Source organism: Sagittula sp. NFXS13, assembly GCF_040148795.1.
Lineage (GTDB): Bacteria > Pseudomonadota > Alphaproteobacteria > Rhodobacterales > Rhodobacteraceae > Sagittula > Sagittula marina.
Window position 1 is genome coordinate 1 of record NZ_JAGEMH010000023.1, and the last position, 52,279, is coordinate 52,279.

The 52,279-nt window shown below is 62.4% G+C and carries 32 protein-coding genes and 3 pseudogenes; 20 read left to right on the forward strand and 15 right to left on the reverse strand.

The window, feature by feature from the left end; genetic code table 11:
• Positions 1-595 precede the first annotated feature (595 nt).
• Together J4E08_RS22660 and J4E08_RS22665 are read right to left on the reverse strand one after the other, a co-directional pair.
• Positions 596-1,990: a sulfotransferase domain-containing protein gene (locus J4E08_RS22660; RefSeq protein WP_349540434.1), complete on the reverse strand. Its 1,395-nt coding sequence runs from the start codon at positions 1,988-1,990 to the stop codon at positions 596-598.
• A 6-nt stretch (positions 1,991-1,996) separates the two neighbouring features.
• The gene (locus tag J4E08_RS22665) at positions 1,997-5,122 is read right to left on the reverse strand and encodes a hypothetical protein (protein ID WP_349540435.1); all 3,126 of its coding nucleotides are present in this window, start codon (positions 5,120-5,122) and stop codon (positions 1,997-1,999) included.
• A gap of 271 nt (positions 5,123-5,393) precedes the next feature.
• Here J4E08_RS22665 and gmd point away from each other — a divergent pair, with 271 nt between their 5' ends.
• The 7 genes and pseudogenes from gmd to J4E08_RS22700 form a co-directional block, all read left to right on the forward strand.
• Entirely contained in the window at positions 5,394-6,407 is a 1,014-nt protein-coding gene (gmd, locus tag J4E08_RS22670) for a GDP-mannose 4,6-dehydratase (protein WP_349540436.1), read from the forward strand.
• Positions 6,408-6,465: 58 nt separating this feature from the next.
• A complete protein-coding gene (locus tag J4E08_RS22675) occupies positions 6,466-8,907 on the forward strand; it encodes a glycosyltransferase (protein ID WP_349540437.1) in 2,442 nt (813 codons plus the stop codon).
• A gap of 113 nt (positions 8,908-9,020) precedes the next feature.
• Positions 9,021-9,989 (forward strand): sulfotransferase family protein, encoded by a 969-nt coding sequence (locus J4E08_RS22680; RefSeq protein ID WP_349540438.1) that lies wholly within the window; start codon positions 9,021-9,023, stop codon positions 9,987-9,989.
• Between the two features lie 176 nt (positions 9,990-10,165).
• Complete coding sequence (locus J4E08_RS22685) at positions 10,166-11,131, forward strand: sulfotransferase family 2 domain-containing protein (RefSeq protein WP_349540439.1); 966 nt, start codon at positions 10,166-10,168, stop codon at positions 11,129-11,131.
• A 213-nt stretch (positions 11,132-11,344) separates the two neighbouring features.
• Positions 11,345-12,754: a mannose-1-phosphate guanylyltransferase/mannose-6-phosphate isomerase gene (locus J4E08_RS22690; RefSeq protein WP_349540440.1), complete on the forward strand. Its 1,410-nt coding sequence runs from the start codon at positions 11,345-11,347 to the stop codon at positions 12,752-12,754.
• A 209-nt stretch (positions 12,755-12,963) separates the two neighbouring features.
• Positions 12,964-13,464: pseudogene (locus J4E08_RS22695) on the forward strand (transposase); the annotation flags it as partial.
• Positions 13,465-14,182: 718 nt separating this feature from the next.
• Positions 14,183-14,419: pseudogene (locus J4E08_RS22700) on the forward strand (IS5/IS1182 family transposase); the annotation flags it as partial.
• 25 nt (positions 14,420-14,444) lie between these two features.
• Here the strand turns inward: J4E08_RS22700 and J4E08_RS22705 are convergent.
• On the reverse strand, positions 14,445-14,873 hold the full coding sequence (locus J4E08_RS22705; protein WP_349540442.1) for a MerR family transcriptional regulator: 429 nt from the start codon (positions 14,871-14,873) through the stop codon (positions 14,445-14,447).
• A gap of 202 nt (positions 14,874-15,075) precedes the next feature.
• On the opposite strand from J4E08_RS22705, the pseudogene J4E08_RS22710 reads away from it, so the two are divergent.
• Together J4E08_RS22710 and J4E08_RS22715 are read left to right on the forward strand one after the other, a co-directional pair.
• Positions 15,076-15,627 (forward strand): annotated as a pseudogene (locus J4E08_RS22710) (transposase); the annotation flags it as partial.
• A 900-nt stretch (positions 15,628-16,527) separates the two neighbouring features.
• Positions 16,528-17,717 (forward strand): IS3 family transposase gene (locus J4E08_RS22715; RefSeq protein ID WP_349540443.1). Its coding sequence is split into 2 segments (ribosomal slippage): positions 16,528-16,780 and positions 16,780-17,717, totalling 1,191 coding nucleotides; the frame shifts between segments, so codons are not numbered across the junction.
• Positions 17,718-17,774: 57 nt separating this feature from the next.
• On the opposite strand, the gene J4E08_RS22720 is transcribed toward J4E08_RS22715, so the two are convergent.
• From J4E08_RS22720 to J4E08_RS22750, 7 genes are all read right to left on the reverse strand, one after another.
• Complete coding sequence (locus J4E08_RS22720) at positions 17,775-18,188, reverse strand: XRE family transcriptional regulator (RefSeq protein WP_349540444.1); 414 nt, start codon at positions 18,186-18,188, stop codon at positions 17,775-17,777.
• 274 nt (positions 18,189-18,462) lie between these two features.
• Positions 18,463-19,488 carry an SDR family NAD(P)-dependent oxidoreductase gene (locus J4E08_RS22725; RefSeq protein ID WP_349540445.1) on the reverse strand — a complete coding sequence of 342 codons (1,026 nt, stop codon included), beginning with the start codon at positions 19,486-19,488 and terminating at the stop codon, positions 18,463-18,465.
• Between the two features lie 166 nt (positions 19,489-19,654).
• Positions 19,655-20,572 (reverse strand): sulfotransferase family 2 domain-containing protein, encoded by a 918-nt coding sequence (locus J4E08_RS22730; RefSeq protein WP_349540446.1) that lies wholly within the window; start codon positions 20,570-20,572, stop codon positions 19,655-19,657.
• 9 nt (positions 20,573-20,581) lie between these two features.
• Positions 20,582-21,490: a class I SAM-dependent methyltransferase gene (locus J4E08_RS22735; RefSeq protein ID WP_349540447.1), complete on the reverse strand. Its 909-nt coding sequence runs from the start codon at positions 21,488-21,490 to the stop codon at positions 20,582-20,584.
• An 87-nt stretch (positions 21,491-21,577) separates the two neighbouring features.
• Positions 21,578-22,642: a DUF2793 domain-containing protein gene (locus tag J4E08_RS22740; protein ID WP_349540448.1), complete on the reverse strand. Its 1,065-nt coding sequence runs from the start codon at positions 22,640-22,642 to the stop codon at positions 21,578-21,580.
• 177 nt (positions 22,643-22,819) lie between these two features.
• Entirely contained in the window at positions 22,820-23,800 is a 981-nt protein-coding gene (locus J4E08_RS22745) for an O-methyltransferase (protein ID WP_349540449.1), read from the reverse strand.
• Between the two features lie 79 nt (positions 23,801-23,879).
• On the reverse strand, positions 23,880-24,887 hold the full coding sequence (locus tag J4E08_RS22750; RefSeq protein ID WP_349540450.1) for a replication initiator protein A: 1,008 nt from the start codon (positions 24,885-24,887) through the stop codon (positions 23,880-23,882).
• A gap of 447 nt (positions 24,888-25,334) precedes the next feature.
• On the opposite strand from J4E08_RS22750, the gene J4E08_RS22755 reads away from it, so the two are divergent.
• From J4E08_RS22755 to J4E08_RS22765, 3 genes are all read left to right on the forward strand, one after another.
• Positions 25,335-26,735: an AAA family ATPase gene (locus tag J4E08_RS22755; RefSeq protein ID WP_349540451.1), complete on the forward strand. Its 1,401-nt coding sequence runs from the start codon at positions 25,335-25,337 to the stop codon at positions 26,733-26,735.
• Between the two features lie 147 nt (positions 26,736-26,882).
• A complete protein-coding gene (locus tag J4E08_RS22760) occupies positions 26,883-27,884 on the forward strand; it encodes a ParB/RepB/Spo0J family partition protein (RefSeq protein WP_349540452.1) in 1,002 nt (333 codons plus the stop codon).
• A 72-nt stretch (positions 27,885-27,956) separates the two neighbouring features.
• A complete protein-coding gene (locus tag J4E08_RS22765; RefSeq protein WP_349540453.1) occupies positions 27,957-30,125 on the forward strand; it encodes a glycosyltransferase in 2,169 nt (722 codons plus the stop codon).
• 57 nt (positions 30,126-30,182) lie between these two features.
• Here the strand turns inward: J4E08_RS22765 and J4E08_RS22770 are convergent, their stop codons facing one another.
• Positions 30,183-31,004, reverse strand: coding sequence for an ABC transporter permease (locus tag J4E08_RS22770; RefSeq protein WP_349540454.1), 822 nt, complete (start codon positions 31,002-31,004; stop codon positions 30,183-30,185).
• A gap of 428 nt (positions 31,005-31,432) precedes the next feature.
• On the opposite strand from J4E08_RS22770, the gene J4E08_RS22775 reads away from it, so the two are divergent.
• A complete protein-coding gene (locus J4E08_RS22775) occupies positions 31,433-32,557 on the forward strand; it encodes a KpsE/RkpR family capsule polysaccharide export protein (RefSeq protein ID WP_349540455.1) in 1,125 nt (374 codons plus the stop codon).
• Positions 32,558-32,613: 56 nt separating this feature from the next.
• Positions 32,614-33,282: an ATP-binding cassette domain-containing protein gene (locus J4E08_RS22780; protein ID WP_183970104.1), complete on the forward strand. Its 669-nt coding sequence runs from the start codon at positions 32,614-32,616 to the stop codon at positions 33,280-33,282.
• Between the two features lie 72 nt (positions 33,283-33,354).
• Here J4E08_RS22780 and J4E08_RS22785 read toward each other — a convergent pair whose 3' ends face one another.
• A complete protein-coding gene (locus J4E08_RS22785; protein ID WP_349540456.1) occupies positions 33,355-34,290 on the reverse strand; it encodes a glycosyltransferase in 936 nt (311 codons plus the stop codon).
• A gap of 253 nt (positions 34,291-34,543) precedes the next feature.
• Here J4E08_RS22785 and J4E08_RS22790 point away from each other — a divergent pair, with 253 nt between their 5' ends.
• Positions 34,544-37,447 carry a DUF4214 domain-containing protein gene (locus J4E08_RS22790; protein ID WP_349540457.1) on the forward strand — a complete coding sequence of 968 codons (2,904 nt, stop codon included), beginning with the start codon at positions 34,544-34,546 and terminating at the stop codon, positions 37,445-37,447.
• Between the two features lie 166 nt (positions 37,448-37,613).
• A complete protein-coding gene (locus J4E08_RS22795) occupies positions 37,614-39,623 on the forward strand; it encodes a DUF4214 domain-containing protein (RefSeq protein WP_349540458.1) in 2,010 nt (669 codons plus the stop codon).
• A gap of 253 nt (positions 39,624-39,876) precedes the next feature.
• On the opposite strand, the gene J4E08_RS22800 is transcribed toward J4E08_RS22795, so the two are convergent.
• The 3 genes from J4E08_RS22800 to J4E08_RS22810 form a co-directional block, all read right to left on the reverse strand.
• Positions 39,877-42,615, reverse strand: coding sequence for a PAS domain S-box protein (locus J4E08_RS22800; RefSeq protein ID WP_349540459.1), 2,739 nt, complete (start codon positions 42,613-42,615; stop codon positions 39,877-39,879).
• A gap of 354 nt (positions 42,616-42,969) precedes the next feature.
• Positions 42,970-44,805, reverse strand: coding sequence for a coiled-coil domain-containing protein (locus tag J4E08_RS22805; RefSeq protein WP_349540460.1), 1,836 nt, complete (start codon positions 44,803-44,805; stop codon positions 42,970-42,972).
• Positions 44,806-44,814: 9 nt separating this feature from the next.
• Positions 44,815-46,542 carry a chemotaxis protein CheW gene (locus J4E08_RS22810; RefSeq protein ID WP_349540461.1) on the reverse strand — a complete coding sequence of 576 codons (1,728 nt, stop codon included), beginning with the start codon at positions 46,540-46,542 and terminating at the stop codon, positions 44,815-44,817.
• 638 nt (positions 46,543-47,180) lie between these two features.
• Between J4E08_RS22810 and J4E08_RS22815 the strand changes: the two genes are divergently transcribed.
• The 4 genes from J4E08_RS22815 to J4E08_RS22830 are packed head-to-tail and all read left to right on the forward strand — an operon-like array spanning position 47,181 to position 51,847.
• Positions 47,181-47,882 (forward strand): paraquat-inducible protein A, encoded by a 702-nt coding sequence (locus J4E08_RS22815; protein ID WP_349540462.1) that lies wholly within the window; start codon positions 47,181-47,183, stop codon positions 47,880-47,882.
• Positions 47,879-48,496, forward strand: a complete 618-nt coding sequence (locus tag J4E08_RS22820; RefSeq protein ID WP_349540463.1) for a paraquat-inducible protein A — start codon at positions 47,879-47,881, stop codon at positions 48,494-48,496. Before J4E08_RS22815 ends, J4E08_RS22820 begins: the two co-directional genes overlap by 4 nt.
• On the forward strand, positions 48,493-51,285 hold the full coding sequence (locus J4E08_RS22825) for an MlaD family protein (protein ID WP_349540464.1): 2,793 nt from the start codon (positions 48,493-48,495) through the stop codon (positions 51,283-51,285). Before J4E08_RS22820 ends, J4E08_RS22825 begins: the two co-directional genes overlap by 4 nt.
• Before the next feature lie 10 nt (positions 51,286-51,295).
• Positions 51,296-51,847: a PqiC family protein gene (locus tag J4E08_RS22830; RefSeq protein WP_349540465.1), complete on the forward strand. Its 552-nt coding sequence runs from the start codon at positions 51,296-51,298 to the stop codon at positions 51,845-51,847.
• Positions 51,848-52,279 lie beyond the last annotated feature (432 nt).

The following is a 52,279-nucleotide window of genomic DNA, read 5'->3' on the forward strand; positions in this document are numbered from 1 at the left end:
ACCGCGGTCATGCGAAAACTCATCGTCCTCGCGAACGCACTACTGAGAGACAACCGGAAATGGGCTCCAGAACCTGCTTGATCATCACGGATACTCGGCAGCATTCTGCGGATGCGCCTGCCGGACAGTGGATGATCTGTTCGTCCGTAAATCGCGTTCGCTTCATTGTCCGTCCTCAAGTTGGATCGGACTCTAATCGACGGTGAAGGAAAAATCCCGTGGCAGGTCACGGCCGCAACTGGTCGTAGCGTTTCACCCATGCGTGCGTCCGTGGCTGTCGACGGATTCCCGTATAGCATATTGCTGCTACGACACTTTCAGGCGAACACAACCTTTACGAAACGAATTGGATGAATAAGCCGGGTTAACAGAGCGAGCGATGCGAGGCAGAAGGATGATTCCGGGAGAACGACGGTTTCTGCGACATGTACTGTTCCAAGCTGCCCTGGCTGCCGCCTATCACAATCCAGGTCTCAAGCCGGTCGCAAAGCGTCAAAGAGCGCGGAAAGCCGTACAAGCTTGTCATTATCGCAATCGCTCAAAGGCTTGTCGCAATCGCTAGCGCGGTCATCAAAACCGGCATACCTTGGTAGCTTCAGCCCGACCGATAGACACAGTTGCTAGGCAGGTCCACGCGAATGCCGGCGTCGCGGAATGTCTGTGCCACATCTTCGGGCAGCGCGATGGACCGCGCCTTCAGGAAGTGCGCGAGGTCCATCGGCCAGAGCAACGCCCGGGGCCCGCCAAAATCGTCAAACAGCTCCAGCGCCGCATCGTAATTGCCCCGTGCCACTTCGCCTGACATGAGCGCCTCGATATACAGCGGAATCGGACCGTAATCGTGAATGATCTGACGCTGGATGTCGCGGAAAGGCGTCGGCTCGATCGGGTCGCGCAGATGCGACAGGCCAAGCCGCGCCATGTCCCGTGCCAGCGAAGGCCCCGCATGGGGCATTTGCACAAGCGTGTTCATGGTGCGCTGTGTGCCTGCCTCGAACATCTGGGCCACCGCCTCATCAAAGCTGCACAGCGGTTCCAGTTGCTTGAGGATATGCGGAGGCAAATCCGTGGAGACCTTGGACAACAGCACCTTCGGGGCGGATGAGAGCCGCAGTTCGATCCCCGCCAGCGCGGCGGCACGGCACGTGTCGTCATAGATCCGCGCCCGCGTGACCTCCTGCAACATGCCGGTGTCGAACTGACGTGTCAGCGCGGCCTGCCGCATCATGATCTGCTCTGCCAGCGGGCGGTTGATCTCCTTGCGCAGCACGGAGAACTGCCGGTTCACCACCAGAAGATGCCCGGCGCACAACCGGTAGACCTTTTCCTGTAGCGGCACCTCCATGTCGCGGTCCCCGTTGTAGAAACACTGCGGCGAGGTAAAGCCCGGGGCCGGATTGTCTGACAGATCCAGCGACCAGTCGTCTCCCAACCCGGCAAAGTCGCGCAGCATGGTTTCGACCCGCGACATGTCCTCGCCAAAGGCAAAGCCAAAGACGTTCTCGGCGCCGAAGTGCGCGCACAGCTTGTGCAGGCGCGGCTCCAGCGGAAAGAGGTATTTCGCCATGACCGCCGGCGACCAAAAGCTGTAGTCCGCATGACCGTGGATTTTCTGATGCTGCGCCACGTCGTGCAGGTAGTGGGAATAGGCGCGCTCCATCGGGTCACGCAGGCAGACGACGATGCGCACCTCGTGGCCCTCCAACGCCTGCGCCATGTTGGCAAGGCTGGTGTCGAAATCGTCGATATAGAGCGGCGAGGCGTCAAACCGCACCCGGTCGTCGGCGCGCACCGCATCGGCACCGCCCTCACGCGCGCCGTCGAACAGCCCGAGATAGGCATCGAGGTCACATCCCCGGCGGAAGTAATCCACCTCCTTGTTGCCCCAGGGCATGGCAAAACGGTCCGGCCGCTTGGAGGCCTGCGAAAACAAAAAGGTGGTGCCGGATTTCGGCAGCCCCACCACGATCAAGAATTTCTTGGCCTCCATGCGTCTCTATTCCGCCTTTTCCGGCTCTTTTTCCACCTTGGAATGTGATGGGTTCTGCGGTGACGTTTCGCTGTCCGGCGCGACAAGTCCCAGTCCCCGCAGCAGCACGCCAAGCTGGCGCGGATCATCCGACAAGCCCAGTTGTGCCGGGCTGGAAACGCGGTCCAGCGACAGATGCAGCAGGCAATCGGTCTCTGCCGGAATGTCCGGCAGGACCATGTCAAAGGCCGTCAGCTGATCGCGGTCGATGATCACGTCCAGCAGCCCGAACGCCGCGGGCACATCGCCGTCCAGCAGCGGCATCACCGGCTGCCCCGCGCGGCGCAGCATCACTGACAGGTGGCGCGGCCCCTCCATCGCTTCACCACCATAGAACCCCAGTTCCGCGCTCAGCACCGTGCCTGCGGGTATCGCCTTTTCAGACCGCAGCAACAGGGTGCCTTCCGGACCGTTTGTCCAGGCCCCGGCCGCTTCCGGCGCGTGAAAGCCGATGGTCGCCGCGGTGAAGGTCTCGGCCATTTCAGGGTTGATCCTCATCGGCGTGTTCAGGCTAAGGCCCAGAGGAACACCCCTGGTCTCGGGCTCCGGATGCAGACACCCTTTCCTGTCGATCTGCCAAATCGGATCGTCACGCCGTCCGGCGGGATTGGCCCGGTCGCTCGGGGTTTCGCACAGGTAGGCATAAATCAATGTCAGAAGCCCCACGTTACCCTGCGACCCGGTCCAGAGCGCATCGCTGCCGGTCTTGGTGCGCAGCCACCAGCGCGTGTTGTGCCGCTTGGCGATCTCGTAGGCATTTCGGGGCGAGACCAGGCCGAACAACGGGTCCCGCGCCGCGTCGAGAAAGCGCTGCACCTCCTGGGCGTCCGTCTCGATGTCGCGGCCAGAGGCCACGCGCGCCGCGAGGTTGGTGATCTCGACCCGCCCTTCGGCCCGGTGCAACAGGTGGCGCAGCACGTCGAGCTTGCCCAGCGTGCCCAGCACCCGGCTCAGCACCACCACTTCGAAGGCAAAAGGATCGCGCTTGTCGATGCAGCGGATGGCGTTCAGCAGGAAGTAGTCGCCGTCAAAGTAGATAAAATCCTCCAGCACATAGGACGCGACGCGCGGGTCGACGGCGGGCGGGATCAATTGATCGAACACCAGGTGATCGCCCAGACGCAGCCCGGCGGCATTGGCGGCGGCCACCAGACGGTTCATGCGCTGTGCCGGACGGCGCGGCGCGTGGATGTGGTCGAGGTCCAGCGCCGAAAGATCCAGCGGGGCGTCGCGCTGGCGCAGGGTCTCGGCGGGCAGCAACAGCAGCTGTGCGAGGTTGGTGATCGGAGGCTGCACCTTTTGCAACCGGGCACGCAGTTGCGTGGTGATCTGGGCGCGGCGTGCGGATTTTTCCGACTGGAACTGCTCGATCCGCGCAGGTGTCATCACGCTCTCGGCCGCCACCGCATGGCCGCGGTCCAGCAACACGATCTCCGGATCATGGAAGGGTCCGCCTTTGTCCTCTAGCGCTTGGGCGAAGGCCGCGCTCAGCGTCTTGCCCAGCGGCCAATGCGGACGTCCCTCGGTGCCGTTTTGCGCACCTTCAGCCAAAAGTCCCATCAGTTCTTCCAGGCCGATGTCGCGCTTGGCGCAGGCCATATAGATCGCATGCAGGCTTTCGAGCAGTGTGCTGTGCACCAGATCGCCCAGCTCGTAATGCTTGCGCCAGTATTGCCGTGCCTCCGGCGCACGCCACAGGGCAGGATAGCTTTCGGGGAACTCCGGATCGGCCCCCAACTGATGCATAAACAGGCTCTGTTCCGCCTCGGAAAGCTCCATAAAGCGTTCCAGAGAACAGACCGAAGGCGTTTCCAGCAGCGTCTGCCCCACCTCTGACTGGCGGTCCACCAGCGCGGTGCGGATCGCTGTCGCGGTATTGGCCATCTGCGCCCGTTCGCGGAAGGCGCGCACTCGCTCCACCGCTTGCGCGTAATGGCCCGGTTCGCGGAAATGGGCGACGATGCGGGGCAGATCCTCGGTGGCGGCAAAGATGGATCCGTCCTCCATATCCAGGAAAGGATGATGCGGCGGCAGAAACAACGGTCGGTCGAGGTTGGTGACGAAACGCGCCGTGGCCGAGTTGTTCCAGTGATCGTAATCGTTTTGCGGCAGGTAGAAATAATCCGCCTCCTTGAGCCGCTCCAGCAGCTCCATATCCGTCACCCAGCCAGAGCCCAGATCATGCGGCAGGTGCAGGTTTTCCAGCGTCTCTTCGAAGCGTTTCAGCTCATCCGCGTTGCTGGTGGCAACCGAGCCGACAAGGCGACCCCGTATCTCGCGCACGAGGTGGAACAGGCTGTCGAAATCCTTGCCACCGTATTGGAAGAAGCCAAAAAACCCCACGGCTTCGGGGCGTTCATCCCGGTTGTCAGCGTAGTCATGTTCCGGCACAGGCACCGGCGAGACGCCCAGTTCCAGCGTCGGCAAAAAGAAATGCCGCCCCGCCGAGGAGATGAAGGCGATCGAGGGAATGTCGGAATTCATGATCTGCTGCTGGCGCGAGAACAGCAACTCGTGTTCCGTGTCCAGCAGCGAATGGTGGATGATCAGCGGCAGCGCCCCCATCTCCCGCTTCATGCGGTCGAGGTTCTGCAACAGCCGCGTGGTGGATTCCCCCTGGCTCAGGCGCGGGTTCAACCCGTCATAAAGCCCCGGCCCATGGTTCACGAGCACCAGCGCGCCTTTCAGGAACTCCGGCCCCAGCGCCAGCGCCGCGGATGAGGTGCGCACGACGTGCAGCTCCTCCACCTGCTTGGCCATCTCATCGCTGAGATACCGCCCGTATTCGCCGATGCCGCATTGTTTCAGATGGCTGGGCGAGATCACCACCACGCGGGAGACACCGGCCACGATACGGGGCAACACATCGCGCCCCTGCTGCCGGCCGTACAGCGTGTAATGCAGATCCGGGTCGGCAATCACCGACAGAGCACGGGCGCGCGGCACATCGCCATAGGTCTCGGCGTAGCCGTTCGGGGCGCTCAGCAAGGAAACCGGCTCCGGGCTGAGCGCATGGGAAAAGGCCGGGCGTCGTCCCAGAAGCCGCTGCGTCGCGAGCACAATGGTCTGGGCAGGTGTCGTGTTTTGGGTCATGCGGGCTCCATGAAATGCGTCCAGCGCCTTGATCTTTAACGAGCGTAAACACGCAAGAATGCCCTCTTAGATTGCGCAGTCCGGCGAGACACAACTCAAAGTTCGTTCAAGCGCCACATCCTGACCGCCATATGCAGAATCGAATTCTCGCCTTGGGTGCGGGTCCGGGGCGCGCTCTTTTCTCTATTGGTAAATGTATAAACTCGTCGAAATTAACGGCGGATTAACCGCGTTTGCGCCAGAGATGATGGAAATGGCTAGGGGAACCCAAATGAAGACGGCATTTATCACTGGCGTAACCGGGCAGGACGGCGCGTATCTGGCGAAGCTCCTTTTGGAAAAGGGCTACGAGGTCCACGGTGGCGTGCGCCGGATCTCTCAGCCCGAGACCACGCGGCTCGACCTTCTGGGCGTCACCAAGGATGTGATCCTGCATGAGTTCGACCTGGGGGAGACGAACAACATTTTCCGCACCATCGACCGCGTGAAGCCGGACGAGTTCTATAACCTCGCCGCACAAAGCTTTGTCGGCGCGTCTTGGGAACTGCCTGTGTATACCGCAGACGTGGATGGCATGGCGGTGGTGCGCATCCTCGACACGCTGCGCACCCTCTCGCCCCAGACCCGCTTCTATCAGGCCTCCACCTCTGAGATGTTCGGCCTGGTACAAGAGGTACCCCAGTCCGAGACGACCCGTCTTTACCCGCGCTCTCCCTACGGTGTGGCGAAGGTATATGGTCACTATATCACCATGAATTACCGCGAAAGCTTTGGCCTGCATGCCTCCAGCGGCATCCTGTTCAACCACGAAAGCCCGCTGCGCGGGAAGGAATTCGTCACCCGCAAGATCACGCTGGGGCTGGCCGCCCTGGCGCATGGCGGCACCGACGCGGTGGAATTGGGCAATATGGACGCGCAACGCGACTGGGGCTTTGCCGGGGATTACGTCGAGGGCATGTGGCGCATGTTGCAGCAGGACGAAGCCGACGATTACGTGCTGGCCACAGGCACGACCACGACGATCCGTGACTTCTTTACCTTTGCGGGCGAAGCTCTGGGCATGGATCTGGAATGGTCCGGGGAGGCCGAAAACGAGACGGCGACCGACAAGAAGACCGGAAAACTGCTCATGAAGGTCAACCCGAAGTTCTACCGGCCCGCCGAAGTCGACCTGTTGCTGGGCGATGCCTCCAAGGCAAGGGAAACACTTGGCTGGGCGCCAAAGGTGGACATCCGTCAATTGGCTGAAATGATGGCAAAGTCAGATTTCGATGCACTTAAGTAAGAGCCTCCATAGACTGCATGCCCGCTTGGGTGGCTTCCGCGGCAACGTGGATGGAATCATGGGGGATGTGCTGCAGGGCTGGGTCCAGTCCTTGCGCACGCCCGATCAGTACATGCGCGTGGGACTGTATGTTCAGGGCGCGCGCATCCACGAAGCCTCGGCCAACATCTATCGCGGCGATCTGGAACGGGCGGGCATAGGCGATGGCTGTCATGGCTTCTCGATCCCGCTCACGGCGGATCTGGTCCGTCTGGCGACACTAAACGGCGGGCAGGTCGAGATCCGTGTCCTGAGCGGCGCCAGCACACAGCTTCTTGGCAAACATCACCTGAGCGATACCCGAACCTCTGGCGATGCGGACGGCAAGCCCATGCCCGGCTGGCTGTCGCCCCTGCAGCGCAGGCTATATGGCGGGGCGCAGGTGCTTGCCGCTTTGTTGTCACGCAGCGGGGACCTTGCACCGCCGCCCAGGGCACCCGGCACATCTGCGGCGCAACAGAGACTGTTTTCGCGCACCGACTACCTTGATCCCGAGGCCCAGCTCCCCGAGCTGATGTTTGGCTATGCCGAATACATCCGCTACCGCGACCGGCTGGACGAACAGTTCGACACGGCCGGACATCCGGACGACATCGCACATTTTTACAAGCGATACCTCAGCGCCTATGCCGCTATGCGCGGCGGTCTGCGGGTGCCGCTGACCAGGCCGGTCATCGACTGGCTGAACGAACCCGTGGTGATCGGCGGGCAACGCAACAGCCTCAGCCGGGCGGCGTGGTTTTTTCTTCCTGACGTGCTGCCGATCCGCAATTCCATGAATTTCAACGCCGAGGACTGGTACATTTGGGCCGTCTATTGGTGGTCGGTCAATCAGGCGGAAGCGATTCATTGCGAGGACTGCCTCGTGCCCGACAGCTACATAGATCTGCTGCGCAGCGTGCCCACGGATTGGCAGGGCATGACCTACGCCCCATCCGAGTTCATGCTGCGGCAATATGCAGAGACACCGGAAATCGCCGACCTGAACCTGACACAGGAGGACGCGCGCCGCGATCTGACCTGCGCGCTTTTGCTGCTGGCGGTGCCGCGCCCAGACTTCCTGCGGTATATTCCCCGCCCCGCGCTGGAGGCCGCCCTGAACCCAAATGGCCACGGACCCTCGCCTTTGGCCCAATTCTGTACCCAGATGGGCCTGCCTGCCAGCAACCTTGACCGCTCTGGATATGCCCGCGCCTTGCGCCAGCAGGGCTTTGACCTCGACACCATGCGATTTTTGACCTTCACCTCTGAGGGTCACCGCGCCGAATGTGCCACGCTGCCGCCGCTGCCGCATGCGGAAACGGTCGATGTGCAGGTGATCGGTCCCTTTGCCAAGGCCAGTGGGCTTGGGCAGGCGACCCGCCTGTCGGCCAGCGCGCTGGAAAGCGCCGGGGTGGCGATCAACACGGTCGATTTCGGTCTCGACAACCCCGCGCCAGAGGGGTTCAGCCGCGCCGCCGTGGTGTCGGACTACACCCGCGCCAAGGTGAACCTGTTCCACCTGAACGCCGAGGCCATCCCGCTCGCCGCCGCCTACCAGCCGGACGTTTTTACCGGGGCCTACAACATCGGCTATTTCTACTGGGAGCTCGACAGCCCCGGCGCCTGTCACTACCTCGGCATGGACATGCTCGACGAGATCTGGGTCTCGACCGAGTTTGGCGTGTCGATTTTCCAGCCGCATGTGGACATGCCCGTCACCAATGTGGGCATGAGCTATGAGGCGCTGCCGGACATTCCCGCAGACGAGGCCCGCGCCTTCCTGCAAAAGACTGCAAAGATCGGGCGCGACGTCTTTACCTTCATGGTGACCTTCGACAGCTTTTCCTTCGTGCAGCGCAAAAACCCGCTGGGCGTGCTCAAAGCCTTTGCCAAGGCCTTTCCGCAGGGCGGTGACGACGATGTGCGGCTGGTGATCAAGACCCAGAACCGCACGCGCGTGGCCGATCCGACGCAGATCGCGATCTGGGAACAGGTGGACGAGGCGCTGGCCGCCGACAGCCGTATCGTGCTGATCGACGAGACGCTGCAATACACCGACCTGCTGAAGCTCAAGAAAGGCGCCGACGCCTATATCTCGCTGCATAAATCCGAAGGCTGGGGTTTTGGCATGATCGAGGCGATGAACCTTGGCGTGCCGGTGCTGGCCACCGCCTATTCCGGCAATATGGATTTCTGCACGCCGGAGACCTGCTGGCTGGTGGACTATGAGCTCAAGGAGCTGGGACCTCAGGATTACATCTTTGTCCGGCCCGGCCAGAAGTGGGCAGAACCGGATGCGGACCACGCCGCCCGCCAGATGCGCGCCATGAAGGACGATCCCGCCGACTGCGCCCGGCGCGCCGCTGCCGCCCGTCAAAAGGTGCAGACGGAGTTTTCAGAGGCGGCCATCGGCCAGCGTTATGCGACCCGAATCCACCAGATTCTGGCGGAAATAGACCAGTGCCGGTGTGCCTCTTGACCCGCTTGGGGCCGCAAAGAGGAGGTGAGGCTTCGCACCAGCCCCCCCCCACAGACGCGCCCCCCGATGCGCGCCCTCTCAGCCGGGATGAGATCACTCTGGCTTTTCAGCTGGTGCTCAATCGCCCCCCTCCGGCCAAACGGCTGGACGCAATGCAAGCGCGTCAGATCACCCTGCCTCAGCTGCGGGAGATGCTTTTCGAATCTGACGAACTTTTCGACCGTATGGCGCTGACGTCAAAGACAAAGAGTCCGTCCCCCCTTCTGTCAGGTCTGCCCCGGATATTCCGTCGCATTGCCGGACGGCAGCCCGGTGCGGTTCCGCCCTGGCCCATTGATCGCGCCAAGGTGACTGTGGTCCACCTGCACATTCCCAAGAGCGCCGGAAGCAGCCTGAACACCCATCTCATGATGCTCTACCCTCAAAGCGCACGGATCAATGCCAACGAAGGCCGCCCGGAAAAGCAGATTTCAGCCATGTCTCGCCAGGATCGCGGCCGCATAGGGGTGGTGGTTGGGCATACGACCCATGGACTGGGCCGACTACTGACCCGACCCGTCTTGTATCTGGCCGTCCTCCGCAGCCCCGGCCCCCGGTTGTTCAGCTTTTACCGCTACATTCAACGCACCCCGGACCACCGCTACTACGAAGCCGTGAATACCGAAGCGCCGGATTTCGGAACGTTTCTCGAACTGGCGAGCTCAGAGGCCGTCTTGCGTCGCGAGGTGGACAATGGCCAGGTGCGGCGTCTGGCTGGGCCTATGGACACCACGCCCGTCGACACGCGCGTTTACCTGAGAGCATGCGAGCATCTGTTTGCTCCCGACATGATGTTTGGGCTGGTCGAGAACTTCGATCCGTTCTTGCAGCGGCTGGTGGATCGCGGCGTGCTTGATAAACTCAAAGATGTCCGCGCCAACGCGGCTCCGGCTGGGGAAACAGTCGCCCCTGGCGAAGCCTTTGCCAAGGAACGTGACCGTCTGAGCGACACCCAGGCAAAGCTCCTTGATGCCTTCACACTCTGGGACAACAAGCTCTATGCATGTGCTGCACGGCAAGACAGAAAGATGAGCTCAACATGAAATCTGTAGGTGCCACTTATAAGAGGCAGGCTGCCTCGCTCGACAAAGATCTGCAGTCCAGCCGGAGTCTGACGCGGCATGCGCCAAGGGGGGTCCCCTAACGCGAAAATGCTCTGGCAAGGCCGCTGCGACGGGCGGTCATCAGCACGACCCAAGTTTTTGAAAGCGGCCTATCCATGTCCACAACGCCCTTGCCCATGTCGACCACGCCTCCAGAGGTGGTGACTGCGTTCCGGTTGTTTCTGGGACGTGCGCCCAATCCGAACACGCCGCCACAACTAGGATCGGGCGGGGTGCAGGCCCTGCATCGCACCTTGGAAAAATCCAGGGAATTCCGCGACAGTCCGCGCTCCATAAAGAAGCCATACCCCTGGCCGCTGCGCCAGATCATGGTGAGCCAGCCTGCGAAACTTGTCTATTGCCCGATCGGCAAGAACGCCTGCACTTTCCTGAAATCCGAAGTGGCGCGCACCGCGCGTCCTCCGCATATCGCGCATATATTGAAGGACATCCATTTCCTGACGGATCACATTCGCACAGGGCTGCAGTTCAGTGACTACGAACCTCCCGACGTGAACCTGATGCGCCAAGGTCCCGACTATTTCCGGTTTGCAGTGCTACGCGACCCGATGGAGCGGCTTCTTTCGGCCTATATCGAAAAATTTGTCATGGGCCGGCTTCAGCCCGCCAACATTCACCATACGAAATCCGTTGTCGCGCCTGTGCAACTCGCGGCCAACCGCAAGAAAGTCGACTTCGACGAGGGCATCACCTTTCGCGCGTTCATTGATTATGTCACCAATGCAGAAGCCGCGACCCTGGACCCCCACTGGCGACCACAAGCCCTGTATCTCGAAGGCCTTCGGTATGATGCGCTGTTCCGTATCGACCAAATAGACCAGCTGATGGAAATTCTCGAAGAGCGTGCCGGCATGAAGCTTGGCAGGCAGCCCCGCAATGTGACCGGGTCCGGCCGGGGCGAAGATGTGGCAAATGCGCAGGATCTGACCCCCGCCAGGATCGCCGCCGGGCCAAGGCTGTCGAAGGCTTCTTTTTATGACGCCGCAATGCGCCATGCGGTCGAAACCACCTTTGCCGCAGACTACGCTCTTCTGAACGCCGTGCAGGACACACCGCTGTGACGCATGATCTCTCCGCCATAGTGCCCACTTGTGGCCGAGGCCGCCCCTGCGTGTCGGCGCCAGACCGAAAACGGGCATCCGCCTGGTTTTGGACGGCTCCTGGCGTTTCTTCCGAGACGTTTGTCAACGACCGTCCAAAGGTCGTTCCATGACGATAGAAACCGCTCCCCAAAAGATTAAGCCTGTATTCAAAACATCAAAGGATATCCCAAAATGATCTTTCCCGTCCTGCTTTGCGGGGGGTCCGGCACAAGGCTCTGGCCACTTTCGCGCAAATCCTACCCGAAGCAATTCACCGATGTGATCGGCGATGACAGCCTGTTCCAGGCTTCGGCAAAGCGTTTCTGCGGGGAAGGGTTCGCCGCCCCCTTGGTCATCACCGGCGATCCTTTCCGCTTTATCGTGACCGAACAGCTCGACGAGATCGGTGTGACACCTGCCGGCATCCTGATCGAACCCGAAGGGCGCAACACGGCGCCTGCCGCCTGTGCGGCCGCGCTCTTTGCCATCGCACAGGACCCCGAGGCCACAATCCTGCTGGTGCCGTCCGATCACGCGATTCCCCAGCCTGAACTGTTCCGGGAAACCGTGATGCTGGGCAACGCAGCCGCCTCACGGGGACAGATCGTAACCTTTGGTATCGCCCCTTCCCGCGCAGAAACCGGTTATGGCTGGCTGGAAACCGGCGACTGCGACGACGGTATCTACCGGCTGGAACGCTTCATCGAAAAGCCCGACCAAGCCCGCGCCGAAGAGCTCTTTGCCGATGGCCGCTACCTGTGGAACGCAGGTGTCTTCCTGGCAAAGGCCCGCGTTCTGCTGGAGGCGTTCAAGACCCACGCGCCGGACATGCTGCACCAGGTCCACAAAGCGATGGAGGCCGCCAAGGGAGATCTCTCCTTCACCCGCATCGACCCGCCGCTCTGGGCCGGGGTCGAGGATGAATCCATCGACTTTGCCGTGATGGAAAAGGCCGGGAACCTCTCTGCCGTGCGCTATGATGGCCATTGGACGGACCTGGGGGGATGGGAATCCGTCTGGCTGGAATCCGATAAAGACGGCAACGGCAATGCGATCACCGGTGCAGCCACAGCGCTGGACTGTCACGACAGCCTGCTGCGCGCTGAAGCCCCCGATCAGGAGCTGGTGGGCATCGGATTGAAAAACATCGTGGCTGTGGCCATGCGTGACGCGGTCATGGTGGCGGACATGTCGTCTTCGCAAAACGTCAAACAGGCGGTGAAGGTGCTCAAGGGCCGCGAGGCCAAGCAGGCGCTGGAATTTCCGGTCGATCGCCGCCCATGGGGCTGGTACGAAACGCTGGCGCTGTCAGACCGCTTTCAGGTGAAGCGTATCCACGTGAACCCCGGAGCAGCGCTGTCCTTGCAAAGTCACCATCACCGGTCCGAACACTGGATCGTCGTTCAGGGCACGGCCAAGGTGACCGTGGACGAAGAGGTGAAGCTGATCACCGAAAACCAGTCCGTCTACATTCCGCTTGGCGCCGTGCATCGCATGGAAAACCCCGGCAAGCTGCCGATGGTGCTGATTGAGGTGCAGACTGGCAGCTACCTCGGCGAGGACGACATCGTCCGCTACGAAGACATCTACGCCCGGACCTGAGTTGTAAAACGAGAGCCTTCTCCGGATCACACTGCTCTGCCCCTTGAAAACTGGACCATTCGAAACTGGAGTTTTCGGCTAACCTTCGCTGCCAGCCGAGATCGCTCAGATCGCCTCCTGAAACTAGGAGGCGGTCTATGGTCTGCTGTTCTGGGCGTCCGCTACGGCGGTCTTGAACGAATGGCGCAGGCAGACGCCTTTGCCAGTCGTTCCACAAGTCCAAATGGGTCGTCATTATGCATGAGGCGAATCTTCGACACGACACCAAATCATCCTTCGACGGACCCGAGGCGGTGCTCGCCTACCTGAGCCTATACACTCACCGCTTGGCGATCCCCAACAGCCGCTTGGTCAGCGCCGATGTCGTGACTGTCGCGTTCCGCTGGAAAGATTGCCTCGTCAAATCAGGCGACCGCTCGAGCATCATGCGTCTTGCGACGCCAGAGTTCATCCGTCGCTTCCTGATCCATGTGCTGCCAGATGCGGTGGAACCCATCTGGCACTACGGCCTGCTGGCCAGTGCGATAAGAACGGCCAATATCTTCAGGATCCGCGCGCTGCTCAGCATCCAGAAGCCAGAACCACCCAACAAGCCTGAACCCGAGGCTGAGATCACCGTGCGCGAACCATGCCCGTGCTGCGGTGGCCCGATGCGCATCATCGAGATATTCCGTCACGGCCAGGAACCAATGTCGCGCGCACTACCCTGAGAGCAGGCAGCATGACGAAAAGCCCGCCAACCAAAATGTGTTAATACCGGCTGACCTGTGCAGAGCCGGTCCGATCGCCGTGCGCACCGCAACCGCTGAAAACCAAACCAACTGCCAGCTTGGCAAGACCGGCCTGCACTTTTCCTTGGCAGAACTGGGGCGGACAGCTAAAGGGCAACGCCAACGATACAGCCGCCACCATCAAGATCACCAAGGCATCAACCGCGAGCACTCTTTCCCCGTAGCGCTCACCAAGTCCCTCGCGGCTTCGTCCTTCCGAGGTGTGGCAACGCGGGCCGCCATCTCAGGGCTGTCACGGTCACGCTGCGACCCTCATCAAAAAAACCTTCACGATTGGACCTTCACTGCGCCTACAATTCCCCCCCCATCTGAAGAAAGCGGACGTTCAAAACTGCAACGGACCATCTTTTATGTTTAGGTGTTCCATCCCGGATGATCACATAGCCCCTCGTCGATCTGCGCTTTTCATGGCACGATCTGTTCTAAACGAGGTTCGGGACGGGAGATCGACATCCTGATCAAACTTCACAGCCAAGCTACAACAAAGCCGAAGGTTCGGTCGGCAATTCAGGCCAGTGATGAACCTGCCTGGGTTCTTGCCGATCGCCACGAAACAACTGAGCAAACCGTCTGGAAGTGGCGCAAGCGCGACAGCGTCAATGTCCAGAAGCAGAGTTCCAGCCGCTAAGACAAATGGGATGCGGACGCCATCGATCCAAGCGATGCCTTGAGGGCGGTCCGCGAATATCTCGATACAGTCGACGAAGAAGCCTTCGGCCCGGCCACGGTCGTAAAGCCCAAGTTCACGGCCCATGCCGATCCTGACAGCTAGTGGACAGCGGCGCGCAAGGGCCCCACTTTCTTCGCCTATTCAGATAATTACCTGATCGATACCGATCACGGGAACATCATGGATGTAGAAGCAACGGCAGCGAGCGGATAGATCAACGCGGTCGGCATCAGGAATCCGGCAGGTCCTGATCGGAGAGATTCTCTTCGTGGTCGCTTAGCACCTCAAGAATGCGGCAGTTGGCAACCCGGTCGGCCCTGCCCTCGCCGATCATCCGTTGCAGTTCGACCCGGAGCGCCTCCAGTCGAGCGATGTGCGCCTCTACCTCGAGGAGCTGCTTCTGAGCGGCTGCATCGACCTGCGCGCAGGACCTTTCTGGCCCGTCAGAGAGGTCCAGAAGTTCTCGGATCGCCTTCAGAGAAAAACCGAGCTGTCGAGAGCGACGGATAAACGTGAGTCGGTCGAGTTCCAGTGCCCCGTAGCGGCGCTGGCCACCCTCGCTCCGCCCGGCCTCGGGCATCAAACCGATCTGTTCATAATAGCGGATCGTTTGGACCTTGGTGCCGGTCCGTTTTGCTAGTTCGCCGATGGGCAGCATAAGCGTCTCCTTCCGTCGCTGCGGCGCCATGTCGTCCGTGGCCAAAGATACGTAAGACCTCTTGGCGCAGCATCAATCTATAGTAGCTGTAGACCTTATATCTAAGTCTGACTGAGAAACACAATGGGGAGCCTTTGACCTGCCCCCGAAATCTCCTTCACTTTGATATAGACTTTGCTCAACCTTTCGAAGGAGCAAACAAATGCGAAAGAGCCGTTTTACCGAGGCGCAGATTATTTGGATGATTAAGGAGCAGGAGGCTGGGATGCTTTATCGTAGGCACGGGCTGAGTCCTGCGACCTTCTACACGCTGCAGGCCAAGTATGGCGGGATGGACGTTTCAGATGCGCACCGTCTGAAGTCGCTTGAGGATGAGAACGCTAAACTCAAGCGCCTCGTTGCTGAAACCATGCTGGATAACGTTGTTCTGAAAGATTTTCTGGAAGAACTGACGACACCCAATGTGCGGCGGGCCGCAGCACTCAAGGCGATGCAAGATCACGACATCTCGCAACGTCGGGCGTGCAGGCTTGTCGGTGTCGACCCCAAAACCGTCCGGCGTGAGCACCCGCCGGACAATCCAGAAGTTCGCGAAGAGATGCAGGCGATTCCCAGTAAGCGACGTCGGTTTGGCTATCGGCGGATCGGCGTGCTGTTGGAGCGTAAAGGCATGATCATGAACCACAAGAAGTTGTATCGCCTCTACACCGAGGAAAAGCTGGGGGTGAGGCGACGGCGAGGCCGCAAAAGGGCGCCGAGCGCTTGAGCAATTTGAGGGCTCCGCGCACGACGCGCTTGCCCAAACTGAAGACGGAGAATATGAAATCCAAACCCGCAAACTCTCATTATGATTGAGGGAGCCTCGGGGGGCAGGTCACCAATCGAAGACAACCTCGAACCTGTAGCCCGCGAAGCATATGTCCGGAATGGCTTGGAGGCGATCACGCAAAACTGGCTGCGATGTAGCAGTGGGCATCAGCTTGTAGGGCAACACACACCCGGACGGCATCTCGGAGTAGTAGCTCACGTCTTCAATCGCGGAAAGGATTGGGCATTCAAAGGTCTGCGGCATCGGCGCGTTCTCTCGCTCTTTTTGTTCCGACTGCAGCTATGTTCGACACCGGACCACTGCAAGCCAAGCGCGAAACCGGGACAACTCCGGTATGAAAGCGATACAGATAAAGCCTTAAATTTCGCAGTCCCCAGACGTAATGAAGATCTGGACGACAAGGATTGGGGGGAACACAGGGGCCTGAACGTCTTATGTGCCACCCCCGGCGCGGAACCTTGTCTTTTGGTCGGCTCAACCCGGCTTGAGCATGACAAGGCTTTTCGCCAGCGCGATGCGCGCGCCAATAAGGACGCGCCTCACCAAACTGTGAGACACGCCCTTACCTCGATTATGTGCGGCACTCCGAAGCACGAGAAAAATGCAAACTGATCCACTGCCCAGAAATTAGCCCAGACGTGCGATTGCATGTGTGAGCGGGGGTAGTCGCCAAATGGGGTGAACTGGCCATCTCTGCCCAATTCTGAGCGCGCTGAGGGGCGTTCTGGGCGACAGCGCTCCCCCTCAGTCCCTGAGACGACGTGACCTGCCACGGGATTTTTCCTCCACGGTCGATTAGAGTCCGGCCCAACCTGAGGACGGACAATGAAGCGAACGAGATTCACGGACGAGCAGATCATCGGCATCCTGGCCGAGCACGAGGCAGGCGCGAAGTGCGCGGACCTGTGCCGCAAGCACGGCATGTCGGAAGGCACCTTCTATAACTGGAAAGCCAAATTCGGCGGAATGACTGTGTCGGAGGCGAAGCGGCTGAAGACGCTTGAGGATGAGAACGCCAGGCTAAAGAAGTTGCTGGCCGAGCAAATGCTCGATCTGGCCGCGATGAAGGAACTGGTCTCAAAAAAGTGGTGACGCCTGCCGTGAAGCGCGAAGCGGTCGCGCATCTGAAGGCCCTGCTCGGGCTTTCGGAACGGCGGGCGTGCCGGATTGCCGGTGCGGAGCGCAAGATGGTCCGCTACCAGGCCCAGCGTGCGCCGGACACGGTCCTGCGCAGGCGGCTGCGAGAACTGGCCAACGAGCGTCGACGGTTCGGTTATCGGCGGCTCTTCGTGCTGCTGCGGCGCGAGGGCGAGCCTTCCGGGATTAACCGGATCTATCGCCTCTACCGCGAGGAAGGGCTGACGGTGCGCAAGCGAAAGGCGCGGCGCAAGGCCGTCGGAACGCGCGCCCCAATCTTGGTCGAGGCGCGCACGAACGTCCGTTGGTCATTGGATTTCGTCCATGATCAGTTCGCCAACGGCCAGCGCTTCCGGGTGCTCAACGTGGTCGACGACGTCACCCGCGAATGCCTGGCTGAGATCCCGGATACTTCGATCTCGGGGCGCCGTGTGGCACGAGAGCTGACGGCCTTGATCGAGCGGCGTGGAAAGCCAGGCATGATTGTCAGCGATAATGGGACCGAACTGACGAGTAACGCGATCCTGCGGTGGTGTTCCGAGCACCGGATCGAATGGCACTACATCGCGCCGGGAAAGCCCATGCAAAATGGGTTCGTCGAGAGCTTCAACGGCCGGATGCGCGATGAGCTGCTCAACGAGACCATGTTCCGCAACTTGGCACATGCACGCGTCGTGATCGCGGCTTGGGCCGCTGACTACAATACCGAGCGACCCCATTCGGCATTGGACTATCAAACCCCAGCCGAATACGCGCGGACTCTGACCAACGCACTCGCCCGCCCCGCTACGCGATATGAAAGCTCCGCGCGTCGGGCGATTGCTCAACCTGCGCCAATCGGCGTAAACACAAACCGGGCTCAAGTCGTAGCTGGATGAAAGTTCAGCGGCAGGTCAGACGAGCGACAGAGCCGCTCGCCGGTTTTTCAGAGGACGTCAGCGTGTCTGATCCACATCTTGTCCAGCGCCCCAAACAGTCAGCAAAAGCTCCAACATCTGACCTTGGGTGCGGCGCTCCTGCGTGCATAAAGCTTTGAAGCGGACGCAGACCTCAACAGATGCCCGAATGTTGACGTTGCTTTCAATCGGCTTCCGCTCGAGGCTCTCCACCCCTTGAGGCCCCGGGCCGCCGTACTCGGCAAGGGCAAGTGTAAGCAGTTCATATGCGTCAGCACCTGTCGCTGCCGCAAAGTCGGGGATCCGGTCCAGCGGAAGCCTCGTCGCACCAACCCTGAGCATGGTCACGAGGTTTGGGCGTGAAAAACCCATGGCATGGGCGATGTCATCATTGCTCTTGCCGCATTGGCGCACAGCGTCGTCGATAAACGCGGAGGTTTGGCCTTCAGTCATGTCAAGCATCCCTTTCTTGTTGCAGACAGGGACATGATAGATGGACGTACGAGCGCCCTTGCTGCGTGGTTCTGACAAGAAGTCCTAGGTTGGGTGGCGTGCTTATTAGGAGGGAGACCTGTTGTGCGGCACGGATCGTGATCGGAACCTTGGAAAGGCGGCTTGGCACGAACATAAGTTGCTTTGCCCAAAGAAATGGTCGCAGTGCACTTTCAGTGGCGGGCTGCGAACTTGGCGCAAGGCTACCCCTAGAAGTGCATGAGAGATAACCATCTCAGACGGCGTAATAGTCTCTATACCAGTCGACGAACTGCTGCACGCCTTCGCCGATATTGGTCTGCGGACGGTAGCCGGTCAACTGTTCCAGCAGGCTCGCGTCGGCCCAGGTGGCCGGCACATCGCCGGGCTGCATGTCCATCAGGTTGCGCGTGGTTTTCATCCCCAGCGCGGCCTCGATCGCCTCGATGAAATCGGTCAGCCGCTCGGAACGGGAGTTGCCGATGTTCACCACCCGGTAAGGGGCGACGGGAGACAGGCTGTCGCCTTCGGGAACCGCGCCATCCTCAGGGCGGTCATAGCGGCTCGGCGGGACGGCCTCGAACATCAGCAGGCGAATGGCGCGCACCAGATCCTCCACATACGTGAAGTCGCGGAACATCTCGCCGTGATTGTAGACGTCGATGGGATCGCCGTTCAGCGTCGCCTTCACGAACTTGAACAGCGCCATATCCGGGCGCCCCCAGGGGCCATAGACCGTGAAGAAGCGGAACATGGTCGTCGGCATGTCATGCAGGTGGGCGTAGGCGTGGCCCATGCCCTCGGTCGCCTTCTTGGTGGCGGCATAGATGGTCATCGGCGTGTCGGCCTTGTCGGCCTCCGAGAACGGCATGTCCGTGTTCGCCCCGTAGACCGAGGAGGTCGAGGCCATCATCAAATGCCCCACCTTGTGACGCAACGCGCCCTCCATGACATTGAAGGTGCCGGTGACATTGGCATCGACGTAGGCGCGCGGGTTCTCAAGGCTGTAGCGCACCCCCGCCTGCCCCGCGAGATGCACCACGATCTCTGGCACGAAAGCATCCATCGCCGCATCCAGCGCATCGCGGTCTTCCAGCATCGCCTCGGTGGCGGTGAAGGTCGGGGACTGCAGCAGCATGGCATGACGGCGCTGCTTCAGCGTCACATCGTAGTAGTCGGTCATGCCGTCAAAGCCCGCGACGGTGTGACCTTCGTCCAGCAACAGCCGGGCAAGGTGGTAGCCGATGAAGCCGGCGGTGCCGGTGATGAAAATGCGCGCCATGAGACAGAACCTTTCACAGGAGCCTATTGCAATGTCGAGCCGTGCTTAGCCTCATTCCGAACAAGTCGCAAAGCCTTGCAGTGAGGTCGACCCACATGAATCTTTCGGGATACTGCCCCCTGCCCCGCCGAATAGATCCTCTTCGGGACAGGCAGTAAAGCCGCGGTCAGCCGGCCACGGTGTCGCCGGGCACCGGCGCCGCCACGTTTTCACCGCGGTCGAGCGTCGTGATGTAGCGCAGCCGATCAAGATAATAGCGGCGCTGCATCGACCTCTCCACCGGATGGGCAAGGTATTGCGGCAGCCGCTCCCAGGCGCCGCACGCCGCCTCCTCCGAGATTATATCGGCGGTCTTGTACGGGCTGACATCCGTTGCGTAGCCGGTGCAGGCGAAGTCCTTTGCGTAGGTTTTCACGAACAGGTCAATCACCCACTCAGGCACCGCATTCCAACTGGTGGACGGATCTCTCCGGGCATTGGTGGATTGGTTCTCATGCACAAAGCGGATCGGTTTTCCGAACAGCCGCGCGCCAAGCCGGGCCTCTGCCTCGGCCATGTGTTCGACCCGGAACACCTCATCCACCATCGGGCGTCCGTTCAGATCATGCAGCCAGTCATATTGCAGCTGCACCGTCAGCATACAGTTGAAGACGATGTATTGCTCGAACCCCAGCACCCGACACATGGCCGCATGGGGATTTGCGTCATTGTCCCGGGTGTAATGGTAGGTGCTGGCCATGCGCTCGAACGGATTGCGCACAAAGGTAAAGCTGTGCAACGCATCAAACCGCCGGTAGCCAAGAGCATGCCGCAGATCGACAGCCCGCGCATGAAAGGCAGGCACCTTTTCCCGCCCGCCTTGCATGCCCACGTTATGGGCGACAGACGCCTCGATGCCCGGCAGATGATCGCCCTGCACCCAATGTGACCAAAGCCGCGGGTTGGCCTGTCGCTCCGCATCGGTCAACGGCGTCTCCGGATCGGGCGCGGACTGTGCCTCGAAGGTCCGCGTCACGGAGGTGCCCGCGGATTTCGGGATATGCACGAAGACCACGCCAAGTGCTTCGTTTACCAAAGTGGCCATGAGACCACCTCACCCGGGGCCCGGTTTCGGGCCAAGCCGCGGGTTCAGCCAGACCTGATGGCCGTCCCGCAGCATGTTGTTTTCGTCATGGTGCATGATGCTGTCGTGATAGCAGATCCATCCATTTGCGGTGAAACAGTCCCTGAGTTCGGCTTCGATCTCGTGACTGTGGGTGCCCACGGCAATCACCCGGAAACGCGCGTTCAGCAGCTCCATGGAGGGCGGCAGCACCTTGGTTTCGTTGCCCTGGATATCCACATGCATGAAATCCACCAGCGGCGTGTCCCCGATCAGCTCTGCCAGCGACAGCGATTGCTGGATGGCATATTTGTGCGGCCATTTGGGCAGACGATAGAGCCCCTCCTCCCCCTCGATCGGCAAAGCCTTGGTCCGGGCCAGCAAGGTCTCAAGGCTCTGCCCCTCCTCCCCCAGCTGCCGCAGCCCCCAGCTTTGCTCGGGCGTTTCGGTCAGGGGGAACAGGGCAAAGCCCGCGCGTTCCGCAATCAACCCCTGCACCAGCGTGTGATCTTCTGGCGGGATGGCGTTGTCGGCCATTTGTGTTTCGAGGTAGCTGAAATGCATCGGTTCCGCCTCGACCGCAAAGATATGACGGTCCTTGATCCCCAGCCGTCCCGCCAGCACATGACAGCGCGACACCCACGGGCCCCAGCCCGCCCCCAGTTCCACGGCCGTCATGCGATCCTGCGCCGTCATCATCGCCCAGGCGAGCGGGATCCACTCCCAGTTGACCATGGGGTTGGGCTGCACGAGGCCCGGCTCCTTGGACGAGCCGCCACGAAACCGCCGCTGCGTGCGTGTGCCCATGGCATCGAGAATGTATCCGTCGGCAACCGCCGTCTCGGTCAGGGGCGGCAAAAGGTCGAGCACAGCAGCAGAAAAGGGCGGCGCATCTGGCATGAAAAAATCCCGGTAAAGATTAACTTTACCGAGATCCTAACCAGTGCAATCTTTAAGACTGGTTAACTCTTCTTCAGTCTTCGGGCCTCAGAGCCAACGTCCGATCGCCACCAGATTGATCGCGCGGCCGGTGGTCGACTGGTAGGACATTGCGCAGGCCTCGCCCGTCGTGGGGGTGGTGATGCCCGGCACCGTCCAGTAGCTGGTGGAATGGTTCTGACGTCCCTGCATCAGCGCCGGGGCCACGGTGAACGCCTTTGGATAGGTCCATGTGGTCACGCTGGAACGATAGATCGCGCCCGCCGTGGTGGTCACGTTCACCGTCACCTGCGGGCTCCAGCAGATCTGCGTGCCATCGGCAAAGCGCACCCAGGTGCCATTGGCGTCCGAGCCGCGCTCGATCACCGCGCCGGTGGGGGTGCCGCCGGATTGCGCCACCGTGCCCAGCAGGTTGCCCGGCCCATAGGCATAGTCAGCGCGCGCCAGCTTGCCCGTCCCGGTGTCCGTGGGGGTGGCCATCACGGCCCCGCCGGAGACCACCCCCGAGGCCGGATCGAAGCTCATCGCCGTGGTCCAGGCGGCCCCATCGGCCGAGACCTTGATCGCGAAAGCATCCGACCCGGCCGTCCCCATTTCTGCCCGGCCCGCCCAGCCGGTCTGGAACAGCAGGCTGGCGGTGTCGCCCGCCGTGGCCTTGTTCACCTTGATCTGGTGGCCCGCGCCCTCGTGGGTCAACAGCGTCGCCGTGCTTGAGACCGACAGCCGGTTGGTCGCATCGGCAGAGGTGTTCACCCCCACCGTGGCGCTTTCCACCGGGATCGCCTGCCAGGCGGTGCCGTCAAAGAGCACCTCCACATCCTCGGCCAGCACCAGCGCGCGCCAACCGGTGATCGGGGTGTGATAGACCCACATATTCTGATCCCACAGGGCGATCTCCCCCACGTGGGCGGCCCAGTCGCCGGTGGCCCCGGTGGGCACCAGATAGCGGTCGCCGGTGGACGCTCCGACCGGCGGCGCGGTTTCGTCGCGGGCCACCACGGCCAGTTGCACCGCCACATCCAGACGGGCGAGTGCTTCGTTATGGGTGACGTGTTTCTGCGCCTGGGCGGGCAGAAGATAGGGCAGCGACAGCACGGCCGAGACGTCGGACATGGGGGAGACCTCCTCGAAAGCGGAACGACCTCAGAGGTATGCCCCCGTGGTTAACAGCCCCTTGGGGCATCGCGCGGTACGCGCGTCTCTAGGCAAGCGCGGCACGCGCGTCTCTAAACAAGCGCGGCACGCGCGTCTCCAGGCAAGCGCGGCTCACTCCCCGCAATTCCTCAGACCTCAAAGCGGCCCGATATGCCAGACGTGGCGGTTCGGCCCATCGTCGCTGTGCGACAGGCTGCGGGCGTGCCCGTCCATCAGAGAAAGCAGCGCATCGCGATCCAGATGGGTCCAGTCCTCCCCGGCAAAGTTCAGATCCCGCGTCCCCACCGTGTGCCAGTCGTCGATGACGATGGTCGCTGCGTCGCGGTGATCGTCGAGGATACAGGTCAGCTCCTCCATCAATGGCACCTGCCGCGCGCCTTCGCTCTCGCCCAGCTTGGCGCGCGCCGTATCGATGGGATAGCCGTTGAACTTTGAACTGCCCCAATCGACGCTGCTGTCACCGCTCCAATGCGCATCGAGGTAGAACACGCTTGGCCCGTCCAGATCCGGCACCACCTCTGCCAGCACATCCGCCGAATTGCCCTGCAGGCAGGTGACATTGGGCCGGTGTGCCAGATGCTTCACCGCCTCGGCGTGCAGGGTCTGCGACAGCTCGATGGTGATCACCCGGTCCGCCCAATAGCTGGCGTGCAGCGTGGTGTGGCCGAACAGCGTGCCCGTCTCGACGAAGTTGCACCAGCGCCCGTCCGGTCCATGCGGCGCGCGCTGCAACAGGCTGAACAGATGCGCCGGGAATCCCATGCCGGGGGTCAGCACCGCCAGCCGCTGCCCCGTGGCCGCGCAGCTCAGCGTCAGGGGCACCGCACCGGGAAAGCGAAAGCTCACCTGTTTCAGCCAGCGCTGATCCTCGGGCTGGCGCAGGAACCACTTGGCATTGTCGGGCAGATCCTCTCCGGGGTCCGAGATCTGCAGCGCCACCGGTTTGCCGTCAGGGTCATGCAACACCGGGCGCACCGCCCCTGCCCCCGATCCCGCCAGCAGCAATAACCCTTCGGCGCGCGGATCTTCGAGATCCAGCCAGGCCCGCTTGCCGGGGAAGTTCAGCCAGCGAAACAGCGGGTTCTGTGAGGTCTGGCTGACAAAGTAATACCGCATGGGAACCCCTTATGATCTGCCCCGACCCTAGGGCTTCCCGACACGATCCGTCCAGCCCGCGCATCACGCAATGGCTGCATCAGCCCCGGGGGCGACTTTTGATCCATCCAAGAAAGGCCTTGCCCGGCGCCTTGAGCGGGCTGCGCCCGGAGGCCGCCCACCAATGTCGCCACTGTGCCTCCAGGGCGTAGACATCCTCGCCCGGCGCCAGATCACGCGCTGCCGCCCGCACCGCATCGGACAGGGGCGGCAGGTCGGGACCGGCCTCCACCACGCCATTGCGGCGGCTGACACGGATCACGTCGCCAGGCTCTTCGGTCAGATCATAATCCGGCAGGTTGCCCTCCGCGATCATCTTGCGCAGGGCGGCGCGGAACACCCGCACGGGCGCGGCGCTGCCCGCCTTCTTGTGCAGCACCGGGACCGAAATCCTCCAGGCCTGCTGCCGCCCACAATGCTTGCGCGCCAGCTCGTAGACGCGGCGCTCGAGCGGTTTGCGCAGGCGAAAATAATCACGCGACAGCGTCAGCACCGAGCGCGCCTCAACGGCCCGGAACAGCCAATCCGACAGCGTCACCCGCACCGACACCATTCGCCCGCCCCGCGACTTGCGCACGATTTCCCAGGCTTCGATCAGGCCGAAGCCGCGCGTGGTTTCCTCGCCCCCCGTCGAGATATTGGTGGTGATGCGCGTGCCGGCGAGCCGTTCAAACGCATCCCGAAGACGGGTGTAGGCATCGCCGCTGGTGTCGCGATTGGTGGCCACCAGCAGGTCATGCGCCGTCAGCGTCAGGTGCCGGGTGATCTGGCGGCCCAGGTTCACCGCTGCCATCAGCTGGCTCACGCAATAGATCAGGATGTCCTTGTCGTGGATCGTGGCGCGCCCCTTGACCGAGGGCGTCACGGTGATCTCCGCGCCATTGTGCTCATAGGACAGCACCCGCGTGTCGGGCTTCGTCGCCAGGGAAAAGATCGGATGTTCCATGGACGCCAGATCGCCCTTGGGCGAGGCGTCGAACAAATCGCAGACAAAAAAGTCCGCCGTGGGATGCCGGTCAGGGGTCAGCCCCCCTGCTGCGCTGGTCATGATCGTCGCCTGTACACTGCCTGCCCCCTTGTTGTGTGCGCTCCGGTGGTCCGGAATCAGGTTCGGGGGTTCAGTGACACCCTAGAGTTATCCACAATCTGCGTCCACCCGAAGGCCCGCGCTTTTCGGGGGAGCAGAGTCACCGCTTCGGGGGATTGGAGTCGCAGCAACGTGGGATCAGAGTCGCCTCGGCCTGAATTTGGAATAGAAGCCTTTGGTATAAAGGACTCTTTGCTCAGGACATTTGCCTGTAACGAGTACTTTAACCTAGATTTAACAGAGTAATTTCTGTTTGGTGCATCCGTTCCCTTTTGAAATCCTGAGAAAATCCCGCCAATGTGTGCATAACGCTTCCATGTGCGCTGTTTTCAGGTATCATAGGGAAAAAGGCGAACATGTCAGGAAAGACCTCCCAAAGAGGCGCCTGGCGGATAGCGAGCAAAGACCATGAAAAGCCCGACAAGATCCACCAAAACCGCCCAGCCTCCCTACGTGGGGCTCGACCCGGATATCGCGGCCACCCAGCTTGAATGCGCCATGGGCACGGCGGACTTCGCGCGCATCGCGCAGGCCTGTGCCTCCGGCAGACAGGATCTCGAAAGCCGCGGGCTGGAGGAAAACGGCAACCGCTCCCTGCGCCTGTTTTCCACCTGGGAAATCACCCGCTACCTGATCCCCGTGGCCACCGGTCACTTCCGGCGCGTGCTCAAGGAAAACCCCGATCTGCCTCAGGGCATGTCCGAGACCTCGGGCGGCGCGAAATGGTTTACCCTCGACGAGGTGCTGCAATTACGCGCCCATTTCGGGACCAAGGGATCGAAGGCCAAGGACTACCGCCCCTACCGCCCCGACGGTCTGCCCGCCAAGATGCTGGCCGTGGCCAACTTCAAGGGCGGCGTGGGCAAGACCTCCACCGCCGCACATCTCGCCATGTCCGCGGCGCTCGACGGGTACAAGGTGCTGGTGATCGATCTGGACAGCCAGGGCTCCATGACCTCGATCTTCGGCGGCCAGGTTCAAGACGAATGGCAGACGGTCTTTCCCCTGCTGGCCCGCCACTACGCCCGCACGCTGCAATCGGACAACCAAGCGCGTGCAGCCCGTGGCGAGGTCCCGCAACCTCTGGACGACACCCTGTCATCGGCCCTGCAGGTGAAGGCCCCCGAATTGATCCAGAAAACCCATTGGCCCAACATCGATCTGATTGGCGCGCAGCTGAACCTCTACTGGGCGGAATTCCAGATCCCGGTCTGGCGCATGAACGCGCGCGGCTGGCGGCTGTGGGATGCGCTGACCGAAAGCCTCGACGAGGACGGCATCCTCGACGAATATGACCTGATCTTCCTCGATACGCCCCCCGCGCTTGGTTACCTGACGATCAACGGACTGGCGGCGGCGGACATCCTGCTGGTCCCCCTCGGCGCGTCGTTCCTGGAGTTCGACAGCACGGGCCGCTTCTTCGACATGCTGCATGCCACCTTCGGCTCCATCGAGGAAGCGGAAAACATCGCGGCACGCGCCTTGGGCCGTGAAGGGCTGGCGTTTGAATGGGACGCGGTGCGCGCCCTCATCACCCGCTATGACAGCAGCCAGCAGGCAGAACTGGCCGCCCTGATGCAAAGCTACCTCGGCCCCACGCTCTCTCCCCACCGCCAAGGCTTCACAGCGCTGATCGGACAGGCCGGCGAGCAGGTGCAAGGCATCTACGAGGCCGACTATCGCGACTTCAACCGCGAAACCTATGCCCGTGGCCGTGAAACGTTCGATGCCACATGGGCCGCCGTCAAAAGCCTGATCATAGGGGCCTGGCGGCGTGACGAGCTGGCCAACCAGCGCGCTGCCGAATGACTGTTTTCTATACGCGGCAGGGGGGCTCTTGGCTTTTCAAATCCCCCGGGGGCCGGGGCCGCGCCCCGACGCTTTCCATCGTGCGCTGTATTCAGAACTTCTTGATCGCATTTTCCAAACTGGTGCCCAGCCAGAGGAGACCCTGACATGGCCAAACGCAGACGCCTGACACCCGCCAACCCGAGCTTCATGGACCCCGCGCCAGAGGTCAAATCCGCACTGCCTCCTGTAGGTGCCACAATGCGTGCCCCCATTGCGGACGTGGCGCGTGAGGCATCGTCGACCGCCGCCATCACGGAAATGGCCGAAACCCTGCGCAGCGCGCGGGAGGGCGGGCGCATGGTAGTGTCCGTGCCGCTGGAGGACATCGCGCTCGATTATCTCGTGCGTGATCGTGTCGGCGTTCCTGAGGAGGAGCAAGCCGCCCTGGTGGACAGCATCGCCCGCCGCGGCCAGCAGACGCCGGTGGAGCTTGTGGACCTCGGTGAGGGTGCCGCGCCGCGCTACGGCCTGATTTCCGGCTGGCGACGGGTCATGGCGCTGACAGAGCTGCAGCATCGTGACAGCGCCGCCTTCGGAGAGGTCTTGGGGCTGTTGCGCCGCCCGGCAGAGGCCAGCCAGGCCTACCTCGCCATGATCGAGGAAAACGAGATCCGCGTGGGGCTGAGCTATTTCGAGCGCGCGCGCATCGCCTTGAAGGCTGTGGAGCAGGGCGCGTTTGAGGACCTTTCCAGCGCACTGTCGGGGCTTTATGAAAATGCCTCCCGCGCCAAGCGGTCAAAGATCAAAAGCTTCACCCTCGTGGTGCAGCATCTCGACGGGGCCTTGCGCTTTCCCCGCGCCATTGGCGAGCGATTGGGCCTGCAATTGGCGCAGGCGCTGGAAGCGGACCCAGAGCTGTCAGCCCGTCTGCGCACTCAGGTGGCAGAGGGAGACCCGGCGGACTTTGAGGCGGAACAGACCCTGATCCGGGCGGAATTGACGCCACCAAAACCCGCCAAGGCCAAAGCTGAGACACCCGCGCCGAAGCCCAATGCCCCTGTCCACCTGCGCAAGCAGGGGGCGCATCAGGTGCTGCTTGAAGGGCGCGGTGTGGATGCCGCCTTCCTTGCCGATCTCGAAGCATGGCTGCAGAAGCGGCAAGGCTGAGGGTTCGGCGGGCTTCCCTCGCTGGCTGATCCGTGGTTCAAAGTCAGTCGATCAACCGGAGGTCAGGCTGACGTGCTGCACCGCATCCGGCGGCTGTTCGGGATCTATGCCGCCTATCACCTGCCCGAAGACAGCGCCCATCCGCGCCGTGATCGCCTGCTGTTGATCCCGCCCTTTGTCCGGGCCGGGGCGCGCGCCTTTCCTCATGCCATACGGTGGGCGCGGGTGCGCGATCCGTCGGCGCGGGCGCGGGTAAAGCAGTTGCTCGACCTCTCTGGCCCGGCGCCCCTGTCATTGGATGCGCGCTTGTTCGAGCCCCCCTCGCCCGGCCCTGATCCGCAAGGTGTAACGATTGTCATGCCGGTGTACGGCGGCTTGCCCTTGCTGCGGCAGGCACTGGACCATGTGGTCCGACACACCGATACGCCCTGGCGGATCATTCTGATCGACGATGCCTCCCCCGATGACGTCACCCTGCCCTTCCTGCGGGATTGGGCCGCGCAGCATCCTGCGATACTGCTGGAAAATGCGCAGAACCTCGGCTTCGTCGGGTCGGTCAACCGTGGTCTGACGGAGGCCATGTTGCACTCCGATCCCATCGTCTTGCTGAACTCTGATGCCTTGGTCCCGGACGGCTGGGCGCGCCGTCTGCTGCGCCCGTTGCTGGAGGATGCGCGCGTGGCCTCTGTCACGCCCATGTCTAACGATGCGGAGCTTGGGTCGATCCCGGAGCCAGGGCGCGCCAGTCCGATCATCGCCGAGGAGGCCGCAGAAATCGACTGTTTCGCGCGCGAAACAAATGGCGCCGCTTGGGTCCCGGCAGTGGCCGGCGTCGGATTTTGCATGGCGCTTTCACGCGAGGCGCTGGAGGCCATACCGCGGTTTGACGACGTCTTTGCCCCCGGGTACGGCGAGGAAGTGGACTGGTGCCAAAAGACCCGCGCGTCAGGGTTCACCCATGTCTATGTGCCCAACCTCTATGTGGCGCATGTTGGGGGGCAAAGCTTTGGCTCTGCGCAAAAGCAGGCTCTGATCCAGCGTAATTCAGCGATCCTCACGCGGCGCTATCCGCGCTTTGATGCGGAGGTGCACGGCTTCCTGCGGCGCGATCCGCTTGTGACGGCACGTCTGGCGCTTGGGCTGGCGCGGGCAGAGGTCACGCGCGACGCGCCCCTGCCGATCACCCTCGCGCATTCCATGGGCGGCGGGGCAGAGACGGATCTGCAGCGCCGTCTGCACGCGGATCTGGAACGCGTCGGCCACGCGCTGGTGATCCGCGTGGGGAGCGTGTTCCGCTTCACGCTGGAGCTTTGGACCCGGCGGCCTGACGGCGGCCACGGGGTGACGGCTGCGGGCACGGCCGAGTGGGACCATGTCACCCGCCTGCTGGCCCCGGTGACGCAGCGCGCTCTGGTCTATTCCTGCGGTGTGGGCGATTTGGATCCGATCACCCTGCCGGACCTGCTGCTGTCTTTACGCCAACCCAGCGACAGGCTGACGGTGCTGATGCACGACTATTTCCCGCTCTCGCCCAATCCGACCCTGTTGGAGGACGGCGAGCACTGGCGTGGTTTGCCGGACCCGGCAAGCGCCTCTCCTCGGCATGAAACCCGCCGACCTGATGGTGCGCCTGTGCCGCTCTCAGTCTGGCGGGCGACTTGGGGGAGGTTGCTGTACGCCGCGGACCGGGTGGAGCATTTCAGCCGTGCCAGCCAGGACTTGACCGAGGCCGCCTACCCCGGCACGCCCTCGGACCTGCGCCCACACGCCCTGCCGATCGCGGTCCCACCCCTGCCCCGCCCCGCGCCAGAGGCCCCTTGCGTGCTGGGCATCCTCGGCAGTCTTGCCCCGCACAAAGGGGCTGCCTTGGCAGAGGCGCTCAGCCGCGAGACCGCGCGGAACAGAGACTGTTCGCTTGTCCTTCTGGGAGAGATCGACCCCGCTCACCGGCTACATGCCCCCGCCCGGCATCATGGGCGCTACGACGTGGGCGACCTGCCCGGGCTGGCCGCGCGCTACGGCGTGACCTGCTGGCTGATCCCGTCGCTCTGGCCGGAGACGTTTTCCTTTACCACGCACGAGGCGCTGGCCACCGGGCTGCCTGTCATGGTCTTTGACCTTGGCGGCCAGGGCGAGGCAGCTCGCGCGGCCCCGAACGGTCATCCTGTGCCGCTGGATCTGGCCGGTGATCCGGGGGGGCTGCTGGCCCGCGCCATTTCCCTGAGCCAGGATCAGACGTGATCCGCCCGGGACGACCGGCATGTATAGAGTCTGTTTCGCGCGCGAAACAAAGGCGCCTTACATCTCCAGCAGCATCTTGTGATCCCGGCGCAGCAGCATCAGCCCAAGCACCATGGAGACCAGCGCCACAACCAGGACGTAGGGTTCCGAGACATACGGCGCGTCATAATTCGGGTAGAACCCGCGCCGCATCAGGCCGACGATATGCACCAGCGGGTTGAACCAGACATAATCGCTGTAGGGCTGGGGGATCGTGTCAAAGATGAAGAAGATGCAGGACAGCAAGAACAGCGGACGCATGGCGATGGACCAGATCCGCTGGTAGACCGGAAATCGCACGGTCATGTAACTGTTCCACGTGCCGATCCCCAGCGCCAGCAGGCCCGCCAGCCCGTAGGCCTTGAGGATGGTCAGCCCATCCATGACCACGCGGGTTTCAAACAGCAACAGGATGCCTCCCAGCACGATATAATTCACCAACAACTGTGTCATCATGTTCAGGATAAACCGTGCCACCAGCGCATCGACAAAGGTCACGCGCGGATAGATCAGCAGTTGGCGCGAGTAATTCAGTGTCTGTGCCAGCTTGCCCGCGATGTCGGCAAACATGAGATAGGGCAGCATCCCGGTGGCATAGAACATGGCAAAGCTGATCCCCAGCGCGGGCGAACGAAACCCGATGGAGAAAATCCCCGTCAGCAAGGCAATGCCGGCAACAGGCTCCAGCACTGCCCAAAGATAGCCCCCCGGAGAGCGTCCATAGGTGGTGGACATCTCTCGCAATATCAGCGCCGTGATGGCACGCAGGGTGGCAAATCGTGGCAAGGTCCGGGGGCTGGGCCGCGGACGTGGACGTTGCGGGGCGGGCAGGTCGGTCATCGTGGTGCGTCCCTTTGGGGCGACGTCCGCGGGGGACAGATGGCCCGACTATAAGCGCGGGCCTACGGGGCTTGTCCATCCCCCCATCCGGGCTTGTGGGTTTCGGTGCGGCAGGGGTGGACAGCGCGCGCATCATGCTCCTAGCTAGAACACAGCGCCATGCAACCGTATGGCGAAGAAACTGACATCTTGGGGGTTTTCCCGTGACCCAGCAGCCGCCCGGTACGCCGCGCCAGCCCACAGTCCAGACACCTGAGGGTCAAAGACCCGCGGCCCAGAAGCCCGCCGGTCAGGGCGCCGCGGCCCGTCCTCAACAGGCGCCGCAAAAGCCGGGGCCCGCCGCGCAACCGGGGGGGCCGGGTCCGCACAAGCCGAAACCCAGCCCTGGCCCGTCGCACCAGGGAGAGGTCCGGGCGCCAGCGCCGAAAATGGCCTCCTCCGCGCGTCTGCGCAAACGGCATTGGGGCGTCTTGGCGAGCTTCGTTCTGGGGGTGGTGTTGCCGATATTGGTGGTGGGCTGGTATCTCTGGACCAAGGCCGCCGATCAATATGCCTCCACTGTGGCATTTTCCGTGCGCACGGAGGAAAACAACTCCGCGCTCGAATTGCTGGGCGGCATCACGTCGCTGTCCGGGTCCTCCTCCTCGGACACCGATATCCTGTTCGAATACCTGCAAAGCCAAAAGCTGGTCTCTGACATGGATGCTGCCGTGAACCTGCGCGCCATCTGGTCAAAGCCGCTGGATCAGGACCCCTATTTCGCATTTGATCCCGCAGGCTCGATCGAGGATCTGGTGGCCCATTGGGACCGCATGGTGGACATCTATTACGACGATGGCGCCGGGTTGATCGAGGTGCGCGCCCGCGCCTTCACCGCCAAGGATGCGCAGCTGATTTCGAGCACGCTGTTCGGGCAGTCGTCGGCCATGATCAACGATCTGTCGGCCATCGCCCGCGAGGATGCCATCGGCTACGCACGGCAGGATCTCGAGGCCGCGCAGGACCAGCTCAAGACCGCGCGCGAGGCGGTGACGCTGTTCCGCAATGCCAACCAGCTGGTGGACCCGTCAGTGGATCTGCAAACCCAGGCCGGGCTTCTGGGCACGCTCGAGGGGCAGCTGGCCGATGCGCTGATCGAATTCGATCTGTTGCGGCTGTCCACACGGTCGGACGATCCGCGCATCACACAGGCGGAACGGCGCATCGACGTGATCCAGGACCGCATCAATGCCGAACGTCGCAAGCTGGGTCTTGCAGGCGGCACCGCGGAGGGGGACGATGTCTACGCCAACCTCTTTGGCGAATACGAACGGCTGGTGGTGGATCGGGAATTTGCCGAAGCCAGCTACACCGCCGCGCGCGCCTCTTATGAATCCGCGCAGGCCGAGGCTCGCCGTCAAAGCCGCTACCTCGCCGCCTATGTGAAACCGACGCTGGCGGAAAGCGCGCGTTTCCCGGAACGTGGCGTGCTGCTGGGACTTGCGGCGCTGCTGATCTTGCTGGTGTGGGGGACGGTCGTGCTGGTGATCTATGCGCTGAAGGACCGGAGGTAGCGGCATGTTTCGCGCGCGAAACAGACCCTGTATTGCCCCAAAAGGAGGGTGCTGGCGTGATCCGGTTTGAAAACCTCACCAAGGAATACGTCACCGACGGCAAGGTCAAAACCGTGGTGCGGGATTTGTCGCTGACCGTGCCCACGGGCCGGTCGGTGGGGCTTTTGGGGCGCAATGGCGCGGGCAAGTCGACGCTGCTGCGCATGGTCTCCGGCGCGACGAAGCCCACGTCGGGCCGGGTCGTCACCACCGGAAACGTGTCCTGGCCGGTGGGTTTTGCCGGGTCGTTCCACCCGGATCTGACGGGGCTGCAGAACTGCCGTTTCATCGCGCGCATCTATGGCGTGGACACGGACGAGCTGGCCGCCTTTGTCGAGGAGTTCGCCAACCTCGGTATGAGCTTTCGCCTGCCGTTTCGCACCTATTCCTCGGGGATGCGGTCGCGTCTGGCCTTTGGGATTTCCATGGGCATCCAGTTCGATCTGTATCTGGTGGATGAGATCACGGCGGTGGGCGATGCGGCGTTTCGTGAGCGCTCCGACAAACTGTTCAAGGCGCGGCTGAGGAATGCCGGGGCCATGGTGTGCAGCCACGCGATCCCGCAGATCCGGCTTTTGTGCGACTGTGGCATCGTGCTGGATGAGGGGTATGGGTACTACTACGAGTATCTTGAAGACGCCATTGACCACCACAGGGATGTCATGGACCGGCTGTCTCGTCGGTAGGGGGCGTGTTTCGCGCACGAAACAGACCCTATTGCGCCTGAAATCTCATGTTACGCTCTTCAAAGGCCGTGCTCAAACCCGCCCCAACGCGGCCACCAGCCACAAGAACGCATCTGCGGCATAATCGTGCCTTTGGACGCCGATGCGGCGCAGCGCGCGCGCGCGGGCAGGGCCGTACCGTGGTGCCCTGTCGATGGCCTGAAGCAGGGCGCGGGCCTCGGGCTTCAGATGCGGGTGGGCCTGCCTCAGTGCGGTCCGGTTCGCCGCCTGCAGTATCGGCCCGTCACGGCCCAGCACCACGGCCATGCGCGCCAGCCGCGCCGCCAGGCCCCTTGGTGCGCCCAGAACATTGTCGCCGTGCTGGCGGTACTCCAGCCGCGCCACAGGGTCGTTGATCACCGTGCCGCCCGCGCCGGTGATAAGCAGGTACAGCCACCAATCGTGATAGGGGACAGGCACGGGGCCGACGGCGCGCACCAGCGCCACGGCCTGTGCGTTCAGCACCGTCGCATGGCCGGACAGACGGTTTTCCACCAGCGCATTGCCGCACGACGGGCCGCCGCGATAGCTGCGGGAGAGGCCCAGCGGCGTGCCGTCAGCGCTGACATGCCGGCTGCGCGCGCTATAGGCGGCCGGACCGGGAGGCGCCGTTTCAAGGTGTAACAGAGCCTGTTTCAGCTTGTCAGGATACCAGACATCGTCCTGATCGGACAGCGCCACCGGGCCGTCAGACAGGGTCGGATCACACAGCAAATCAAGGAAATGCGCAGCGGCCCCCCAGGGCGGGCCATGACTTGGGCCCTGACGCAGGATGACGCGACCGGGGTGATCGGCGCGAAACCGGTCCAGAATGGCACGCGTGCCGTCCGTGGACCCATCATCAGAAGCGACCAGCCGCCAGTCCACCCCTTCCTGCGCCGCAAAGGAGGCCAGTTGCGCCTCCAGATGGGCTGCGCCCTGATGGCAGGCCATCAGGATGGTCACGGCAGGTAGATGGTCATCGGTCATCAGCGCGCCTCTCCGAGGGATCGGTCCTCCCTCTGGCAAGGCTCGGAAAGGCAAAGCGCCTGACCTCCGGACGCTTGCACCCTGCCTGCGGACGCCCTGCAGAAGGCAGGACATCAAAACACGGTGCTGCTTAAGGTGTGGTTAAGTCCGACAGGCCAATAGTGTCGCCGATATGTTTTCCTTGCCGGAAAACCTGTGGGCAGCCGCCCCGGTGCGATGCCTTGGCGTGCTGCGGTTCTCAAAGGTAGCAGACATGTACATTTCAGACCCAAGATACGCCGGTCAGTGGCATTTAAACCTTCTCGGCGACATTGAGGCGATCTGGGAAAATTACAGCGGCGCAGGTGTGTCCGTTGCGGTCTATGATGACGGCATGGACCAGAGCCATGTGGATCTGGCGGCCAATTACGACGCGAGCAGGCACTACAACGGGCGCCTTTATGACAATGGTCTGCATGACACGTCCGAGGATGGGCACGGCACCTCTGTTGGCGGGCTGATCGCAGCGGCGCTCAACGGTGTGGGCGGCGTCGGCGTGGCCTGGGGCGCTCAGCTGACCTCCGTCGATTATCTTGGGACGGTGCAGAGCGCGGCATGGAACGTTCAGCTCGACGTGCTGGAATATGCGTCGACCTTTGACATCGTGAACCAAAGCTACGGCGTCACCCCGGATTATGACATCAATGCCGATGCGGGCGACACGGGCTCCTGGGCCTATGACGAGGCGCAGGCCTTTCTGTATGCGGCGACCAACGGGCGTGACGGGTTGGGCACGATCCTTGTCAAAGCGGCGGGCAATGAAGCCAACAGCTATCTGGCGGACTATGGCATCCTCGGCAATGCCCAGGGGGAAGCGCACAACACCCTGCACACGGTCATCACCGTCGGTGCCTTCGAAGAAGACGGGTCCGTCGCGTATTATTCCAACTACGGTCACAATCTGCTGATCTCCGCCCCGGCGGCCTCGAACACCACGGACCGCACAGGCTCTGCCGGCTACGAGAGCGGCGCCTATACCGACGACTTTGGCGGCACCTCCGCTGCGACGCCGGTGACGGCGGGCGTCATTGCGCTGATGCTGGAGGCCAACCCCGACCTCGGCTACCGCGATGTGCAGACCATTCTGGCCCTGTCCGCCGCACAGACAGGGTCCGATTATGGCGCCGGGGCAGACGGGTACGAGGTGGGCCGCTGGATGGCCCTGGGCGGTGAGACCTGGAACGGCGGGGCCATGACGTTCCACCAGAATTACGGCTTCGGCGCGGTGGATGCCTTTGCCGCCGTGCGCATGGCCGAGGTCTGGGGGCTGTACAAGGGTGGGGTGGCCGCGACCCAGAACACCCAGATCTCCATGAGCTATTCGGACTATCCGAATGCGGTGATCCGAGACAACGGTCATGCAGATGCGACCATCACGGTGAATGCGGGCCAGGTCATCGAACATGTCTATGTGACGGTGGACATTCAGCACACGTTTGCCGCCGATCTGGTGGTCGATCTGATCACCCCTGATGGCGAGGTGATCAATCTGGCCGATCGCGAAGGCGGCGACGTTGGTATCGCGAGCGACTGGACCTTTGGCGTGGCGTCCTTGCGGGGCATGTCCAGCGATGGGGTGTGGACGGTGCGGGTGACGGACACCTCTGCCGGCGACACCGGGAGGCTTTACGATGTCGGGCTGGAATTCCTCGGCGCTGATGAACATGCAGACGACATCTGGACCGTGACGGAGGATTTTCGCGCGCTGCAGGCGGTCGAGGCCGCGCGCGGGCGGTTCAGCGACACCAACGGCGGCAGCGACACCCTGAACGCGGTGGCCCTGCAGGAGGATGTTGTCCTCAGCCTGGGCGATGACGACATCGACGGGGTGCTGAACGTCGGCGGCGCGGTCTGGGCCCGGCTCACCGATGGCGCGATCGAGAACGCCGCCACCGGCGACGGTGACGACCGGCTGACCGGATCGGTGGGGAACAACACGCTGATGGCCGGCCGCGGCTCGAACGTGGTCACCGGTGGTGGCGGGCAGGACAGCCTTTTCGGGCTGGGCGACGCAAACGTGCTGGTGGCCGAGGGACGCGGGCTTTACGGGCTCGGCGCCTCCGACCAGGTGTTTCGCCTGTTCGATACGGTCTTTGGCCGCGCGCCCGGCGAGGCCGGGCATCAGGGCTACACGGCGCAGCTTGCCAACGGGCAGGTCACGCTCGAGGAGCTGGCCGCCACTTTCATCACCGCGCCGGAGTTCGAGGCCCGCTACGGTGCCTCCACCAGCAACGAGGCCTTCGTCACGCTGCTGTTCCAGAACGTCTTTGACCGCGACCCCGCCCCGCGCGGGCTGGCGGTCTGGACCGCCGAGCTGGACAACGGCACCAGCCGGGCCGAGCTGGTGGCGCGCTTCTCCGAGACCGCGGAGCACATCACCCGCACCGAGGCGGCGCAGGAGGCCTTTGACGCCACCGACCCGACAGAGCTGGCAGGGGTGGTGTTCCGTCTCTACCGCGCGGTGCTGGACCGGGTTCCGGCGCAGGGTGGGTTCCTCAACTGGCACAACGCGTTGGACCGGGGCGTGGATCAGGCCGACGTGGTGGCGCTGTTCATGGAAAGCGACGAGTTCCAGACGCGCTTCGGCGACAGCAGCAACGAGGATTTCGTGCGCCTGCTGTTCAACAATGTGCTGGGCCGACAACCGGCGCAGAGCGGGCTGGAGGCCTGGACCGCGCGGCTCGACGCCGGTGACAGCCGTGCGGAGCTGGTGGCCGATTTCATGAACACGCCGGAGTTCGTGCAGCGCACGGCGGCGTCTTTGGACATCTTCATGCAAGGGTTCGGCGAGGACGACACGCTGCTGGCCATGTCGGAGACTGCCGTGCTGTCGGGCGGCCTGTTCGCGGACACCTTCCAGTTCGTCGCGCCGGGGACAGAGAACAGTCTGGCAGCCTCCCTTGTCACCTCGTCCCAGGTGGTCACCGACCTGGAGGCCTGGGACCGGGTTCGTCTGGATGGCTTCGGCTACGACGCCGCCCACGAGGCGCTGGACCACTTCCGCCAGGACGGTGACGACGTGATCTTTGCCGACCATGGGATGACGATCACCTTCCTCGACACGGATCTGGCGATGATCGACGCAGAGATGATCTCCCTCACCACTCTGGCGGCGTAGCGCGCAGATAACGCGGGCGATATGTCCCCCTTTCCGAGCGGGCCGTTTGCAATTTGTGCAAAGATTTATCCGAAGGCCGTTTTCACGGCGTATCTGGGGCCGGATAGCGCCATGATTTCACTTCAACTTTTCCAAGATCCCCCTAGGGAACGGGAAAGGAAGAGTGATGGACGTGGCCAGCGACCTTGAACGCTACATGCTGGAGCTGATCAATGCGGAACGGGCGGCCAATGGGCTGGCCCCTGTGATGTTGGAGCAAAATCTCAACACTTCCGCCGATGCGCATAGCCAGTGGATGAGCGATGCCGACACCTTCAGTCATACCGGCGTGGACGGGTCGAGCCATACGGATCGCATCATTGCTGCGGATTTCGATCTGGAGGGGCGCTGGCGCACCACCGAAAACATCGCGGCGGTCAGCGTGACCGGCGCCGGCAGCCTCTATGACGAGGTGGACCGGCTGCACGAAAACCTGATGAACAGCCCTTCGCACCGGGCAAACATCCTTGATCCGGATGTCTCCGTGTTGGGGATTGGCATCGTGCAGGGGCCGATGACCTACGGCAATGGCACCAGCTACAACAGCGTCATCGTCACCCAGAACTTTGCCGCCACCACCACCGGCGTTCTGGATCTGGATCTGGCGGGTGATGGCACGGACAACGCGGTCACGGGCGGTGCGGGCGACGATTATCTTTCAGGCGCTGCTGGCTCTGACACGATCAGTACCGGCGCAGGTGACGATACGGTCGATGCAGGCGGCGGGAATGACCGGATCGAGGTTGGTACGCTGTCGGGGGACAAGGTGATCTCCGGCGGCAGTGGCAATGACCGGGTTGATGTCTCCATGCGCGAGAGTGATGCGCATATGCGGGTCGATGATGGAAAGCTGGTTGTTGCCGGACGCACCGGAGAGATGGTGCTCGACGGGGTCGAGTGGTTGGACTTCGATGATGGTGCGGTGAACGTCGCGCAGGCCCTCGCCGCGCTGGATGCGCCGGCAGGTCGTACTGTTGTGGGCGATCGTGGTGATGACCTGTTGGCCGGAGCCGCAGGCAATGACTTGATTTGGGGGCAGGGCGGTACGGACAGGCTGAACGGCGGTGCCGGAGACGACGTGCTGATCGCGGAGGCGCGGGGCCTGCTGGGAACCGATATCTCGGCGCAGGTCTATCGACTTTTCGACACGGTTCTGGGACGTGAGCCGAGGGCTGACGGGCACCAGGGCTATATCCGCGCAATGGCGACGGGCACGCTGAATCTGGACGAATTGTCCGAGCAATTGACGGGCTCTGCGGAATTCGAACAGCGTTATGGGTCCCTTGATGATGAGGCATTCGTAACGCAGCTCTTCCGCAACGTGCTGGGCCGTGATCCGGCGGACTCCGGGCTGACGGCCTGGACCCGTGCCATTGAAAACGGAATGACGCGGTCGGAAGCGGCCTTGGCCATATCCGAGTCGCCCGAGCATATCCGGATCACGCAAACCGGGCTGGACGCCTTTGAAGCGCAGATCGACACGGCCACCTGGACGGACACGGTCTATAGGTTGTTTGGAGCGGTGATGGGGCGTGAGCCAGCCGCTTCCGGTCTTGAGGCCTGGTCTCATGCGATTGCCAAGGATGGCGACCTTTCTCACATCGTGGAGCAGTTCATGGATACACCTGAGTTTGAAGGTATCTATGGAGATAGCGATGACACCGAATTCATGACCTTGCTGTTCCGGAATGTACTGGGGCGCGAACCCGCGGCCTCCGGGCTGGCAGCCTGGTCTGGTCGCTTGGCTGCAGGGGACAGCCGCGCCGAGGTGGTGAGCGATTTTATCAACTCGGCGGAGTATACCTTGAAAACCACACCCGCGCTGGAGACCTTCATGCGCACGAAGGCGGTGGATGATGTCCTGACACCAGGAGCCGGAAACAGCATCATGTCAGGCGGCTTTGGCTCTGACAGCTTTGTCTTTTCCGCCGGCGAAGAGGGCGCGCATGAGATCACCGATTTCGAAAATTGGGACCAGCTGTCGCTGGGCAATTTCGGTTACGGAACGGCAGATGATGCCTTGGTGCATTTCACACAGGATGGCGATGATGTGGTCTTTGAGGATCAAGGCGTGCGCATCGTGCTGAATGACTGGAATATTGAGGCGCTGACGCCGGAGATGATCGACGTCGCCTGATCCTTTCAGAGCGAACGGATCTCTTTGAGACCGCGACAGGGCAGCCAAAGGGCGTTCAGGCGGCACACCCGTGGCCTGACCAAGTCAAACCATCCGGGGTCCAATGGACAGGTCGAGCGGATGAAGCGAACGATCACGAAAAGTGCGCTTTTACTGTTTCGCGCGCGAAACAGTCCGGTGTAGGGGCCCTTGCACCGGGCTGTTGTCATGGGGGCCAAGGGGGGCTTCGCCCGGAGATATCCGCCCGCAGGATTTACTTTGATTGAACCGCCTTGTTCAGATCCTCGATCATGCCCACCACCTTGCTGGAGACATCTTCCTGAGAGGTGGCGCAATCGGATATTGTCTGGATCGATGCGGCCGTGTTGCCAAGAGAGGTGACGATATCCTCGAAACTGCGCAGCGCATCGCGGGACCGTTCGGTGCCCTGATTGACCCGCTCGCCAGAGACGACGATCAGCTTGCCAATCTCTTGGGCCGCTTTGGAGCTGCGCTCCGCCAGTTTGCGCACCTCGTCTGCCACCACCGAAAAGCCAACTCCGTGTTCGCCCGCGCGCGCCGCTTCGATCGCTGCGTTAAAGGCCAAGAGGTTGGTTTGATTGGCAATTTCAGAGATCACGCGGGTGATTTCCGCAATCTCGGTCGAGGATTTCTCGATCAGTTCAATGGCCTCGATGGCCGCGTTGAGGAAGTTCAGCCCCTCGCTTGCCGTTTGGGTCGTCAGGTCAGACGCCGCGCGCGACACGCGGGTGGACTCAGAGATCTTGGTGATCGAACTGGACAGGTCGGTGACGATGTTGTTCATCCGCTCGGCCTGGCTGTGAATTTCTTTTTCCAGCGCCACCTGATTGGTGATGTCATGGGCATATTTCACAATGCCTGTCGGCTCACCGTGCGTATCAAGCAGAGTGGAGTAGGTGGCCTGAATCCAGACCTCTCGCCCAAACTTGCCCATGCGGCGAAAGCGTCCGGACTGGGGGGTACCGCTGCGCAGATCCGCCCAGAAATCGCGATATTCCTCGGACTGGATCAGATCCTGATCGCAGAACATGGAATGATGTTGGTTCAGCACCTCGCGCAAAGAATAGCCCATCGCCCGCAGAAATGTCTCGTTTGCGGTCAGGACGTGGCCGTCCATATCGAACTGGATCATCGCCTGCGCCCGGTCGATGGCGCGCAGCATGTTCTGCGCCTCCAGCTCCTTTTTCTTGCGTGAGGTGACATCGACGGCGAATTTCACAACCTTCACGGGGCGGCCGGACACATCGAGGATCGGGTTGTAGGTGGCCTGAATCCAGACCTCCTTTCCAGTTTTGGTGATACGCTTGTATTCGCCCTGATGGTAATCGCCTGATCCCAACTTGTTCCAGAAGTTGCGGTATTCTTCGCTTTTGGCAAAGATCGGTTCGCAAAAGATCCGGTGATATTTGCCCTTCAACTCGGGGAGGTTGTATTCCATCAGGTCGAGGAAGGTCGGGTTGGCGTTCAGGACGATGCCGTCCAGACTGAACTCAATGACCGCCTGACTGCGGTCGATGGCGTTGAGCTTGCCCGTAACCTCTGCCTGCTCCTGCATGTCAGCGGTTACGTCATAGGCGATCTGGATAATCTTGACCACGTTGCCTGCGGCATCGCTGACCGGCGTGTAGCTGGAGCGCAGCCAGATATCGGTTCCGTCCCGGCGTACGCGGGCAAAGACGCCGGACTGCGACTGACCGAGCTTCAGTGCGTTCCAGAAATCCCGATATTCGGGGTTTTGCGAAACGTTGAGCGGGCAAAGATCCCGGTGCGGCCGCCCGATCAGGTCCTCGGCGGCATAGCCACTGGCGTGCAGGAAATTGTCGTTAACCCTGATGACAAACCCTGAGGTATCGTATTCCACCAACCCATTGGAGTGATCGAGCGCTTCCTGCACAGCGGTCAGCTCGCTGGCCTGTTCCGTGGCTGCGGTCACGTCCTGGGCCACCATCACGATGCGGTTCACCTTGCCGTCTCGCTCGCGCAGCGGGCTGACGCTGGCCGCAATCCAGATTCGTTCGCCATTCTTGGCGCGCCGTTTGAACGTGCCCGATATCGGATCGCCCGATATCAGATTGGTCCAGAGCTGTTTGTACTCCGGGCTGCGGGTGTCCTGATCGTAAAAAAGGATGCTGCGGTTCTTGCCGATCAATTCGTCTTCCTCGAACCCAAGAATGGTGAGGTAGACCTCGTTGACGGCAACAATCGTGCCCTTGGTGTCGAATTCTATCACTGCGGTATTGCTTTCCACCGCTTCAGTGATGGCCTGATTGCGCTGAACCTCCAGCGCTTCTTCGGTCGACTCGCGCAGCGACAGAAAAATGCGGAGTGGCTCGCCGGTCTTTTCGTCGTTCAAAGGCACCACAGTGGCGACACAATGAACCGTTTTGTTCTTGTGAGGCGAGAACTCAAGGTACATGGCTTGACCATGGGGATCCTTGAGAATGCTGGCCAGAGTTTTGCTGAGGTCTTTGCTGACACAGAAAGAGTCCAGGGTTTTGCCGATCACCTCCTTCTCGGGCTGGCCGATGATCTTTTGGGCCTGCGGATTGAGGGAGGTGACTTCCAGCTCAGGCGTGATCTCGATCAGACCATAAAGGTGATTGACGGCTTCGAAATAGCGGCTGCGTTGCGGCGGGGCGCCGGGCAACCGCTCACCGGTGAGCAGAACCTCTGCCGGATCGGGCCCGGCCAATGGAATGATCCGACCGGAAAAACCCGTGCCGCCGAGCATCTCGAGATCGATCTGGGTTGGTGCGGTGGCTTCTGCCAGAGCGGTCTGCAGCACCTCGGCGTTGCTGAACAGCTTGTCTGCGGGGCAGGGCAGGCGCGTCTTGGCGGGTAAATCGCTACGGGCTGTGGAGGACACCGCCGTAATCGTGCCATCCGCCACCGCAACCCGGACACAGAACCCTGATGTCACGATATCCTGGCACAGGTCCGATAGGGCAAGCCCGGTTGTGAGATCCGTCATGATCTTTAGTTCCTTCGTTGGCGGAGGCCGCAGCCCGGTAGACTGGGCGCGCTTTGCGAGGTTTGTTACAGACCTATGCCGCCCAGCCTTGTGATTTGGTGAACAACGGTGGGCTTCCGAGAAATTTCCTGGTGCGGTGCTGGGGGCTTTTGGGGGGCGGTCGTGAACAGCTCGGCAGGCCTGGGGGCGTGACGCCGAAACGCCTTGCCCCGCCGGCGCATAGACACTCTGACAAGGGGATCGCGTGCCGGTCTTTGAGCGTCGATGGAACCGGCATTGACGTCCCGGAGGCCGACGGTCATCGCCGCCATCCCCGGTGAACGCCGTGGGGTCACGAAGGTAAAATTGGCTGGCTCATGCGCTGGCCTGTTGATCGCGGTGTATCAGCTGTTCCTGTCGGGCCATCATTTCGGCCAGCAGCATGGAGAGATCGCGCAACGCCTCTGCGCTATTGTCCTGCGCAGGGGTCTCCAATCGAGACAATTGCGCCTCGATTCGCTTCAACCGTGTGTCCAGCGCGAAACTCGGCTGTGCGTTGGCTTGCGCTTCGATCTGGCATGTTGCGGCCTCCAGCCGAGCAAAAAAACTGTCGAGCCCATCGAAAAACGGTGTCAGCGCCCGGCGTTCCGCATCCAGTACACGGCCCTGTGTCGTGATGGCGCCAATGATCCGGTCAACGCCGGCCTCCACCCTGTTTTGCAAGGCGGTGAGGTCGGGGTGCGGCCCCGCAACAGGCCCCGCAACAGGCTCCGCCAGCGTGGTATGCCGCGCCTCCGGGGCCGCGGTCGGGGGGCTTTGTCGGGTCTCCAATTCGCAAAGCAGCGTGTCGAGCCGGGAGACAGTGGCTTCCAACCCATGCCGCAGCGCGGTGAGCCCTTTGCGCTCGGCGTCCTGGCGTTTATTACGCTCCCCCACCAGCGCGGCCAATCGGTCAAAGCCTTGGCCGACCTCATCGCGCAGCGGGGACAGGTCCGGATCCGGCGGTGCCTGTTCGGAAAATAGGGCCAGCCGCGCCTGAATATCGGTGAGAGTTGCCTGAATAGGGTCGATATCAGTACGCTTCAGCGTCTCCAGCTTATCAAGAAGTGCGGTCTGCCCCTCTATCAAGGGCGCAAGGGTCTGCGCCTCGCGCGGCAAGTCTGCGAGGACTTCGGAAAGTGTGCTCAGCCCGGTGTCGAGGCGGTCGCGAATGGCATGGATATCGGGGCCATGTTGCTCGGCCAAGGTGGACAGGCGTCTGTTGAGCGCCGCGATGTCGTCCTGCACGGGCGTAAGGTCAGGGGCAGGGCTGTCGCGGTCGGAAAGAGCCGTCAGCTGCGCCCGCAATTCGGTGAGTTGGGCCTGAACAGGGTCGATATCAGGCAGCTTCAACGCCTCCAGCATGGCGCGCAGCGCAGCCTGCCCATCGAGCACCGCGGTGAGGTCCGGTTCGGAGGGCGCCGGTGTTTGCGCGGCCAGAGCATCGAGGCGGCTGGACAGGTCGCCGAGGAGGCCGCGGGCGTCCTCTCGGGAGGTTTGCATGGCCTTGACCCAGCCCTTTTGCCGGCGAAACTGACGGACGCTCCGCTCATTGGTCTGCCGTAGAAGATCCTCCACCATTGTCAGCCGGTTGTCCTGCTCAATGCGCTGGTCGCAGGCTTGGGCCAGAACCTCTTCGATACGCTTCAGCTCGGCGTGCAACAGGCTGGACAACCGCTCCGGCCGGTCGGGGTCGGAGGGTGTGGCGAGCAGGTGCAGCAGCTCCATCATCACCAGTTCCACATCGTCGAAGCGGCGGTTGAGCTCTGTCTCCGTGCTGGCAAGCAATTGGTCGAACGGCAGATCCTGCCGCTCTGGCGAAGGGGTCTCGAGGGGGGGCGGATCGGTGGTCAGAGTGGCGCGATGTGGGGTGTCGTCCTCTTTGGCGTCGTCCACCATTTCGGGCGTATCCGCCGGATCTGTCTCCGGGTCGTCGTCCTCTGTCATGTCCATGTCTTCCGGGGGCTCAGGGGCGGCCTCATCCGTGGTCTCGGAAGCGGGTTCCTCAACGTCTTCGACGGTGTCAGGGGCGAAGCCGATGTCGTCGTCCATCTCGGGACTGCCCATGTCCTCCAGATCGAAGGCATCGGTGTTGGACAGGTCTGACATGGCATCGTTGTCTGTCAGATCCGCCAGAGGATCGTCGTCCGAAGACGGTGGGAAAGACGTCATGAAATCACCTCAGAACAGTTCACCGGCATCAAACCCGGACGACATGCCGCCAAAAGCCCCGCCGCCGCCGCCATTCACCGGCAGTTCGCGGATCAGTTCGAAACTCGGCAGGAATTCCCCGTTGTCCATCTTGCGCAGGACGCGATCCTCCGGCGCGCCGACCGGATGACAGCGGCTCACGGCTTCCAGCTCATCGACCACGGCGCCATAGAGCTGACCCTCCATGCGGAAGAGCAGCACGCAGGCTTTGCCTTCCTGGTAAAAGGGGAACGCCCCCAAGACGTTGCTCACGGAGAAGATGGGCACCAGCTGAGACCGATGGCTGAGCGTGCCCATATAACCGTCGTAGCGCACTTCGGCAGCCAGCAGGCTTGCGGGCAGGCGCAGGATCTCGACAATTTCTGCGAGCTGCGTTGCCATGCGCTTTTTCGCCGACTGCGAAATGAGATAGAGCGCGCTTTCCGCCTCGCGGGCGCGGGCGGCGGCGTTGCCTGTGCGGGTGTGCTTGTCCTCTGTTTCCTGTGTGACGTCGGCTTCGGTGTCCTTCACCGTGGTGCTGGCAAGCTGCACCACCGCCTCCTCTTGCAGGACGCACTCGGCATGCAACACGAGGTAATGGTCCCCCGTTGCAGACATGTGAATGCCGGAGAACAGGTCGTGGCGTGTGGTCAGAACCTGCGGCATCTCCAACAGGTCTTCTGTGCGGGTGTGGATGATGTCGAAAAACCGATCGACCTCAAAGGCGATCAGCCCGCCTTTGGGAACGCGCATCGCCAGGGAGGCCGAGCGTTCGGGCCGCGACGCGTTCCGCCCCAAGCCCAGGATCTGCAAGGTATCGAGCAGCGGGATTTCGATGCCGTGGTGTTCGATCACACCGTCGCAGGCGCCATAGGTCATAGGGCTTTTGCACAGGGGGGTCGTCGGAATGGTGGCGTGGATATCCTGCACCGGAAAGGCGATGCCGTGGCCGCTGTAGCTGCACAGCAAGTAGGCCTGCTGGTCGCCGAACATAAGTGAGTTGGACCGGGCAGCCGTGCGCTCCCGCTGGATGGCGTAGGGCAGGCTGGGCTGGTCGAACAGCAGCTGTGGGTCCAGAATGCCCACCACCGTGCCATCATTCACAAAACTGCGCCCGCCCACCAGCAGATGATCACGGCCCACCACGCACATCTCTGCGGTGTTGGTGAAGTCGAGGGAGGTCATGCCCTGCAGCCGGTCCACCACCAGGCCCAGGAGACGCTGATGGCTGGCGTCGTTGACGATGATCACCACCCGCTCCCTTATGGGCAGGTCGGTGGGCACGCCCAGCATCACGGCCATATCCACCAGGGGGATCGTGTCCTGTCGCAGCACCATGGCACCCAGCAGACCGGGGAGGGAAACTGCCATGGGACTGATGTCATCAGGAAACGGAACGGCCTCGCGCACATGCACGGCCTGAATGCCCAGGATACGCCCGCCCAGGTCGATCAGCCCGTAGATATCGTTTTGCGGAGGGACATCTTTGAGACGGGAGGCCGGTGCCTCCTCAGCCGCATCTTCAGGCGCTGGGGGCTGTCTCTCAGGCGAAGTGGTTCGTGTTGCAGGGCCATTCCCTTCGGGCGGTTCGGCAATGGCCTTCGAGGAGGGCAGCACGCCGGCGGGGGGCGGTGGTGCGGGCAGAGCCCTTGCCCCGGTGCTTTCTGTTTCGGTCTCCGTCTCTGCGATGGGCAGGGCTTGGGAATCGTCGAGCGACACGGGGGCATTCTCCGAGCAAGTTTCGGAGTGCACCCTAAAGGCTGTGGCCTAACGGGCGATTAAGCACCGTCGGGCGCGCAGGGCAGGAGTTTGCGTGCCCCAAGCGGCGGTGGTTCAGCTGCGGCAGATGTCGAGACCAATGGCCCGCCGCGAGATATCTGGCGGCGCGGCCAGCCTGACCTGCGCGCCTCAAGCCGGAGGCCAACGCCGGGGGCGAAGCCAGAGGGCCCCGGTGCGGAGATCTCAGCGCTAGGCGGGGCTGTGGTGGAACCAAAACAGTCTCTGATACTGCTGAAAACCGTTCGAGGCGATGTCTGACGATACACTGGGCCAGGCATGGAACAGGGCAAAGGCCGCACTGCGAATTTATTCGCTTCATGCCAAGGGTGTCGCAAGCTCGGAGGCCTTGGCCGATACCGTTCCGGAGCCGTTGCGGGGCAGATCTGGTGGGGCAGCGTGTCGATCTCGACGGTGGAGCGCCTTTGTCCACGACGCCAAGGCGGGCGGTGCCAGAAATTATTTGAGTCTTTGCGGTCACAAAAGCAGTGTTGAACAGGGGTTACATTGCACAGGACGGGTCCGCGCCCTAGTCTTACGGCCTTGGAGGGCCAGGTGGGCCGTCCCGCGAGGAGTGCCCGATGCCGGATGTCGCCGGACCCATTCAAGACCCCATGCCCCAGGTGGTCGACACGGAGCAGCTGATTGGGTGTCCCAACTGCGACGAAGTTTACCGCGCGCAGATGCCCCGCAACGGCGAGCGCGCTGTCTGTGAGCGGTGCAGCACGGTGCTGATTGCCAGCCGTGAAGGTGCGGGGCTGCGCATTCTTGCGCTGTCGATCGCGGTGCTGATCCTTGTGGTGGCGGCCAGCTTTCACCCCTTCTTGTCGATCAACGCGGCCGGCATCGGCAACAAGGTATCGCTGCTCGACGTGGCCACCAGCTTTCGCTCCGGCCTGTTGGTGCTGGTCTCCGTGGCGACGGTACTGCTGATCGTGGGGTTGCCTGCGGTGCGGGTGGGGCTGCTGATCTACGTCATCGCCCCGATGGAATTGGGTCATCGCGCCGCGCCTTACGCCCGCCGCGCCTTTCGTCTGGCCCAGGAGTTGAAGCCCTGGTCCATGACCGAGGTCTTCTCCATCGGCTGCGCCGTGGCGCTGGTAAAGGTGTCGGACCTTGCCAGCCTGCACTTCGGCCCGGCCTTCTGGATGTTTACCGCCCTGTCGATCATCGTGGTGGTGTCGGACCGCTACATGTGCAGCTGGTCGATCTGGAAGGCCATCGAGGTCAGCGAAGCCGAGGCCACCCCGCCTGACAGCCAGACAGAGCAGGCCCCTACATGAGCACCGCGCGCGATATGGGGCTGGTGACCTGCACCACCTGCGCCAAGGTCTGGCCCATGGAGCAAGACCGCTGCGGGCGCTGTGGCCACCGCCTGAAGTCCCGTCAAAGCAACAGTCTGCAATGGGTCTGGGCCTTCTGGTTTACCGGGCTGCTGGCCTATTTTCCCGCCAACCTCTACCCGATGCTGGTGACCGAAACGCTGACGGGCACCCAGTCGGGCACCATCGTCGGCGGCGCCATCGAAATCGCCCACCACGGCGATGTGGGCATTGCGGCCATCGTGCTCTTTGCCTCCGTGGTGATCCCCGTGGCGAAGTTCATCGCCATCGCCTATCTCGCCATCTCGGTGCAGCGTGGCTCCGCGAAACGGCTGCATCAAAAGATGCATCTGTATGAGGTTGTCGAGTTCGTGGGCCGCTGGTCGATGATCGACGTCTTCGTGGTGGCCATCTTGAGTGCATTGGTGCAACTCTCTGTCGTCGCGTCCATCCATCCCGGCTCCGCGGCCCTGACTTTTGCGCTTTCCGTGATATTTACAATGTTGTCCGCCCGATCTTTCGACACGCGTCTGATCTGGGACAGCCATGATGCCAGGGTTTCTGAACCACAATGAATGATACGTCCTCCGGCTCCGACGCGAGCTCCGACCCGGGCACCCCCCGGTCCGTTTCCATCGCGCCTGCGAAGAGTGGCGGGTTTTCCGGTCTCTCGCTGGTCTGGCTGATCCCGGTGTTTGCCATTCTGGCCGCCGTGGGCGTCGCCTGGCAGAACTGGGCCGATCGCGGTCCGCTGATCGAGGTTGTCTTTGCCCAGGCGGACGGCGTGCGCGCGCAGGAAACCGAAGTGCGCTATCGCGACATTCCCGTGGGTGTGGTCGAAGAGGTGAACTTTTCCGACGATCTGGATCAGGTCATTGTCTCCATTCGCCTCGACAAGGACATTGCCCGGTATGTGGACAGCGATGCACTCTTCTGGATCGTGCGGCCGGAGGTGACGGCGCAGGGGGTCTCTGGCCTCGATACGGTCTTGTCGGGTGTCTACATTTCCGCCTCGTGGGATGGTACGCCGGGCACGCCCGCCGATCGGTTCACGGGCGCGGTGGACAGCCCGCTCATGGCGCTTGGCGAAGAGGGCACCACTTTCCTTCTGCGCTCGGAGGACGGGTTGCCCAACGAGGGCACGCCGATCCTTTACAGGGGCGTGCAGGTGGGGCGTATGGGGCGGACCGAAGTCTCCGACGACGGGTTGGAGGTCTACGCTCAGGCCGTGATCCTTGAGCCCTATACCCAGCTTGTCACCTCCTCTGCGCGGTTCTGGAATATTTCCGGTTTCCGCTTCTCGCTGGGTGCGGAGGGGGCGAACCTCGATTTCTCGTCACTGGCCTCCTTGATTTCTGGTGGTGTGACCTTTGAGACCATGTCTTCGGGCGGGGCGCCGCTGACTGAGGGGCAGGAGTTCACCCTGCACGAGGACGAGAATGCCGCGCGCGAGGATTTCTTCCTCGAAGGCGACGGCGGCTCTGTCCAGCTTATGATGATCTTTGATGAAAACCTTGCGGGTCTGTCACAGGGGGCCGCCGTGACCCTGGGCGGTCTGAAGCTGGGGGAGGTGGAAACGATCTCTGGTGTGGTTGATCCGCTGCGCTTTGGCGACAACGAAATCCGCCTGATCGCGACCGCCCGCATCAACCCCAGCCGGATCGGCATCGACACCGGGGCAGGGGAGGAAGCGTTCCTCGCCTATCTCGGCGCACGGGTGAACGAAGGGCTGCGGGCCCGGTTGGCCAATGCCTCGATCCTGACAGGGGGGCTGAAGATTGATCTGGTGATCGTCGAGGGCGCGCGGCAGGCAAGCTTCAACCGTAACGCCGATCCCTATCCCGAATTGCCCACTGCGCCCTCCGAGGTCACAAATGTGGCCGCCAGCGCCCAGGGCCTGATCCAGCGCGTCGACGCGCTGCCGGTCGAGGAGGTGATGAACGGCATCATCGACACGCTGGCCGACATTCGCGGCGTGATCGGATCCGACGAGGTGCAGGCCGCCCCCGAGGCGCTGCTGGCCACGCTGGAGTCCATTCGCCAGATTGCCGAAAGCGAGGAGGTCGCAGGGCTGCCCGCGCAGATCGGCACCTTGGCTGATAACCTGACAGAGGCCTCCGGCACGCTGAACACGCTTATGGGCCAAGTGCAGGACGAGGCCGTGGTGGCCGCGATCTCCGGCCTGATCGACTCGCTCGACGAGACAGCGCAAACCCTGCCAGGCCTGTCCGAGCGGGCCGGCGCCGTGCTGGCCAAGGCCGAGGCGCTGCCGCTGGAGGATATTGCCACGCAGATCTCCGATATTTTGTCGGACGAGAACCTGACCGCGCTTCCTGCCGAACTGCGCCGCACGGTCGAAAGGCTGCGCGGCATTGTCGAAAGCCCGGAGTTCGCCGCCCTGCCGGGGCAGGTGGGCAGCCTGGCTGATGGCCTGAACGAAGCTTCCGCCACGCTGAACACCCTGCTGGGGCAGGTCAAGGATGAGGCCGTCGTGGCCGCCGTGTCCGAGCTGATTGCCTCGCTGGATGAAACCGCGCAAAGCCTGCCGTCGCTGTCCGAGCGCGCCAACGCGGTGCTTGGCAAGGCCGAGGCGCTGCCGCTCGACGATATTTCCACCCGCATCACGACGCTGCTCGACGATGCCGACACGCTGCTGGCGGATCCGGATCTGCGTGCGCTGCCCGCGGATGTGCGCGCCACGCTCGACGGGCTGCGACAGGTGGTGGCCTCCGAAGAGTTCGCGGCCTTGCCCGCACAGGTGGGCGACCTGGCCTCTGGCCTTGGCGATGCCTCGGACAAGCTGAACGCGCTGCTCGAAGAGGCCCAGCAGCAGGCCATCATCACGCAGGTGTCGGAGCTGATCAATAATCTCGGCACCACCGCTGACCGTCTGCCGGGTCTGGCCGATCAGGCCAGCGCGGTGCTCAATGACGCAGAACAGCTCTCGCTGGATGAGCTTGCCACACAGGCGCGCTCGCTGCTCGACAGCGTGGAACGGCTGGTGGATCAGGACAGCACGCGGCAACTGCCCTCCGAGGTCAACGCTGCCCTGTCTGAACTGCGCCTGACGCTTGAGGAACTGCGCAGCGGCGGCATCGTCGCCAACGCCAACGCCACATTGGCCTCTGCGCGTGAAGCGGCAGAAGCCGTGGCCGTGGCCAGCCGGTCGCTGCCCGAACTGTCGGACCGCCTGCGGGTGGTGGCAGATCAGGCGGGTGTGACCATCTCCGGCTATAATGCCAACTCTGACTTTGCGCGCAGCCTGTCCAGTGCGATCCGCCAGATCGACGAGGCGGCGAAATCCATCGACCGCCTGGCCAAGCAGATCGCCCGAAACCCCAACTCCTTGATTACGGGACGCTGATATGAAGCCCATGCCCCTTATATTGTCTGCAGCCCTAGCCCTTGCGGCCTGCAGCGGCACTGAGCCCCGCTTTGACGCGCCTCCTGTGACCGCGCTGGAAAAGGTCTCCACCCGCTACGCACGGATCGAGGTCGCCACCGTGACCCTGCCGATCTACGCAGAAGGCGAAGAGATCCACGCCCGTGATGCAACGGGGGCCATCCTGCCTTTGGGGCCGCTGTGGTCGGACGAGCCGGGCCGCGCGGTCACGTTACAGGTGGCGCGCGATCTCGACAGTATAACGGGACGTCTGGTGGCGCCGGAGCCATGGCCCTTCCGCGATTACCCGGATGTGAAGGTCGATGTGCGGGTTCAGGACTTCTACGCCACCGAGCGCGGCACCTTCCGGATTTCCGGTCAGGTCTTTGTCGCGCCGGAAGAAGACGGCCCCGACCGCGCCAAGCCCTTCGATATCGAAGCGGTGATTCCGGGGGAAAAGCCCGGACCGGCGCAAATCGCAGCGGCGCGGGCCGCCGCGGTGTCCGAATTGTCGGTCTTTATCGCGCGGAACGGTCTGCGCTGAGCGTATGTTCTCTCTCAGGGCGGTGCGAGGCGCCCGGAGGGGCTTTTGCTTCCTTGGGGTAAGCCCCACCATCTTCAAGGATTTGGAATTCCTGCGTCATAAGTTGTTATAAAAATCAGTAACTTACAGAAAAATTCGAGAATTTCTGCGGCAGAGGGAAAAAAGGGGTTGCGAGTCATTTGGTGTAGCCGTAAAAGCCCCTTCACCGGCGGCGCTGAGGCGCTGCGGGGCGGACCGGACGGAGCGGAGGAGGCGCTGAGAGGCGACACCGAAGCGAAGCGAGGTTGAAGCATACCGAGGATATTGTCAGGCGGGCGCGCTGAGAGATTAGCGCGGCGGTCTGGTTTTTGCCCTCAACGTTATTTGAAATCGCTAATATCTGAAGAGATATGTGGGCGGCCCTGGTCCGATCGATGGATCAACCCTCTCATA

Bases quoted from the DNA above. Each gene is read 5' to 3' on its own strand.
- J4E08_RS22800 (WP_349540459.1), bottom strand. From the start codon at position 42,615: ATGACGGATCTCACAACCGGGCTTGCCCTATCGGACCTGTGCCAGGAT.
- gmd (WP_349540436.1), top strand. From the start codon at position 5,394: ATGAAGACGGCATTTATCACTGGCGTAACCGGGCAGGACGGCGCGTAT.
- J4E08_RS22750 (WP_349540450.1), bottom strand. From the start codon at position 24,887: ATGACCAGCGCAGCAGGGGGGCTGACCCCTGACCGGCATCCCACGGCG.
- J4E08_RS22790 (WP_349540457.1), top strand. From the start codon at position 34,544: ATGTACATTTCAGACCCAAGATACGCCGGTCAGTGGCATTTAAACCTT.
- J4E08_RS22815 (WP_349540462.1), top strand. From the start codon at position 47,181: ATGCCGGATGTCGCCGGACCCATTCAAGACCCCATGCCCCAGGTGGTC.
- J4E08_RS22665 (WP_349540435.1), bottom strand. From the start codon at position 5,122: ATGACCCAAAACACGACACCTGCCCAGACCATTGTGCTCGCGACGCAG.
- J4E08_RS22735 (WP_349540447.1), bottom strand. From the start codon at position 21,490: ATGCCAGATGCGCCGCCCTTTTCTGCTGCTGTGCTCGACCTTTTGCCG.
- J4E08_RS22720 (WP_349540444.1), bottom strand. From the start codon at position 18,188: ATGACTGAAGGCCAAACCTCCGCGTTTATCGACGACGCTGTGCGCCAA.
- J4E08_RS22660 (WP_349540434.1), bottom strand. From the start codon at position 1,990: ATGGAGGCCAAGAAATTCTTGATCGTGGTGGGGCTGCCGAAATCCGGC.
- J4E08_RS22755 (WP_349540451.1), top strand. From the start codon at position 25,335: ATGAAAAGCCCGACAAGATCCACCAAAACCGCCCAGCCTCCCTACGTG.
- J4E08_RS22805 (WP_349540460.1), bottom strand. From the start codon at position 44,805: ATGACGTCTTTCCCACCGTCTTCGGACGACGATCCTCTGGCGGATCTG.
- J4E08_RS22685 (WP_349540439.1), top strand. From the start codon at position 10,166: ATGTCCACAACGCCCTTGCCCATGTCGACCACGCCTCCAGAGGTGGTG.
- J4E08_RS22770 (WP_349540454.1), bottom strand. From the start codon at position 31,004: ATGACCGACCTGCCCGCCCCGCAACGTCCACGTCCGCGGCCCAGCCCC.
- J4E08_RS22775 (WP_349540455.1), top strand. From the start codon at position 31,433: ATGGCCTCCTCCGCGCGTCTGCGCAAACGGCATTGGGGCGTCTTGGCG.
- J4E08_RS22795 (WP_349540458.1), top strand. From the start codon at position 37,614: ATGGACGTGGCCAGCGACCTTGAACGCTACATGCTGGAGCTGATCAAT.
- J4E08_RS22825 (WP_349540464.1), top strand. From the start codon at position 48,493: ATGAATGATACGTCCTCCGGCTCCGACGCGAGCTCCGACCCGGGCACC.
- J4E08_RS22705 (WP_349540442.1), bottom strand. From the start codon at position 14,873: ATGCTGCCCATCGGCGAACTAGCAAAACGGACCGGCACCAAGGTCCAA.
- J4E08_RS22725 (WP_349540445.1), bottom strand. From the start codon at position 19,488: ATGGCGCGCATTTTCATCACCGGCACCGCCGGCTTCATCGGCTACCAC.
- J4E08_RS22730 (WP_349540446.1), bottom strand. From the start codon at position 20,572: ATGGCCACTTTGGTAAACGAAGCACTTGGCGTGGTCTTCGTGCATATC.
- J4E08_RS22785 (WP_349540456.1), bottom strand. From the start codon at position 34,290: ATGACCGATGACCATCTACCTGCCGTGACCATCCTGATGGCCTGCCAT.
- J4E08_RS22820 (WP_349540463.1), top strand. From the start codon at position 47,879: ATGAGCACCGCGCGCGATATGGGGCTGGTGACCTGCACCACCTGCGCC.
- J4E08_RS22690 (WP_349540440.1), top strand. From the start codon at position 11,345: ATGATCTTTCCCGTCCTGCTTTGCGGGGGGTCCGGCACAAGGCTCTGG.
- J4E08_RS22675 (WP_349540437.1), top strand. From the start codon at position 6,466: ATGGGGGATGTGCTGCAGGGCTGGGTCCAGTCCTTGCGCACGCCCGAT.
- J4E08_RS22740 (WP_349540448.1), bottom strand. From the start codon at position 22,642: ATGTCCGACGTCTCGGCCGTGCTGTCGCTGCCCTATCTTCTGCCCGCC.
- J4E08_RS22830 (WP_349540465.1), top strand. From the start codon at position 51,296: ATGCCCCTTATATTGTCTGCAGCCCTAGCCCTTGCGGCCTGCAGCGGC.
- J4E08_RS22745 (WP_349540449.1), bottom strand. From the start codon at position 23,800: ATGCGGTATTACTTTGTCAGCCAGACCTCACAGAACCCGCTGTTTCGC.
- J4E08_RS22760 (WP_349540452.1), top strand. From the start codon at position 26,883: ATGGCCAAACGCAGACGCCTGACACCCGCCAACCCGAGCTTCATGGAC.